General features: G+C 35.6%; 51 protein-coding genes and 3 pseudogenes (1 of these 54 running past the window's edge). 14 read left to right on the forward strand and 40 right to left on the reverse strand.

Annotated features, from left to right (window positions below):
* Positions 1 to 111: 111 nt before the first annotated feature.
* From MHH45_RS13055 to treR, 14 genes are all read right to left on the reverse strand, one after another.
* The gene (locus MHH45_RS13055) at positions 112 to 534 is read right to left on the reverse strand and encodes a universal stress protein (RefSeq protein WP_016113111.1); all 423 of its coding nucleotides are present in this window, start codon (positions 532 to 534) and stop codon (positions 112 to 114) included.
* 81 nt (positions 535 to 615) lie between these two features.
* Positions 616 to 2,058, reverse strand: a complete 1,443-nt coding sequence (locus MHH45_RS13060; protein ID WP_016113110.1) for a SulP family inorganic anion transporter — start codon at positions 2,056 to 2,058, stop codon at positions 616 to 618.
* A gap of 153 nt (positions 2,059 to 2,211) precedes the next feature.
* The gene (locus MHH45_RS13065) at positions 2,212 to 2,766 is read right to left on the reverse strand and encodes a hypothetical protein (protein WP_016113109.1); all 555 of its coding nucleotides are present in this window, start codon (positions 2,764 to 2,766) and stop codon (positions 2,212 to 2,214) included.
* Positions 2,767 to 2,926: 160 nt separating this feature from the next.
* Positions 2,927 to 3,307, reverse strand: coding sequence for an OsmC family protein (locus MHH45_RS13070; protein WP_016113108.1), 381 nt, complete (start codon positions 3,305 to 3,307; stop codon positions 2,927 to 2,929).
* Positions 3,285 to 4,709 carry an amino acid permease gene (locus tag MHH45_RS13075; RefSeq protein WP_016113107.1) on the reverse strand — a complete coding sequence of 475 codons (1,425 nt, stop codon included), beginning with the start codon at positions 4,707 to 4,709 and terminating at the stop codon, positions 3,285 to 3,287. The genes MHH45_RS13070 and MHH45_RS13075 overlap by 23 nt, the downstream gene beginning before the upstream one ends.
* A 234-nt stretch (positions 4,710 to 4,943) precedes the next feature.
* The gene (locus MHH45_RS13080; RefSeq protein ID WP_016113106.1) at positions 4,944 to 5,588 is read right to left on the reverse strand and encodes an amino acid ABC transporter permease; all 645 of its coding nucleotides are present in this window, start codon (positions 5,586 to 5,588) and stop codon (positions 4,944 to 4,946) included.
* Positions 5,589 to 6,245 carry an amino acid ABC transporter permease gene (locus tag MHH45_RS13085; RefSeq protein ID WP_016113105.1) on the reverse strand — a complete coding sequence of 219 codons (657 nt, stop codon included), beginning with the start codon at positions 6,243 to 6,245 and terminating at the stop codon, positions 5,589 to 5,591.
* Positions 6,246 to 6,311: 66 nt separating this feature from the next.
* Complete coding sequence (locus MHH45_RS13090; RefSeq protein WP_016113104.1) at positions 6,312 to 7,142, reverse strand: glutamate ABC transporter substrate-binding protein; 831 nt, start codon at positions 7,140 to 7,142, stop codon at positions 6,312 to 6,314.
* 12 nt (positions 7,143 to 7,154) lie between these two features.
* Positions 7,155 to 7,883: an amino acid ABC transporter ATP-binding protein gene (locus MHH45_RS13095; protein ID WP_016113103.1), complete on the reverse strand. Its 729-nt coding sequence runs from the start codon at positions 7,881 to 7,883 to the stop codon at positions 7,155 to 7,157.
* Positions 7,884 to 8,052: 169 nt separating this feature from the next.
* Positions 8,053 to 9,513 carry an alanine/glycine:cation symporter family protein gene (locus tag MHH45_RS13100; protein WP_016113102.1) on the reverse strand — a complete coding sequence of 487 codons (1,461 nt, stop codon included), beginning with the start codon at positions 9,511 to 9,513 and terminating at the stop codon, positions 8,053 to 8,055.
* 164 nt (positions 9,514 to 9,677) lie between these two features.
* On the reverse strand, positions 9,678 to 10,649 hold the full coding sequence (locus MHH45_RS13105; protein ID WP_088094306.1) for a phosphotransferase enzyme family protein: 972 nt from the start codon (positions 10,647 to 10,649) through the stop codon (positions 9,678 to 9,680).
* Between the two features lie 446 nt (positions 10,650 to 11,095).
* Positions 11,096 to 12,754, reverse strand: coding sequence for an alpha,alpha-phosphotrehalase (treC, locus tag MHH45_RS13110; protein ID WP_016113100.1), 1,659 nt, complete (start codon positions 12,752 to 12,754; stop codon positions 11,096 to 11,098).
* A 13-nt stretch (positions 12,755 to 12,767) separates the two neighbouring features.
* Positions 12,768 to 14,195 (reverse strand): PTS system trehalose-specific EIIBC component, encoded by a 1,428-nt coding sequence (treP, locus tag MHH45_RS13115; RefSeq protein WP_016113099.1) that lies wholly within the window; start codon positions 14,193 to 14,195, stop codon positions 12,768 to 12,770.
* A gap of 160 nt (positions 14,196 to 14,355) precedes the next feature.
* On the reverse strand, positions 14,356 to 15,066 hold the full coding sequence (gene treR / locus MHH45_RS13120) for a trehalose operon repressor (protein ID WP_033670999.1): 711 nt from the start codon (positions 15,064 to 15,066) through the stop codon (positions 14,356 to 14,358).
* Between the two features lie 455 nt (positions 15,067 to 15,521).
* Here treR and MHH45_RS13125 point away from each other — a divergent pair, with 455 nt between their 5' ends.
* The gene (locus tag MHH45_RS13125) at positions 15,522 to 16,946 is read left to right on the forward strand and encodes an amino acid permease (RefSeq protein ID WP_088094305.1); all 1,425 of its coding nucleotides are present in this window, start codon (positions 15,522 to 15,524) and stop codon (positions 16,944 to 16,946) included.
* 190 nt (positions 16,947 to 17,136) lie between these two features.
* Here MHH45_RS13125 and MHH45_RS13130 read toward each other — a convergent pair whose 3' ends face one another.
* Positions 17,137 to 17,397 carry a hypothetical protein gene (locus MHH45_RS13130; protein ID WP_088094304.1) on the reverse strand — a complete coding sequence of 87 codons (261 nt, stop codon included), beginning with the start codon at positions 17,395 to 17,397 and terminating at the stop codon, positions 17,137 to 17,139.
* 87 nt (positions 17,398 to 17,484) lie between these two features.
* A pseudogene (locus MHH45_RS13135) lies at positions 17,485 to 17,731 on the reverse strand (hypothetical protein).
* A 63-nt stretch (positions 17,732 to 17,794) separates the two neighbouring features.
* On the opposite strand from MHH45_RS13135, the gene MHH45_RS13140 reads away from it, so the two are divergent.
* From MHH45_RS13140 to MHH45_RS13155, 4 genes are all read left to right on the forward strand, one after another.
* On the forward strand, positions 17,795 to 19,324 hold the full coding sequence (locus MHH45_RS13140; RefSeq protein ID WP_016113094.1) for a cardiolipin synthase: 1,530 nt from the start codon (positions 17,795 to 17,797) through the stop codon (positions 19,322 to 19,324).
* A gap of 153 nt (positions 19,325 to 19,477) precedes the next feature.
* A complete protein-coding gene (locus tag MHH45_RS13145) occupies positions 19,478 to 20,371 on the forward strand; it encodes an ATP-binding protein (RefSeq protein ID WP_016113093.1) in 894 nt (297 codons plus the stop codon).
* A gap of 3 nt (positions 20,372 to 20,374) precedes the next feature.
* Positions 20,375 to 22,255 carry a vWA domain-containing protein gene (locus MHH45_RS13150; protein ID WP_016113092.1) on the forward strand — a complete coding sequence of 627 codons (1,881 nt, stop codon included), beginning with the start codon at positions 20,375 to 20,377 and terminating at the stop codon, positions 22,253 to 22,255.
* A gap of 161 nt (positions 22,256 to 22,416) precedes the next feature.
* Complete coding sequence (locus MHH45_RS13155) at positions 22,417 to 22,695, forward strand: hypothetical protein (protein ID WP_033670998.1); 279 nt, start codon at positions 22,417 to 22,419, stop codon at positions 22,693 to 22,695.
* 80 nt (positions 22,696 to 22,775) lie between these two features.
* Here the strand turns inward: MHH45_RS13155 and MHH45_RS13160 are convergent, their stop codons facing one another.
* The gene (locus MHH45_RS13160; RefSeq protein WP_170927954.1) at positions 22,776 to 23,750 is read right to left on the reverse strand and encodes an L-threonine 3-dehydrogenase; all 975 of its coding nucleotides are present in this window, start codon (positions 23,748 to 23,750) and stop codon (positions 22,776 to 22,778) included.
* A 35-nt stretch (positions 23,751 to 23,785) separates the two neighbouring features.
* Complete coding sequence (locus MHH45_RS13165) at positions 23,786 to 24,976, reverse strand: glycine C-acetyltransferase (protein WP_016113089.1); 1,191 nt, start codon at positions 24,974 to 24,976, stop codon at positions 23,786 to 23,788.
* 214 nt (positions 24,977 to 25,190) lie between these two features.
* Between MHH45_RS13165 and MHH45_RS13170 the strand changes: the two genes are divergently transcribed.
* On the forward strand, positions 25,191 to 25,922 hold the full coding sequence (locus MHH45_RS13170; protein WP_016113088.1) for a class I SAM-dependent DNA methyltransferase: 732 nt from the start codon (positions 25,191 to 25,193) through the stop codon (positions 25,920 to 25,922).
* Positions 25,923 to 25,949: 27 nt separating this feature from the next.
* Here the strand turns inward: MHH45_RS13170 and MHH45_RS13175 are convergent, their stop codons facing one another.
* The 3 genes from MHH45_RS13175 to MHH45_RS13185 are packed head-to-tail and all read right to left on the reverse strand — an operon-like array spanning position 25,950 to position 28,897.
* Complete coding sequence (locus MHH45_RS13175; protein WP_140386085.1) at positions 25,950 to 26,777, reverse strand: ABC transporter ATP-binding protein; 828 nt, start codon at positions 26,775 to 26,777, stop codon at positions 25,950 to 25,952.
* A 60-nt stretch (positions 26,778 to 26,837) separates the two neighbouring features.
* Positions 26,838 to 27,896, reverse strand: coding sequence for a FecCD family ABC transporter permease (locus MHH45_RS13180; protein WP_016113086.1), 1,059 nt, complete (start codon positions 27,894 to 27,896; stop codon positions 26,838 to 26,840).
* Positions 27,893 to 28,897: a FecCD family ABC transporter permease gene (locus MHH45_RS13185; RefSeq protein WP_088094303.1), complete on the reverse strand. Its 1,005-nt coding sequence runs from the start codon at positions 28,895 to 28,897 to the stop codon at positions 27,893 to 27,895. Before MHH45_RS13185 ends, MHH45_RS13180 begins: the two co-directional genes overlap by 4 nt.
* A 195-nt stretch (positions 28,898 to 29,092) precedes the next feature.
* Between MHH45_RS13185 and MHH45_RS13190 the strand changes: the two genes are divergently transcribed.
* Positions 29,093 to 30,058, forward strand: coding sequence for an ABC transporter substrate-binding protein (locus tag MHH45_RS13190; RefSeq protein WP_016113084.1), 966 nt, complete (start codon positions 29,093 to 29,095; stop codon positions 30,056 to 30,058).
* Between the two features lie 382 nt (positions 30,059 to 30,440).
* Complete coding sequence (locus tag MHH45_RS13195; RefSeq protein WP_016113083.1) at positions 30,441 to 31,832, forward strand: peptide MFS transporter; 1,392 nt, start codon at positions 30,441 to 30,443, stop codon at positions 31,830 to 31,832.
* Between the two features lie 29 nt (positions 31,833 to 31,861).
* Here MHH45_RS13195 and MHH45_RS13200 read toward each other — a convergent pair whose 3' ends face one another.
* On the reverse strand, positions 31,862 to 32,041 hold the full coding sequence (locus MHH45_RS13200; RefSeq protein ID WP_016113082.1) for an acid-soluble spore protein H: 180 nt from the start codon (positions 32,039 to 32,041) through the stop codon (positions 31,862 to 31,864).
* Between the two features lie 178 nt (positions 32,042 to 32,219).
* Positions 32,220 to 32,507, reverse strand: coding sequence for an ArsR/SmtB family transcription factor (locus MHH45_RS13205; protein WP_003195107.1), 288 nt, complete (start codon positions 32,505 to 32,507; stop codon positions 32,220 to 32,222).
* 870 nt (positions 32,508 to 33,377) lie between these two features.
* Here MHH45_RS13205 and MHH45_RS13210 point away from each other — a divergent pair.
* Positions 33,378 to 34,997: a lactate permease LctP family transporter gene (locus MHH45_RS13210; RefSeq protein ID WP_016131179.1), complete on the forward strand. Its 1,620-nt coding sequence runs from the start codon at positions 33,378 to 33,380 to the stop codon at positions 34,995 to 34,997.
* A gap of 105 nt (positions 34,998 to 35,102) precedes the next feature.
* Here MHH45_RS13210 and aspA read toward each other — a convergent pair whose 3' ends face one another.
* From aspA to gloA2, 3 genes and pseudogenes are all read right to left on the reverse strand, one after another.
* Positions 35,103 to 36,536: an aspartate ammonia-lyase gene (aspA, locus tag MHH45_RS13215; RefSeq protein ID WP_016113080.1), complete on the reverse strand. Its 1,434-nt coding sequence runs from the start codon at positions 36,534 to 36,536 to the stop codon at positions 35,103 to 35,105.
* A gap of 182 nt (positions 36,537 to 36,718) precedes the next feature.
* On the reverse strand, positions 36,719 to 38,035 hold the full coding sequence (locus tag MHH45_RS13220) for a hemolysin family protein (protein ID WP_016113079.1): 1,317 nt from the start codon (positions 38,033 to 38,035) through the stop codon (positions 36,719 to 36,721).
* A 161-nt stretch (positions 38,036 to 38,196) separates the two neighbouring features.
* Positions 38,197 to 38,583: pseudogene (gene gloA2, locus MHH45_RS13225) on the reverse strand (SMU1112c/YaeR family gloxylase I-like metalloprotein).
* Between the two features lie 91 nt (positions 38,584 to 38,674).
* Here gloA2 and MHH45_RS13230 point away from each other — a divergent pair.
* Both MHH45_RS13230 and MHH45_RS13235 read left to right on the forward strand, forming a co-directional pair.
* The gene (locus MHH45_RS13230) at positions 38,675 to 39,853 is read left to right on the forward strand and encodes a NupC/NupG family nucleoside CNT transporter (protein WP_016113077.1); all 1,179 of its coding nucleotides are present in this window, start codon (positions 38,675 to 38,677) and stop codon (positions 39,851 to 39,853) included.
* A gap of 192 nt (positions 39,854 to 40,045) precedes the next feature.
* Entirely contained in the window at positions 40,046 to 41,062 is a 1,017-nt protein-coding gene (locus tag MHH45_RS13235; RefSeq protein WP_033670997.1) for an LCP family glycopolymer transferase, read from the forward strand.
* Positions 41,063 to 41,114: 52 nt separating this feature from the next.
* Here the strand turns inward: MHH45_RS13235 and MHH45_RS13240 are convergent, their stop codons facing one another.
* Together MHH45_RS13240 and MHH45_RS28075 are read right to left on the reverse strand one after the other, a co-directional pair.
* Positions 41,115 to 42,020 (reverse strand): IS3 family transposase, encoded by a 906-nt coding sequence (locus MHH45_RS13240; protein WP_416076180.1) that lies wholly within the window; start codon positions 42,018 to 42,020, stop codon positions 41,115 to 41,117.
* Positions 41,990 to 42,310, reverse strand: a complete 321-nt coding sequence (locus tag MHH45_RS28075; RefSeq protein WP_420482308.1) for a transposase — start codon at positions 42,308 to 42,310, stop codon at positions 41,990 to 41,992. The genes MHH45_RS13240 and MHH45_RS28075 overlap by 31 nt, the downstream gene beginning before the upstream one ends.
* A 318-nt stretch (positions 42,311 to 42,628) precedes the next feature.
* Here MHH45_RS28075 and MHH45_RS13245 point away from each other — a divergent pair, with 318 nt between their 5' ends.
* On the forward strand, positions 42,629 to 43,882 hold the full coding sequence (locus MHH45_RS13245; protein WP_088094194.1) for a VanW family protein: 1,254 nt from the start codon (positions 42,629 to 42,631) through the stop codon (positions 43,880 to 43,882).
* Positions 43,883 to 43,886: 4 nt separating this feature from the next.
* Here the strand turns inward: MHH45_RS13245 and MHH45_RS13250 are convergent, their stop codons facing one another.
* The 5 genes from MHH45_RS13250 to MHH45_RS13270 all read right to left on the reverse strand — a co-directional run bounded on the left by MHH45_RS13250 (position 43,887) and on the right by MHH45_RS13270 (position 47,848).
* Positions 43,887 to 44,159: a hypothetical protein gene (locus MHH45_RS13250; protein WP_016113074.1), complete on the reverse strand. Its 273-nt coding sequence runs from the start codon at positions 44,157 to 44,159 to the stop codon at positions 43,887 to 43,889.
* A gap of 17 nt (positions 44,160 to 44,176) precedes the next feature.
* Positions 44,177 to 44,695 carry an RNase A-like domain-containing lipoprotein gene (locus MHH45_RS13255; protein WP_016113073.1) on the reverse strand — a complete coding sequence of 173 codons (519 nt, stop codon included), beginning with the start codon at positions 44,693 to 44,695 and terminating at the stop codon, positions 44,177 to 44,179.
* Positions 44,696 to 44,838: 143 nt separating this feature from the next.
* Entirely contained in the window at positions 44,839 to 45,042 is a 204-nt protein-coding gene (gene copZ / locus MHH45_RS13260) for a copper chaperone CopZ (protein WP_003195128.1), read from the reverse strand.
* Positions 45,043 to 45,138: 96 nt separating this feature from the next.
* Entirely contained in the window at positions 45,139 to 47,529 is a 2,391-nt protein-coding gene (locus tag MHH45_RS13265; RefSeq protein WP_088094195.1) for a heavy metal translocating P-type ATPase, read from the reverse strand.
* A 16-nt stretch (positions 47,530 to 47,545) separates the two neighbouring features.
* Positions 47,546 to 47,848 (reverse strand): metal-sensing transcriptional repressor, encoded by a 303-nt coding sequence (locus MHH45_RS13270; protein ID WP_016113071.1) that lies wholly within the window; start codon positions 47,846 to 47,848, stop codon positions 47,546 to 47,548.
* A gap of 154 nt (positions 47,849 to 48,002) precedes the next feature.
* Here MHH45_RS13270 and MHH45_RS13275 point away from each other — a divergent pair, with 154 nt between their 5' ends.
* Complete coding sequence (locus tag MHH45_RS13275) at positions 48,003 to 48,551, forward strand: TVP38/TMEM64 family protein (protein WP_016113070.1); 549 nt, start codon at positions 48,003 to 48,005, stop codon at positions 48,549 to 48,551.
* A gap of 46 nt (positions 48,552 to 48,597) precedes the next feature.
* Here the strand turns inward: MHH45_RS13275 and MHH45_RS13280 are convergent, their stop codons facing one another.
* The 3 genes from MHH45_RS13280 to MHH45_RS13290 form a co-directional block, all read right to left on the reverse strand.
* Positions 48,598 to 50,298: a M4 family metallopeptidase gene (locus MHH45_RS13280; protein WP_016113069.1), complete on the reverse strand. Its 1,701-nt coding sequence runs from the start codon at positions 50,296 to 50,298 to the stop codon at positions 48,598 to 48,600.
* A 179-nt stretch (positions 50,299 to 50,477) separates the two neighbouring features.
* Entirely contained in the window at positions 50,478 to 50,606 is a 129-nt protein-coding gene (locus MHH45_RS13285; protein WP_016113068.1) for an NprX family peptide pheromone, read from the reverse strand.
* Entirely contained in the window at positions 50,603 to 51,880 is a 1,278-nt protein-coding gene (locus MHH45_RS13290; protein WP_016113067.1) for a helix-turn-helix domain-containing protein, read from the reverse strand. The genes MHH45_RS13285 and MHH45_RS13290 overlap by 4 nt, the downstream gene beginning before the upstream one ends.
* Before the next feature lie 246 nt (positions 51,881 to 52,126).
* Between MHH45_RS13290 and MHH45_RS13295 the strand changes: the two genes are divergently transcribed.
* Positions 52,127 to 53,590, forward strand: coding sequence for a nicotinate phosphoribosyltransferase (locus MHH45_RS13295; RefSeq protein ID WP_003195138.1), 1,464 nt, complete (start codon positions 52,127 to 52,129; stop codon positions 53,588 to 53,590).
* 180 nt (positions 53,591 to 53,770) lie between these two features.
* Here the strand turns inward: MHH45_RS13295 and MHH45_RS13300 are convergent, their stop codons facing one another.
* From MHH45_RS13300 to MHH45_RS13315, 4 genes and pseudogenes are all read right to left on the reverse strand, one after another.
* Positions 53,771 to 56,137 (reverse strand): heavy metal translocating P-type ATPase, encoded by a 2,367-nt coding sequence (locus tag MHH45_RS13300; protein WP_016113066.1) that lies wholly within the window; start codon positions 56,135 to 56,137, stop codon positions 53,771 to 53,773.
* Positions 56,138 to 56,159: 22 nt separating this feature from the next.
* On the reverse strand, positions 56,160 to 56,537 hold the full coding sequence (locus MHH45_RS13305) for an ArsR/SmtB family transcription factor (RefSeq protein WP_016113065.1): 378 nt from the start codon (positions 56,535 to 56,537) through the stop codon (positions 56,160 to 56,162).
* 223 nt (positions 56,538 to 56,760) lie between these two features.
* Positions 56,761 to 56,868, reverse strand: a pseudogene (locus tag MHH45_RS13310) (class I SAM-dependent methyltransferase); the annotation flags it as partial.
* Positions 56,869 to 56,935: 67 nt separating this feature from the next.
* Positions 56,936 to 57,671: the 3' portion of an amino acid permease gene (locus tag MHH45_RS13315; protein WP_016113064.1), read on the reverse strand. It continues 680 nt past the right edge of the window; the window shows 736 of its 1,416 coding nt (coding positions 681-1,416); its start codon lies off the right edge, out of view; it ends in the stop codon at positions 56,936 to 56,938.

Below are 57,671 nucleotides of genomic sequence, written 5' to 3' on the forward strand. Positions count from 1 at the left end.
TTTATTGTATCAATGGAAGAAATTCTATAACATCGATTTTCCTAACAACTGTCTTACAATAATGTAAGGTTCCTTCCTCATCAAAAAAACAGACAGCATTTCTGCTGTCTGTTACTTTACGATCATCACCGGACATTTCACTCGTTTTGCTATTTTATGACTTACACTTCCAAGCACCATTTCTTGCAATGTATTTAATCCTCTGCTCCCCACTATAACAAGATCAATGTCTCCTGTATTTACATATTGCACAAGTGTATTTCCTGGATCACCATGCAAAATCGTAATCTTATAGGAGACCTCTTCTTGCTGTAATAAAGCTTCAATTTCTTTTAATCTATCTTTTCGACTAGCTGAGATTGTCTCTATATCTGTTTGTCCGTGTATAATATCTGATTTTGCCGTTCTATTGTCTACAACATATACAACTTCAACGTTTACTTCCTTACTAAATTTAGCAATATATGCGGTATGTTTTGCTGCACGTATTGCATGTTCTGACCCATCACATGCTAGTATAATTTGCTTGTACATATGCTGAAGCCCCTTTCATCATCATACTCGTATTATAATACAAAAAGAACCCTTTCGGTCCTCAGAAAAGGTGCTTCCTATTTAACGAACAGCTTGTTTCGCCAATTTTGTAACAAGCTCTGAACTACACTCATTTAATCCCGTTATCTTTACTTTTACACCATTTCGCTCATACTTCATCACAACTTTATCAACTGCGCCTACAGCTGAATCATCCCATACATGTGCATGTGTGAAGTTAATTTCTATTTCCTTTACATCTTCTTTAAACTGAAATGCATTTATGAATTCTGTAGTAGATGCAAAAAAGAGTTGTCCATGAATGGCATATACTTTTTTCTCACCAACATAAGAATGTTTCACGTGAATCTTTGCCATGTTGAATGCAAATAAAACCGCACTTATTACTGTACCAATCATAACACCAAGAGCTAGATTATGTGTAACAAGAACAATTGCAACTGTTACAATCATAACAAATGCATCGCCTTTCGGAACTTTATGAAGAGTAAATACAGAGTTCCAATCAAATGTCCCGATAGCAACCATAATCATAACTGCAACTAATGCTGCCATTGGGATATTGACAACATAGTCACCGAGAACGAAGAGCAATACAATTAAAAATCCACCTGCTACAAATGTTGATAAGCGACCACGACCACCGGATTTCATATTAATAATAGATTGTCCAATCATTGCACACCCTGCCATTCCACCAAAGAAACCAGCAACAATATTGGAAATTCCTTGTCCACGCGCCTCTTTATGCTTATTGCTAGGTGTATCTGTCATATCATCTAAAAGAGATACTGTTAATAGTGATTCTAGTAAACCTATAACAGCTAACATAATCGAATACGGTAAAATAATAGCTAATGTTTCTAATGTAAATGGCACATCTGGAATACTGAAAAACGGTAATTCAGTTGGTAAACTTCCCATATCACCAACTGTACGTAATTGAAAACCGCCTAGCAGCGCAATACTTGTCACGACAATAATAGCAATAAGTGTAGAAGGCACTGCTGTTGTAATACGTGGAAATAGATAAATGATTGCGAGTCCTAATGCTACTAACGCATACATCTGCCAGTTTGCACCTTGAAAGTGTGGCAATTGTGCTGTAAAAACTAAAATTCCTAACGAATTTACAAATCCACTCATAACAGAACGCGGAACAAATTTCATAAATGAACTTAGCTTTAACACTCCAAAGATAATTTGAACAACACCGGTTAAAATTGTTGTAGCAAACAAATACTGCAAGCCATAATCTTTTACAATTGTCACCATTAACAATGCCATCGCCCCTGTTGCAGCAGAAATCATTCCCGGCCTTCCGCCAACAAATGCAATTGTCACAGCAATACAAAAAGCAGCGTATAATCCAACCATTGGATCTACCCCTGCAATAACCGAAAAAGCAATTGCTTCAGGAATTAAAGCTAATGCGACGACAATACCTGATAACACATCCCCCTTCACATTGGAAAACCATTCAGTTTTTATAGTTTGTAACAAGATAACACTCCTCTACTTTTCTTATTTTTTGATTTTCTCCGTAAGAAAATCGGGCCGATTGCACGAGTGCTATTATATAACGAATGTCAGATTTTTTTCTATGAAAAACTTTCCCAAATACAAAAGACGCTGCATCATGCAACGTCTTTTCTCTTAATGTCCACCGTGTCCCCCACCACTTTCTTGAACAATCTCTAACTTCTCGTCAAGTATTCCTTGCGTTTCAAACGAGATATTCTCTGTATTTCCTAATAGGAAACCGTGGTTATATGGCCCGAGCGTTGGATCATCTTTAAATTTTGGTTGAATCGTAGCTAATAAATCATATACTGGCTGTGAAAACGGCGCTCCAGCAATTGCTAAATCGAGAGTTTCTGTTGAAACAAATGATACGCCGTGCCCTAGTTGGTTCTCTTTGTGAGTCGCTGGCCATATTGTTTGTGATGTTAATATTGCCATTTGAACGGTATCATTCGTATTTAACCTTGTTATATTTTTTAAACTTGTTGTTAATAAATCATTAGATGCTCCTGCATTCATTCCTTTCTGTGCCATCGCTCCATGATCCATCTTCATATCTTTCTGGTGCTCACTCTTCCTTTCTTTTGTATCTTCATTCTTTTTTTGTTCCGTACTCGCTTGCCCACACGCCGCAAGTCCAAGTGCAGCAACTATTGTCATACTCAAAAATTGAGCTGCTTTTTTCACTATACCGCCTCCATATTCGTCACGTTTAAGCCTATATACTTTACCGAAAAGTGAAGTAAATCAAGGTTCTTGCTTTACTATGTCATTGCCAATCAGTATGTGAAAAAGCTTAAGAGAATTTCTCTTAAGCTTTTTCGCACATTATTTTCTCTACAAAAGTTTATTCACCAATTAACTCAATTGTTTCCGTAATTTTTATACTATCCTTCACAGATTGAACAATCGTACAATTCTTCACCGCAAGCTCTAACGCTTTTTCTAACTGTACCTGTGTAATTCCTTCTGCTTTTATTTTATAGTGCAAATGAAGGCTTTCTACCGGCCTCGGTAAAACTTCGCTTCTTCCAATTTCAGTTTCAATTGTAAACGTATCGTATGTAATACGCTTCTTTTCTAAAATTGTCCGAAATACAATTGCACTGCACCCTGCAATAGAGGAAACGAATAACTCTAACGGTGTATATCCACTTTCTTTTCCAATAGACAATTGACCATGTGAAAGTTCTGCCTCCATATCATCATGCTTGATTGTTAGTTTCATACGTTGTTCCCAACTCCACTTTCGTAATTTGCTGCCGCTTCTTATTTATATAATAATACACGTAACAGAAAATGATAAATGGAATGCCGCAATATAGCGCCATACGCTGTTCTGGAATGAATGCTAAACTAATAACAACAATGCTGTTTGTAATTAACGCTAAAATAGGAACAATTGGATATAACGGTGTTCTATATTTTAAATCTTCTACTTTCCCGCCTTGCTTTACATACTGACTTCTAAATCGAAGTTGTGATAAAGCAATGATAATCCAACTTGCAACTGCAGATAAACCAGCAACAGATAATAAGTAAATATATACTGTATCCTCTGCCAAAAAGCTTGTTAGTAAAGATAATGCCGCTACTGCAATTGTAACTACTAATGCCGTAATCGGAATACCGCGTTTATTTACCTTTTTGAAGGAAGTTGGTGCCATTCCTTCATTTGCAAGTGACCATAGTATACGCGTCGCCGCATATAATCCTGAATTTGCTACAGATAATAACGCAGTGATAATAACGAAGTTCATAATATCTGCTGCATATGGAATACCGATCTTATCAAATACAACAACGAATGGGCTTTCAATAATCCCTGCATCTTTCCATGAAATTAAACCTACTAAAATCGTCATTGTTAAAATAAAGAACAACATAATGCGCCATACTGTATTACGAATTGCACGTGGGATTGTTTTTTCCGGTTCTTGACTCTCTCCTGCTGCAATCCCTATTAACTCTGTTCCTTGGAAGGAAAAATTAACTGTAATCATTGTAAGAAGCACAGCAGCCAGCCCATTCGGGAATAATCCACCATCGCTCACAAAGTTAGAAAAAAGAGGCGTTGCTTCTTTTCCGTCATACGGTAAAAAACCAAATAACGCACTACCACCAAGAACAACAAATGCAATAATTGTAATTACTTTAATACTTGAGAACCAAAATTCTAATTCAGCATAACTCTTTGCTGAGATAGCATTTGACATATATAAAATAACTCCAAATACAAGACACCATACCCAAACATCTACAGTTGGAAACCATCTTTTCATCATTAAGCCGATAGACGTTAACTCTAAACCAACTGTAACTGCCCATCCAAGCCAATAAAGCCATCCAATCATAAATCCTGTTCCTGGACCGATAAACTTTGTCGCATATTTTTGGAAAGAACCAGAAACCGGCATCGCCACCGTTAGCTCACCAAGGCAAAGCATTGTTAAATACATAATAAATCCACCGACTAAATAAGAAAGGATCGCTCCTCCTGGTCCTGCTTGGTTAATGGTATATCCTGATCCAAGAAAAAAACCTGTTCCGATTACACCTCCAAGTGCAATCATAAATAAATGTCTACTCTTCATCGTACGATGTAATTTCTCATTTGTTGTTTGCTGCATCGTAATCCTCCCCTACAACTACCCTCTATCTCTTTTTAAAATTTTCTGATAATAAAAATATACACGAAAGCGGTTACAATTTCTATATAAAATTAAAACTTTTCTGATAAAATATAATGTTTTTTCATCTACCTTACAATTACACTACTAAAAAAAACGAATATCTTCCAAATCCCAACTTTTAAACTATGTAAAAAACATAAAAAAACTCTCACATCTTATTTCATGTAAGAGTTAACGGCTTTCTAATTTCCTAGATACAAGTGATAAACTGTAGTTGACAACAAAATACATACAAGCAACAAGTAGTAATGTAGGAATCATATAGTTTACGTTTTGTCCATTAATAATTTGGGCATTATGCATGAGTTCTGGCAAGGAGATAACAACCGCTAGTGACGTATCTTTTAATAACGAGATAAATTGACTGACGAGCGGTGGTACCATTCGTCTCAATGCTTGCGGTAAAATAATATGCCAAAGTGCTTGTATATATGATAATCCAGACGCGCGCGCTGCTTCAATTTGTCCTTTTTCAATCGATAATAAACCACTGCGAACAATTTCTGATATCATCGCTGCTTCAAATATCGTTAAAGCAACAATTGCTGCCGTTGTAATCTCTAATTTCAGCCCAGCTTCTGGGAGTGCAAAATATGTAAAGAAGATGATTAAAAGCAGTGGTAAATTTCGAATAATTTCAACGATAAAAGCTAGTAACTGTGATACGACTGGTATTTTTGCATATCGTAAAGTTCCCACTATACTACCAATAATAAAACTAAGTAAAATCGCTACAACAGCTATTTCTAATGTAACAAGTAGCCCTTTTAATAAAAATAAAATATGATCGCCTGTATAAGCACCTCGAAAATCCATTTACACCGCTCCTTTCGCTAAGCGTTTCTCAAAATAACGCACAAGCATACTAAGCGGTACAGTCAATAGTAAATAAAACATACCAACAAATATATATACATCAAATGTAACAAATGTTCTTGTTGAAATCAAATCCCCTTGATACATCAAATCTGCTCCAGCAATAATGCCAAGGATAGATGAGTTCTTTACTAAATTGAGAAATTGATTACCTAATGGCGGAATTACTATTTTAATAGCTTGTGGTAAAACGATATAATACATCGCTTGCACGTACGTTAAGCCAGAAGAACGTGCTGCTTCCATCTGTCCTTTCGGAACTGACAAGATTCCAGCTCGAATTGCTTCTGCAATAAATGCGGCTGTATAGATTGTAAGTGCAGCCGTACCAGCAATAAAACCATTTAATGTAACACCCATTACCGGAAAAGCAAAATAAAATATAAACGCAATTAAAACAAGTGGAATATTTCGAATGAATTCTACATAAGCTGCGCCAAACCAATTCAAAACTCGAATGGGTGCAATTCGCATCACTGCCATAATCGTACCAAGAATGAAACTCCCAATCAGTGCAACAATGCTGGACATCACTGTATATTTAAATCCTTCTAGATACAAATCAAGATTGTTTGTAAGAATAGAAAAATCAGGCAAATGCTCCCCCCTCTTTCTTTACAAGAAGAGGATGAGTATCTCTCATCCTCTTACTCTTTCTATACTTTACTTCTCTGGCTTTTCACCAATCCATTTTTCATATAATTTATCGTATTCTCCATTTGCTTTCATCTCTTTTAACAAATCATTAATTACCTTTGTTAAATCTGTTGCTCCTTTTTGAACAGCAATTCCATACGGTTCATCCGTGAAAATTTTTCCAACAACTTGATAATTTGTATCTTGTTTTGCCATACCGTATAAAATCGCATTATCTGTTGTAAGGACATCACCTTTCCCTGCTTTTAATGCTGTAAATGCTTCACTATAATTTTCAAATTCTAGCACCTTTGCTTCTGGTGATTTTTTACGAATATTTTGGGTAGAAGTTGATCCCTTTACCGCCAATACTGTCACACCGCTTTTCACATCATCAATACTCTTGATTTTGCTCCCTTTTTTCACAAGTAACGACTGTCCTGCTTTAAAATATACATCTGAAAAATCAACTTCTTTTTTACGATCTTCTGTAATTGTCATCGTTGCGATAATCGTATCAATATCGCCGTTTTTCAACATTGGAATACGTGTTTTAGACGTCACTTCTTTTAATTCTACTTTACTCTCGTCCCCTAGAATTTTTTTCGCAAGCGCTTTGGCTATGTCAACATCAAACCCTTCTACCTTCCCTGTTGCAGGGTCTTTCAATCCAAATAAGTTTGTATCATTCTTAACTCCGACTACTAATTTCCCACGCTTTTTAATTTGATCTACCACTTTTCCGCCCGAAGTTTCTTTAGAAACTTCTTTGGACGTTTCCTTCCCGCAACCTGCTACGATCAGAGTAAATAAACATGAAAATACAATTAAAACGAACAGTTTCTTCATCTTAAACATAAAACCCCTCCTCTAATGGTTTAACACTCGACTTAAAAATAATCGTGCTCTTTCTTGCTCTGGGTTTGCAAAGAAGTTCACTGGCTTTGTATCTTCAATGATTTGTCCTTCATCCATGAATATAATACGATCTGCTACTTCACGTGCAAATCCCATTTCATGTGTCACGACAACCATCGTCATCCCTTCCTTTGCTAAGGTTTTCATAACATCGAGCACTTCACCAATCATTTCTGGATCAAGTGCAGAAGTTGGCTCATCGAATAACATAATTTCTGGTTTCATTGCTAATCCCCTTGCGATTGCTACCCGTTGCTGTTGTCCTCCAGATAGTTGCTGCGGATACACATTCGCTTTCTCTGGAATCCCTACTTTTCCCAAATAATACATTGCTGTTTTTTCCGCTTCTTCTTTTGAGATATTATTTACTTTTATCGGTGCAAGTGTAATATTTTGGAGCACTGTTTTGTGTGGATATAAATAAAAATGCTGAAATACCATTCCAATATTTCGGCGTAATTGATTCATATCTGTTTTCCGATTATGTACTTCCACATCTTGTACGACTAATTCTCCTTCTGTAATTGTTTCCAATTGGTTAATGCAGCGGAGCAATGTACTTTTTCCAGACCCTGATGGTCCAACAATTACAACTACTTCACCTTTTTGAACTTGTAAATTAATATTTTTTAAGACTTGAAAGCTACCATAAAACTTATTTACATTACGAAAGGCAATCAATTCTCTTCCTCCTTTCTTCTCTATTTCTACCGTATTTTAACTTGGGGCGATTATTTATAAAGTGAAATTTCTCTGCTTCAAATTTTATTCGGCCATGCAGATAGAAATTCCCATTATTTGAACAATAACGAGCAGATATACTGTCCGTTATTGTTCTACAAGTACCTTATTATGACACTTCTTCTTTCTTATCTTTTCCGTATTCATGCTCCCAAAAATCAGCATTTTTGATTCCTAGCTCCTTTGGATCAAATACAGGATCTTTCCCTTCTTTTTTCTGCTTTTCATAGTCTTTCAGTGCTAGCAGTGCCGGTTTTTGTAAAAGTAAGATTGCAATGATATTGACCCATGCCATAATCCCTACACCGATATCACCAAGAGCCCAAGCAGTTGCTGCTGTTTTGACACATCCGTAAAATACAACGCCTAAGAAAACAATTTTTAAAACAATTGACATCCATGGACGATCTTTATCACGATTTAAATAAGTAATATTCGTTTCTGCAATGTAGTAATACGCCATAATTGTTGTAAAAGCAAAGAATAATAGGGAAATTGCAACGAAACCGTTTCCAAATCCAGGGAATACAGATTCAACTGCTGCCTGTGTGTACCCTGGTCCTGGTTCTGCACCATTCAATTTATTTACAATGAAATTTTTTCCGCTTGCATCAAATACGTTATACATGCCTGTAATAATCATCATAAATGCTGTTGCTGAACAAACAAATAATGTATCAATGTAAACGGAAAATGCTTGCACAAGGCCTTGCTTTGCTGGATGAGATACTTCAGCAGCAGCAGCAGCATGTGGCCCAGTTCCTTGACCAGCTTCATTCGAATAAATACCACGTTTTACTCCCCAAGAAATTGCTAAACCGATAATTCCTCCAAAAGCAGCTTCTAATGCAAATGCACTTTTTATAATTAACATAAATGCTTCAGGCAACTTTTCAATATTCATAAACACAATTACGCAAGCAACAAGTATATATCCAACCGCCATAAATGGCACAACAACCTGTGCTACGTTAACAATACGCTTAACCCCACCAAAAATAATAAGTGCTAATACAACAACTAATACTGCTCCTGATACAGATGGATTAATACCAAAAGCTGTTTCCAAACTCAAAGCAATACTATTCGCTTGCACACCTGGGAGTAACATTCCTGTTGCAAGAATGGTCGCAGCGACAAACACGAGTGCATACCACTTAACCCCTAATCCCTTTTCAATATAGTAAGCCGGGCCACCGCGGAATTGGCCTTGATGCTTCGTCTTGTATATTTGAGCAAGTGTCGATTCCACATAAGCAGATCCTGCCCCTAAAAATGCTACAGCCCACATCCAAAAGACAGCTCCCGGACCACCAAATGCAACCGCTGTTGCTACACCAGCAATATTCCCTGTTCCAACGCGCCCAGATAAAGAAAGTGCTAACGCTTGGAAAGAAGAAACACCTGCTTCTGATTTTTCTCCTTGAAATGTAAGTCTCACCATTTCACCTACATGCCTAACTTGTAAAAATCTCGTTCGAATTGAAAAATATAAACCTACTCCTAAACATAGATAAACAAGTGCGGGACTCCATACAATATTATTTAGCCAAGTAACGAAAGCTTCCAATCTATTCCCCCTCCTTTTCATTTTATAAAGAATATTCAGAATATATGAAAATTATAAAGGTATCTAAAGTCTATGACAATATTATTTTGATAAAACAAACATATTTTTGTATAAAAAAACAAAGTATATATTCGAGTTATATACTTTGTTACGTTGCATGTGTATTATATATTCACAATTACTTCCTGCTTTATAATTCTTACATAAATGGCATCTGCTAGTTTTTGAAAATGTACTGGCATTTCTTTTCCTTTGAATTTTTTCTGAATCGTACCATACAAACCAATATCACGAAGTCGCAAAAATAGTGGTAGCGATTCATACCAACTTTCCTCTAATTGATGTTCTAACTCGTAACCTTTTCGTAGTACTTGCAGTTGTTTACGTGCAAACAATGTTTTCTCTTGTTCAGTCCATGCGGTTGAAAGAACGGAATAATAGATAACCATCGCCAAATCGTGAATAAAGTAATTATAAGTCGCGTCATCAAAATCAAAAATCGTTAACTCTTTCCCATCATAATGAAAATTCCCTTGATGAATATCACCATGCATAAGACCAAACGTTCTTTTTTCCATTGGAAGGGCCTTTATCTCTTCCATTAATATATAAGCTATATTTTGCACCTTTTCGTCATCTAGCTCATCAATAATTGCTTTTTCTTCTACTTCCCACGTATCTCGATATTCCGTTTTTGGATAATCAATTGTAAGACGATGAAGTTGACCAATCGCTTTTCCCCATGCCTCAAAAAGTTCGTTTTCCCAATAAATCGATGTATCTCCTTTTACTCGTTCTCCTTTAGCATATGCAAATAAAGAAGCGTAAAAGAAAGTTCCATCTACTGTTCGTATTCCTTCTACAAGTTTTCTAGATTCTGAATAATATGGTCCAGCAATCTTAGCCCCATGCTCTTTGAGATACTGTAAAAAGTCTAATTCTGCTTCCACTTGTTTTTCAGATCGATGAGAAGAATGCGTTAATCTTAATACGTAAGATACTCCACTTTCATCCTTTGCATGAAAAATATAATTTTCAAAATCACCAAGCTGATTTTCTTCAACTGTAACATTAAATCTTCTTGCAGCTTCTTCTAGAATTTTATTGGTAAAAACTCGTTCTACAGCTATTTCCATATGTAGCCCTCCTTTATGTATCTCTACATTTAATTCGCCATAAATATGGAAAATACTTCTATGAATATAATTAAAAAACTCTGCCGCTACCTAGAAATAGAATCTACATCTTTCAAAACAGTCCCTTCTTTCTTGTAGAAAATATATTTCCTCTATTATCCAACAAAAAACCGGCACTGGTAAAATGGAAGAACTTCCACTAGCCAATCACCGGTTATGTACTACACCTAAAAAGGCAAGACACAATACTAGCATAAATCGCCTTTCATAAACTTCCTATTCATCAAATGGTGTAATTGTACATACCATCGGACGTAACCTTTATAGTACAAAAGGTATATATGAATGGTGAAATTTACTCCTGAAGTAAAAATAAAAATGTTATATAGCGGTATTTTAAATTAAAAAGAGGTTGTATGCTCTGGGCATACAACCTCTTTTTTCAATCATTTAGTAAGTCGATACACAATGGATTCATACGGTCTAAGTACAAGGTTTCTAATATCTTCACTTAAATCCTCATAATTTGATATTAATATTTCTTGCTTCATTCCAGTTAACTGAACATCTGGTACGGAATATGTGAGTGTTTCCCCATAAAAATTATTTACAACCAACAATACTTCATTATCTAACGTGCGTGTATACGCCCAAATATTAGGGTGATTTACATCTATAATTTCATATTTACCCTTTGTAATGACATCGTATTTCTTTCTAAGTTTAATTAGCCTTTTATAGTGATAGAAAATAGATTGTTTATCTTCAAGCGCCTTTTTTACATTAACTTTTTTATAATTATCTGCAACTGAAATCCAAGGTGTATTTGTTGTAAATCCCGCATTTTCTTCTTCATTCCACTGCATAGGTGTCCGCGAATTATCACGAGATTTTTGCTGTAGGATACCAATGATTCCTTCATTTGACATCCCTTCTCCCCACTTCATTTCATAAATATTTAAAGATTCTACGTCGCGATACTTACTAATATCATCAAAGTCCGGATTCGTCATCCCAATTTCTTCACCTTGATAAATATAAGGTGTCCCCTGTAACATATGCAGCGCTGTTCCTAACATTTTTGCAGATTCATTTCGGTACCGTTTATCATCACCAAAGCGAGAAACAATACGTGGTTGATCATGATTACACCAAAATAATGCATTCCAGCCCCCACCCTCTTGCATCTCGGTTTGCCACTTCGACATGAGTTCTTTTAATTTCACAAAATCAAAATCCGCTTTCGTCCACTTGTCACCATTTGGGTAGTCTACTTTTAAATGATGAAAACTAAATGTCATACTTAATTCACTGCGCTCTGGATTTGAGTATTTAATACAATTATCGATTGTCGTCGATGACATTTCTCCAACTGTAATGACATCTTTTTCGGCAAATACTTCATGGTTCATCTCTTGTAAATATTCATGAACACGTGGTCCATCTGTATAATATTTACGTCCATCACTTGTAGCCGATGTTCCTTCATCATCTAAAAAATGCTGTTCTTTTGAAATTAGGTTAATGACATCCAGCCTGAATCCTCTAACACCTTTTTCAAGCCAAAAACGCATCATGTCGTATACTTCTTTTCGTAGCTGTTCATTTTCCCAATTTAAATCAGCTTGCGTTTTATCAAATAGATGTAAATAATATTGCCCTGTCTTTTCGTCATATTCCCAAGCAGAACCGCCAAATTTAGATTGCCAATTATTCTTTTCATCGCGCCATATATAAAAATCACGGTACGGGCTATTTTTATCTCCGCTTGCCTCTTTGAACCATTTATGCTCTGTTGAACTATGATTTACAACGATATCCAGCATAATATCAATCTCACGTTTTTTCGCTTCTGCTAGTAGCTCTTCAAATTCCTCCATCGTTCCATAAGACGGATCAATAGAATAATAATCACTTACATCATAGCCATTATCATTTTGCGGTGATTGGTATACCGGTGTTAACCAAATGTAATCCACTCCGAGTTCTTTTAAATAATCTAGTTTCTCTGTGACCCCTTTTATGTCACCGGTCTCTGTGTTGTAGTAACTATTAAAGCTTTTCGGATAAATTTGATAGACAACGCTTTTATGCCAATCTTTCATACTAAACTGCCTCCTACTTCTGTTTTACTCGTTTTGCAAATAACCATGTTAAAACAAATGGAACCACTACCGCAATTACCATACCAACAACAAACATTGGAATCGATTTCGGAATGATAGAAATAAATGCTGGTAACCCGCCAATTCCGATAGCTGGCGCTAATACACCATTTAACGTGATAAACACTGCTGCAATCGCCGATCCCGTAATAGCTGCATAAAACGGAAATTTATTTCGTAAGTTTACACCAAACATCGCTGGCTCCGTAATACCGAAGTACGCCGAAATTGCTGATGTAGACGCCATACTTTTATCATTTTGATTTTTGGAAATCCAAAACATTGCAAGCGCTGCACTACCTTGCGCAATGTTAGAAAGTGCAATCATTGGCCAAATAAATGTACCACCACTTTGCGAAATTAACTGTAAATCAATCGCAATAAACATATGATGCATCCCCGTAATGACTAACGGTGCATACAATGCGCCAAATAATACTGCTCCCAAAGCAGGAACTGTTTCGTATACACCAACTAAACCAGCTGTTAATAAATCACCGATATGACGTGTAATTGGACCAATAACTCCTAACGCTAATACACCAGTTACAACAATTGTTGTAATCGGAACAACTAATAATTGAATCGCATTTGGTACACGTTTCTTAAGGAAAATCTCAACTTTACTTAAGACAAATGCCGCTACTAAAATCGGTAAAATTTGTCCTTGATAGCCTACTTTTTCAATTTGGAACAATCCTAAAATATTGAAGTACTCAATTTTTTGTCCATCTAGCCCTGCAGCTGCTTTTCCATAATTCCATGCATTTAATAAATCAGGATGTACTAACATAAGTCCCATAACAATCCCAAGTATCGGACTGCCGCCAAAACGTTTCGTTGCCGACCAGCCAACAAGTGCTGGTAAGAATACGAATGCCGTATTGGCCATCATATTAATTAAATCCCACAGTCCCCCTAAGTTTGGGTATACTTCTAATAAATTTTTGCCATCAAAAAATAAATCCTTTGCACCTAATAAGTTATTAATTCCCATTAATAAACCAGCTGTTATAATCGCCGGTAAAATCGGCATAAATACGTCAGAAAATACTTTGACAAACTTTTGAAGCGGATTCAATTTTTGATTCCCTGAATCTTTTACATCTGCTACCGTGGATTCTTCCATACCTGCAAGCGTTATCAATTCAGCGTATACACGATCTACATCTCCTGGACCAATAACGATTTGAAATACCCCAGCGTTATGAAACGCACCTTTCACTAAAGAAACCGCTTGCAGTTTTTCGCTATCTATTTTACTTTCATCCTTCAAAGCGATGCGTAGTCTTGTTACACAGTGCGCTGCTTGTTCAATATTTTCTTTCCCACCAATATATTGCAGCACTTCTTCTGCTGTCTTACGATAATCCTTCCCCATATTCCGTCCCTCTTTTCTTTTTTTGATACCGTTTACAAATACATATTAACTGGTATATATAAGTTAGTCAACACTCGTATATACGAGTTGGTGGAATTTTTTTCATTTGGTCTCAAAATATACAAAATAAAGAGATGAAACACTGCACTGTTTCATCTCTTTATTTTCTCCGCGCCACATCAGAAAAATGAAAAATATCTAAACGGTGACGTGATTCTGTATATTCAAATTGACTACCATCATAAAGATGCGTAAAGTTTTTTACAACAACAACATAATCTGTTCCATTCAAATCCAAATAATTCCGATCATCATCTGTACAAGGTTGCACTTCAATAACACGCTGTGCATAACTAATATGTAATCCTAATTCCTTCTCAATGTATTTATAAATCGATTTCTCAGCAATTTCTTTCGTTAATCCAGGAATATGTTCAGATACGAAATAGTTTACATCTAGAATCACGTTTTCCCCATCAATATTTCGAACACGTTTAATATGATCTACCTTCGTTTTCGTCTTTACATTTAATAATTTAGCTATTTCTTTCAGTACTAAAAATTGTTCCATCTCTACAACACTTGTTATACATTGGCGCCCTAAACGTTCATTTTCCTCTTGAAAACTCACAATACCACCAAAGTTAAATTCAATATTTTTTCGCTTTAAAACAAAAACGCCTTTGCCATGTATTTTCTGTACATATCCACGTTCCTGTAATAAATCGACTGCTTTCCTTACCGTCCCTCTACTTGCTTCATACTGCTTCATCAATTCTGTTTCAGATGGGATTTTACATCCCTCTTTTAATTTACGATTATCAATTGAATCACTTATCTCCGTATAGATTTGTTCATACTTACTCATCATTTTGAATAACCCCTTGTCACCTTCTATTTCTACTTGTATTATAGCATGACATAAAATCATTCCAATCTCTCACTTATTTTCCAGTACAAGAAATATCTATATAAATATTTAGTCATCAATCCGCATTTTTATAAATTTTTTTCATATTTTTCTTTTCATTCTAAAAAACATGTAGTATACTAACTTCAAAATCAGAGGAGAAAGGGAGCAAAGAACTATGCTTACAAATAATACAACTGTAGTTACATTTGCACAAAAACATCATCATCATACGTAAACCCTTGAAACCTAGCGGAAAAATTCACGCGTAGGTACAAGGGTTATTCCCATTGTACCTACGCTTTGGCAAAGAGCCATGTAGGTATTTTTTATCTACATGGCTCTTTTTTATTTTCAAAAAACGTTAGTAAAAAGATGATGAATAAGCAAAACTACTACAAAGGAGATAGACAAACATGGAAACGAAAAAATGGGGTTTATGGATTTTAACAGCATTTGTTGTGGGAAATATGGTTGGCGGTGGCGTATTTATGCTCCCAGCAAATTTAGCGCGAATATCAGGTCCGATGGGATCGACACTTGCATGGACGATTACAGGACTTGGTGTATTTATGATTGCACTTGTATTTGGAAACCTTGCAGTGCGTAAACCGGAGTTAAAAGCTGGCCCACAAAGTTACGCACAAGCAATGTTTACCTCTCAAAAGGCAGGTAAAGTTGCTGGATATAGTATGGCATGGGGATATTGGGCTGCTAACTGGGCTGCAACAGCTTCTGTTATTATTTCATTTGCAGGATATTTGTCTACATTCTTCCCAGTTTTACAAAGTAAGCAAGTTCTTTTTTCACTAAACGGGTTTTCACTAGAACTTGGAAAAGGTTTAACATTTGCTGTATGTAGCATCATGCTATGGGGAATTCAATATATCCTTTCTCAAAACATCGATAGAGCGGGCAACATGAATCTCCTTGCAACGATTGCAAAGATTATCGGATTTACAATGTTCATCGTCATTACATTATTTATTTTTAACGCCTCTAATTTTGGTGATGGCCAAACATTTATGAATGGGGCTGGAAAATCGATTCCATTAGGCGGACAAGTAAATGCTGCTGCTATTGCAACTCTTTGGGCATTTATAGGAATTGAGTCAGCAGTTATGCTGTCTAATCGCGCAAAATCACAGCGTGATGTGAAAAAAGCAACGATCTTTGGATTAATTATTGCACTTCTTATTTACATGGCAATTACCCTACTTACAATGGGTGCTCTTCCGCAAGATGCCTTAAAAGAATCACAAAAACCATTGGTGGATGCACTAAACCTAGCAATTGGTAATAAAGGTGCTTACATTATGGCACTACTTGCACTTGTATCATTATTCGGATCTACTGTAGGGTGGATTGTTGTTAGTTCAGAAGTACCTTATCAAGCAGCGAAGAATGGACTTTTCCCTAAGTTTTTTGGAAGAACAAATAAAAAAGGAAGCCCTTCAAAATCATTGCTTGTTACAAATATTATGACTCAAATTTTCTTATTTTCAACAATCTCTGGTACTGTTTCAGAAGCATATAATTTTGCCATTGTTGTTGCAACTTTAGCCTATTTAATTCCATACCTTGTTTCTACCTTGTATCAATTAAAACTAGTTGTTACAGGGGAAACATACGATATAACACCAGGATCTCGAGTAAAAGATGGAATCATTACCGTACTTGCATTTCTATATTCTCTTTGGGTTATTAAAACTGGAACAGCTGATTTAAAAACATTTTTCTTAGGAATTGGATTATTTGTATTAGGACTTATTCTTTATCCCATTTTGATGAAAAATTCGTCTACTCCCGTTTCAGAACAACCAAATAACAAAGCAAGCTAATACGAATACAAAAGAAGCTGTGAGAACCCTCCAAATACACTGGATTGTTCGCTGACAGCTTCTTTTATTTCTAAATAATTATTAATTACTTTTATGTTGCTCCATATGATAGACTTCATAAAAATAAAAAAACAGACTGCAATAGTCTGTTTTTTACCATAGTTTTTTGTATGCTTACCTACGTCTTTTATTAAAATCCCCCATATGGAGGATATGGATACTGCGCTGGATAGGTTGCTGGGTAAGATACTGGATATGGCGCTGGATAGGATACCGGATATGGTGCTGGGTAATATCCGCCACCGCTCGTTAAAGCTCCTGCTGTAAGTCCCCCTACCAAACCACCCGCAAAACTTCCTGGAAAAAATGTGCTTCCTCCCCATCCGCCACCATGATGATGACCGCTATGATGATTGTGATGATATCCTCCATGATTTCTTATGTCATGCATTTTATCTTCATCTCCTTTTATACTGATTATTTACTACTATACGCAGAACAAATGAGGAAAACATGAGTACTTGTTCTTCCGCGTTCATCAATATGTGCTGTATGAATAATAAGGATAGTCCTGATAATCCGTATAGTATGGATAATCTGAGTAATATGGATAACCATATCCACCATAACCAAACCCACCAAACGGACGACTTACTCCGTTCATGTCATTCACACTCCTTTTTATACAAAAAATGGAACAATATACCTTATGTAGGACAAATGCGGAAGGCATGGGCAAAATGTCTAGATTGGTACAAAAAAATAAAACGTTTTATAATAGAAATGTTAGATTACAGCTTCCATATAAGAATCCTATATTTAAGAAAGAATAGGTGAAATGTATACAGATGAAAAATCCTATCGTTCAATTATTATTTGTATTTACACTTGTATCCATCGTTCTGTTACTTATGGATACATCTATTATCTCACTATACACTTTTGTCGGCGTACTATGGTCTATCACAATAGTAGGAATTTCCTTCGTTATTTTTATTGAAAACCGTTCCCCGCAAAGTACGTTAGCATGGTTTTTAGTATTAGCACTTCTTCCTGTTGTCGGTGTACTTTTGTATTCTCTTTTTGGCCGAAGTCGCTGGAGAAGAAAGAAGCATCTACATCGTTCAGAAGAGCAAAGAAAATTATTCCGTGAGATTTTAGAAGGAAAGCGTCTAGATTTATCATTCACTTCCTCATTAAGTGAGCGCTCTACTTATTTAACACAGGTTGTACAAAAATTCGGTGGTGGTCCTGTTGCCAATAATACAACAACAAAACTCTTAACAAATGGGGATCAAACCTTTACAGACATTATACAAGTTATTGAAAATGCTACACATCATATACATATTCAATACTACATTTATCGAGCAGATGAAATCGGTACAAAAATTCGAGATGCATTGATAAAGAAAGCAAAATCCGGTGTAACCGTACGCTTTCTTTATGATGGACTCGGAAGCAATTCATTACGAAATCGTTTCTTACAGCCCATGAAAGATGCAGGAATTGAGGTTGTGGAATTTGATCCCATTCTTTCATCATGGCTACTTGAAACAGTAAATTATCGTAACCATCGTAAAATTGTCATTGTAGACGGAGAGATTGGTTTTACAGGTGGACTCAACGTTGGCGATGAATATCTTGGTCGTTCCAAAAAATTCCCAATTTGGCGTGATAGCCACTTAAGAATAGAAGGAAAAGCATTGTACAAATTACAGGCAATATTTCTAGAGGATTGGCTCTATGCCTCTAGTGGTTTAAATACTTATTCTTGGGATCAATTTATGAATACAAAATACTTTCCGGGTAAAGAAAATTCTCATGCAGAAGGTGCTGTTCAAATTGTAGCAAGTGGACCAAGTTCAGATGATACAAGCATTCGCAATACTTTACTTGCTGTTATAGGTTCTGCCAAGAAATCAATTTGGATTGCAACACCCTACTTCATCCCTGATCAAGAAACATTAACATTACTACGTTTAAGTGCAATAGCTGGAATAGATGTCCGCATTCTATATCCAGGTAAAAGTGATAGCATCATTAGTGATCAAGCATCTCAATCATACTTTACACCACTCCTAAAAGCAGGAGCTTCAATTTACAGCTATAAAGATGGTTTTATGCACGCTAAAATTGTACTTGTTGATGATAAAATTGCAACAATTGGCACAGCAAATATGGATGTCCGCAGCTTTGAACTAAATTATGAAATCATTAGCGTACTTTATGAATCCAAGACAGTTCTTGATATTAAACATGATTTTGAAGAAGATTTTAAGCATTCAACTGAAATTAGATGGAAATCATTTCAAAAAAGAAGTATTCGAAAACGTATACTGGAATCCCTAATGCGTCTCATATCACCTTTATTATAATTACAAAAAAAGTAATCAAAATAAATTTGGTTACTTTTTTTCTTTTATTATGTCACCTTCCTCCCCCTCTCCTTTTCTTTGCATACCATATTAAAACAAGTTATCATAAGATGTATTGTTTACTTTATGAAAATAATGTTAGGTGGGAAATACATGTTAGAACAATTTCATATACATGCTGATTTAAAACAGCAATTAGCAACGATTCACGACAAAAATAAGCAAGCAGCTGGTGAAAATACACATTTAATTGGAACAAAAATGTACAAAGCATCGGATAATAGCATTATTGAAGATGCAATTACAGCACTTCTGCTTGGTAAAAATATTCTACTGAAGGGACCAACCGGAAGCGGAAAAACAGTCCTTGCAGAAACTCTATCTTCCTTATTCCAAAAACCAATGCACAGTATTAACTGTTCGGTTGATTTAGATGTGGAAGGTATTTTAGGATACAATACATTAAAAACAAAAGACGGGGCATCTGAAGTTTCCTTCGTTGACGGTCCTCTTATGAAAGCAATGAAAAATGGGCATTTCCTATATATCGATGAAATTAATATGGCAAAACCTGAAACACTTCCACTTCTTCACGGTGCATTGGATTACCGTAAAATGATTACAAATCCATTTACACAGCAAGTTGTATATGGTGATGAAGAATACCGTGTAATTGCTGCAATCAACGAAGGTTATGTTGGAACAAGTGAATTAAATGAAGCATTAAAAAACCGTTTTGTTATCATTGAAGTTCCTTATATTCAAGGCGATACATTAAAACAACTATTATTATCCGAATCAAAATTGAAAGACATTGCAACAATTGAAAAGTTTGTGGCATTCGTAAGTGACCTCATGCCACTTGCTCGTGATGGACGCGTAAGTGAAGAAGCAGCAAGTATTCGCGGAATTATCGACGCATGTGATTTAGGCGTATATATTCCTGTTATGCGCGCAATTGAGCGAAGCATTATTGCAAAATTAAATGATGAAACAGAACAAATGACTGTCCGCGAATTAGCAGAAAGCTACTTTTTTGAGGGATAATTCATGAGACAAATTTTTAGTGACAAAAAAATTGATGCGTCGCTGTTTCTTCAAATGGAAAATTTAATGTATGCCCTTCTAAAAGAAGACGATGCCTACCTTGAGTATGGCTATAAAGCATACTACGACGAAATAGAAAAAAAGGTTGTCATTAGTCACTTTTGGGATGATCGAAAAGAAGAAGATACCGTAATCGGATTAAAAAGCGAAGTGTTTTTAAAAGCACTTGGTAATAAACATTACTCGGACATGACTTTAATTCGCTCTTATGCAATTGAATTACAAGAATCTCCTCTTAAAAAGTTTTTAACACAATTATTTGTTTTATTAGAAGATTTACGTGTTGAGGAAATCGTGAAAAGCTTACGTCCTGGCACAAAACATATTTTTAAGCGCCGAAAAGAAATGTATCGTAATTACTTCGGCTCACAAAATGAAATAAACCGCGTTCGTAATTATCACGGTGATCGTCTATTTTGTTTATGTTATCTTTCATTAACGAGCGATAAATATGAAATGTTCAACAATGAATATTTCGAGCAAATTGAAACGATTTTACACGAAACATTCCAAGCACGTAATACGGAAGATATTATGTACGTCGTTGAAAAAATTCGCTATCGTCTAGAAGGTCTTCTGGAAAATGATATGATCAATAACTATTTCGGACACGCCCCACTCTACTTATCTGTCATTGCAGAAGAAAAAGATGGGCGCGTAGAAGATTTAGCAAATGATGATACTCAAATCGTAGATGATGAGAATAAAAATAAAATTAATGAAAGCTTCTCGACATGGCATCGTGAAAATAAAAATAACGAAAACGAGAACTTTTTACGCTTTGAATTAGAAAGCGGAACAAAAACAAATATGATGGGTGATACTGCTCGTGAATCAGAAGATGGCGATCAAGCACTTGGTTCTGTACAAGGGACTTCTCAAAAAAGTACGCAATCTAACTTTGATGGGGCTGATACAGAAGAAGCAAGAGCTTCCCATGCTTCTAGTCAAAATGAAGGCATATACGGTAAATATAATGTTGGTGCCTCTCATACATTTAAAGAAGCACGCAAGCCAAATCCTGATGATAAAAAAGATTATCAAGCCATTAAATCTGTCGTTAATAAAGATGTAAAAGAGTTAAAGAAAATCATTGAGAAGACGATCGAAAATAAAACAAACGCAAATAGTGATAAATATTACGGAAGACTTCGTAAGAAATTCCTTCGTATTTATACAGAAAAACAGCCGCGCATGTTTTATAAAAAGGGACAAGAATCACAAGAACTTGACGTTGCCTTTCAACTATTAGTCGACTGCTCTGGTTCTATGTATAACAAAATGGAAGAAACGAAGAAAAGTGTTGTTCTATTCCATGAAGCATTAAAATCATTAAAAATTCCACATGCAATTAGTGGATTCTGGGAAGATGCTTCTAGTGCGACACCAGAAGATAAGCCAAACGTAATTCATGAAGTTGTAACATACCAAAACTCAACGCTTCCAAACGTTGGACCAGAAATTATGCAACTTCGCGAAGAAGAAGACAATCGTGACGGTTACATTATCCGCATCGTTTCAGAAAAACTTGCAAAAAGACCAGAAAAACATAAATTCCTACTCGTATTTACAGACGGTGAACCATCTGCTTTAGACTACCAACAAGATGGTATTTTAGACACACATGAAGCTGTTAAACTCGCTCGTAAAAGCGGTATGGAAGTCATCGGTATCTTTATCGAAGAAGGCGAGGCAAAAGAAGCGACATATCAATTGATGAAAAATATTTATAACCATCATTTCTTAGTTGCAAACCACGCTGAAGATCTACGCTTAAAGATTAAGCCGTTATTGAAGAAATTATTGCTGAAGACGATTGAATAGGAAACAGGAGCTGATTTTGCTCCTGTTTTTTAGTTGTAATTTGTCGAACCCTCGATATATGTATATATTTGAAAAAGCGCTGATAAAAGGAAATGAAAAATTCATAGAAATCTTTTTGGGTATATTAAGGAAGAAGTCTACTATCAAATATATTTGAAAGGATGTTTCATTTGTCCCAAAAAAAGGATGAACAATATACGGATGTTACAGCTGCTGAAGCAAGACATCAATATGTCATTCCCGAAGAGTTTCCTGAGGGTCCTTACGGTTCTTCCACTAACAGAAAGTTAGGAAAATCGACTCCTTGGGAGAAAGATCAAAAAGCGCATAAAGCATTTAGCTACGAATATGAAAAACAATATGAAGAAACGGAACAACAATATCCTGAAGCTAGCGCCGAATCAGGAAGTCTAGATACGAATAAGGTAAAGTCTATATAACGAGAAAACTCATTTCTTCCCTAGACTAAGTTTAGGTATGCTGACAAAAAGAACCGATTCAATCGAATCGGTTCCCTTCATTAACTAAGTACTAACTCAGCTGTTAACTTTTTTTTTAACTTGGCCAGCATATCAGCTGTCATTTTATCTAAATCATACTCCGCTTTAAAGCCCCACTCTTCTTTCGCTGCTGTTGCATCAATTGAGTTTGGCCAGCTGTTAGCAATGGTTTGACGAGCTGGATCCACAGCATAATCCATTGTAAACGTCGGAATATGCTTGCGAATTGCTGCTGCAATTTGTTCTGGCTCGAAGCTCATTGCGGTAATATTAAAAGCGTTCCGATGTATCAACTTACTTGGATCTGCTTCCATTAATGAAACAATTGCTTGCAGTGCATCTGGCATATACATCATATCCATGTATGTGCCTTCCGCAATGTAAGAGGTGTAAGCACCTTTTTTAATTGCTTCATAATAAATTTCAACTGCATAATCAGTTGTACCGCCTCCTGGAGGAGCTACATAAGAAATTAAACCTGGGAAACGTACACCGCGCGTATCAACGCCAAATTTTTGATGATAATAATCACATAATAATTCTCCTGCTACTTTGTTTACCCCATACATCGTAGTAGGACGCTGGATTGTATCTTGTGGTGTATTATCTTTTGGCGTTGTTGGACCAAATGCACCAATAGAACTTGGCGTGAAAAATTTACAGTCAAGTTCACGTGCCGCTTCTAATGCATTTACAAGTCCACCCATATTTAAATTCCAAGCAAATAGCGGATTTTTTTCTGCAGTCGCTGAAAGTAAAGCTGCTAAATGAATAATTGTATCCACTTCATTCCGTTTCGCAATATCATGTAGTTTCTGACCATCAGTTACATCTAATGTTTCAAATGGACCAGATTTTACAACATCACTATCTGTTTCACGAATATCTGTCGCAATAACGTTTGATGCACCGTATACATCGCGAAGTTTCATTACAAGTTCAGAACCAATTTGCCCTAAAGAACCGGTTACTAGAATTTTTTTCATTTTCCCCACTCCTCATTTGCAAGCTTTCAAAAGATGTAATTGTGTTAAATGATTCCCATTTCTTTTCCCACTTTTTCATACTTACGAATTGCTTCATCAAGCATCTCTTTCGTATGAGCCGCTGTTGGCATGTTACGAACACGACCTGTTCCTTTTGCTACAGTTGGGAACACAATTGATTTTGCGTATACGCCTTCTTCATTTAAACGTTTACTAAACTCTTGTGTTAATACTTCATCGCCAATAATACAAGGTGTAATTGGTGTTTCACTTTCTCCAATGTTAAAGCCTAGCTCTTTTAAACCTTGTTTTAAATAACGGCCATTTTCCCATAAACGGTCATGTAGTTCTGTACTTTCCATTAAAATTTCAATAGACCTCATACAAGCCGCCGCATCCGCTGGTGTTAAAGCTGTTGAGAACAAGAATGGACGTGAACGAACTTTTAACCAATCAATTAGGTTTTGCTTCCCTGCTACATATCCTCCAATTACCCCAATTGCTTTTGATAATGTACCAATTTGGAAATCTACCTTATCAGAAAGACCAAAATGTTTTACAGTCCCTGCACCTTGTCCAAGTACGCCTGAACCATGTGCATCATCTACATATGTCATTAAATCTAACTCTTCTGCAATCTCAACGATTTCTGGTAGTTTCGCAACATCACCATCCATTGAGAAAACGCCATCTGTAATAACCATTAATTTATTATAAAGACCGGATTCTTTCGCTTCGATTGCTTTTTTGCGTAAATCTTCCATATCAGAATGTTTATAAACGATAATTTTTGCTTTCGATAAACGGCTACCGTCAATAATAGACGCATGGTTTAATTCATCAGAAAGAATCGCATCATTTTTATCCATAACAGCTGAAATCGCTGCCATATTACAGTTAAATCCTGATTGATATGCAATCGCTGCTTCTGTATGTTTAAACTTTGCAATTGTTTCTTCTAATTTGATATGCAAATCAAGAGTACCATTAATTGTACGAACCGCCCCTGCACCAACACCATATTTATGAATTGCACCAATCGCTGCTTCTTGCAGACGATTGTCTGTTGCTAAACCAAGATAGTTATTTGAAGATAAGTTAATATATTCTTTCCCGCCAATTGTAATGATTGGTCCATTTGGACTTTCTAGCGGATCAATTACGTTATAAAGCCCCTTTGCTTTTAAATCCTCTAAATTTTCTTCCAAAAAGTTTGCGAGTGTTTTACTAGACATCGTGAAGCCTCCCTATCGTTCATGTAAGCGGATTATTATCTTAATAATGCTAATAATCCCTCTACTAGCTTAACACGTTTTCGAAATTTATTATAGAAAAATAGCTTGAAGAAAACGCTTACAACTTTTAATTATATAGGATTAAATACAAGAAATCTATGATTTACTTCGATTGTTTGATAGAATAAAAAAAATGTTTTTAGGAGCTGAGAAAATGGCATTTACAGAATCTGAAGTATATAATAACGATTCTTTTTTTGAACAGTACATGAAGCGTAGATATCGAAATGATAATCCAAATGATACAATCGAAAAACCAGCCTTATTGCAGCTCATTGGTGATGTGAAAGAAAAGACAATTCTTGATCTAGGATGTGGTGATGCCCAGTTCGGTGTAGAGTTATTACAAAAAGGTTGCTTATCCTATACCGGTATTGAAGGCTCTCACCTTATGTATACAGAAGCTATAAAACAACTAGAAAATAAAAGTGGAATCGTCCATTTTATAAACCTCAAAGACTATACATACCCCTCTTCTACTTTTGATCTTGTTACATCTAGACTCGCTCTGCACTATATTGAACATCTCGATATTATTTTTCAAAATGTTTATCAAACTTTAAAAAACGACGGCATCTTCACTTTTAGCGTTCAACATCCCGTTATTACCTCTTCATTCGAGAGTTTACAAACTAGCGGTAAGAGAACAAGTTGGCTTATCGACAATTATTTCAAAACTGGAGAGCGTATTGAACCATGGATTGAACAGGATGTCATTAAATATCACCGCACCATCGAACAATATTTTACACTCTTACAACAAGCTGGATTTACAATTACAGATTTACGAGAAGCAACACCAAAACGAAACCATTTTCAAAGCGAAGAAGAATATACACGCCGATTGCGTATTCCTCTTTTTCTCTTGTTTTCTTGTAAAAAATAAAAAAGCGATGAAATTTCATCGCTTTTTTCATTTCACTACCTGCGCTGCTTGTGGAAGTAAACATCTTCCTCTTCCCTGCGGAATACAAAGCGGCGTTCCAAATAACGGATCGGTTATGATTTGACAATCCATCCGAAATACATCACGAACTAATTTACAATCAACAATTTCTTCTGGTTTACCTTGCGCATAAATTTGTTTATCTTGAATGGCTACAATGTTGTCTGCATAGCGGCACGCTAAGTTTAAATCATGTAGTACCATAACGATTGTTCTTTCCTCTGTTTCATTTAATTCAAATAATAAATCTAGCACTTCAATTTGATGTGTCATGTCTAAGTATGTTGTCGGCTCATCTAACAGAATAATATCTGTATCTTGTGCAAGCGTCATAGCAATCCAAGCGCGCTGACGTTGTCCACCTGAAAGAGCATGAACATCACGTTCAGCAAATTCCGTCATACCTGTTGCAGCAAGCGCTTTTTGTACCATTTCCTCATCTTTTTCTGACCATTGCTTCAGCCATGTTTGATATGGGTAACGTCCTTGTTTCACAAGTTGCAGTACAGTAAGTCCTTCTGGAGCTTGAGGTCCTTGTGGTAAAATTGCCATTTGACGAGCAATTTGCTTCGTTTGCATATTTTGAATTGCTTTATCTTCTAATAAAATATCACCCGATGTCGGTTTTAATAAACGAGCAAGTGAACGTAATAAAGTGGATTTTCCGCAGCCGTTAGAACCGATAAAAATCGTAATCTTTCCTTTTGGAATCTCTAAATTCAACTCATTAATTATAGTTGTTTCACCGTAAGACAATGTTAATGATTTAGTCTCTAGTGCTTTTTGCATGTTCATGTTCATCTTCCTTTACCCCGTTTTTTATAGACAGAAAATCATCTATGTATTTTTTTACCTTTATGAATTTCGACTTTTATAAAGTAAATAAATAAAATACGGAGCACCGATTGCTGATGTAAATACACCTGCTGGAACTTCAAGCGGAGCAAAGACTGTGCGCCCAATTAAATCGGCAGCAAGTACTAAAATCGCACCGACAATAGCTGCTACTGGAAGTAATGCACCATATAAAGAACCAACTAATCTTCTTGAAATATGCGGCGCCATTAAACCAACAAATCCGATTCCACCTGCAAAGGCAACCGCTCCCCCAATTAACGCCGTACTTAGGAGTAGCAGGAAAAAACGTGATTTTGTTAAACGAATCCCAAGTCCGGCAGCAATATCATCACCAAGTTCTTGTGCATTTAAATGTCTCGCTGATATAAATGCAACCACTGTTAAGATAAGAACCCAAGGTGCTAACACCCCTACGTTTTGCCAGGAAGATCCGTAAACAGTACCGGTAATCCATACATTTGCTTGGCTCGCTTGATAGATTGGCGCTAACAGCATAAATAATGTTGTCGCTGCCTTTGTCAGTGCCCAAAATCCGACACCTATTAAAACAAGACTAACTGCTGATAATCCATCATTTCTCCATGCGAATAAATATACAAAAAATGCGACGACAGTTGCACCAATAAATGCTGCTAGCGGCATATAATGAATGCTTACTGTTAATGCATTGTTCTTATCACTAAATAAAGCAAGAAATAGTACAACCGCTACACTTGCACCACCTGTAATTCCAATAATATCAGGCGAAGCAAGCGGATTTCGAACGAGTCCTTGTAAAATACAACCTGCTACAGCAAGAGCTATTCCTACAAGAATTGCAATTAGAATACGTGGCATACGAAATTTATTGACAACCATATTTGACATTGCATCACCGTTTCCAATGATTGCTTGCCATACATCATATGGAGCTACTTTCATCTCCCCCATACCCGCACTTGCAAAAAACAAGCCAGTTAAAATGACTAATAAACTGAATAAGACGAGACAAGCTCGTTTATACATTAAAAACGAGAGGCCGTCTTTTCCTATACGAAACGGAATATACTTCTTCATTTGCTAAGCCCTCTCTTACGTGCAATATAAATAAAGAATGGTGCACCAATAAATGCTGTCATAACCCCTACTGGAACTTCTTGTGGCATAATCACATATCTCGCAGCAATATCTGCAAATAATAGTAGAATGGCACCTAGCAAACCACTATATGGAACTCTCCAGCGATGATCTACACCAACAAGAGCTCTTGCGAAATGAGGGGTAATAATTCCAACAAATCCAATTGGTCCTGCAACAGCAACAGATCCACCTGACAATAAAACAATAATAAGTAGTACAAATGCCTTCATCATCACTGTTCGTTGTCCTAGCCCTTTTGCTACATCTTCTCCCATCATTAGCGTATTCACTTTCCCTGCCATTAGGAGAGAGGCAATCCAACCAACTAATAAATATGGAAATACGGATTGTAATACTTCTAACTTTCTGCCTTGTACGGAACCAGCAAGCCAAAACAACACTTCTTCTAACGCTTTTTCATTTAATACAAGCAGTCCCTGTGTTAAAGAAGAGAATAGGGCACTTATCGCTACCCCTGCCAACGTTAACTTAAGAGGAGTTGTCCCTTCTTTTCCTAAAGAACTAGAAACAAATACAAGTGCTGCAGCAACTGCTGCACCTAAAAAGGCGATCCACGTAAACGCTGACAAAGATGTTATCGAAAAAACAACAATGGCTACAACAATAAAAAAGGCAGCACCTGAGTTTAATCCAATAAAGTCTGGAGCAGCAAGGGGATTCTTTGTTAAAGTTTGCATAAAACAACCAGCGATGGCTAAACTAGCACCAACACTAGCAGCGATAAGCGCACGTGGAAGACGTACGTTTTGAATAATAATATGTTCATTCGAACCATTAAAATGGAAAAAAGCATCGAGTGCTAACTTCCAACTCGTATTTGTATATCCGAAAATAATACTCCCCCAAATACAAGTAATAACTGCAATGATTCCAACAAATAATCCAACCCATTTTGCTTGATTTGTTTTTAATAACATGCAGCGTTTCTCCTTTAATGCATAATGATACGTTATTAGTGTATTGTAACTTAATTCGCATTGTCAATGATAGTGATAATTATTTTCATTTGTAGTAATAATGATTGTAAATTATTACTATTGACAATATATTTATTAAACCGTAATATCAGTTTTGACAATGAAAACCATTCTCAATATGTAGGGGGATACATAATGAATTTCATCAAACAAAAATCGTTTGCGTTATTTGCATTCGTACTATCATTTTCACTCCTTTTAGGTGCATGTAGTAACTCATCTAACAAGGCAGAACCTAAAAAAGAAGAAAAGAAAGAAATGATTACTGTCGAACATGCAATGGGTAAAACAGAAGTTCCTGCTAATCCAAAACGTGTTGTTGTTTTAACAAATGAAGGAACAGAAGCTTTACTTACTCTCGGTGTAAAACCGATCGGTGCTGTACAACCACCAACTAGTGACCAATGGTATCCACATATGAAAGATAAAATGAAAGATGTAAAATCTGTCGGTAACGAAAGTCAAGTTAATATCGAAGCAATTGCTGCTTTAAAACCTGATTTAATTATCGGTAACAAAATGCGTCAAGAAAAAGTGTACGAGCAGCTAAAAGGTATTGCTCCTACTGTTTTCTCAGAAACACTACGCGGTGAATGGAAAGATAACTTTAAATTTTATGCAAAAGCATTGAATAAAGAAAAAGAAGGTCAAAAGGTATTAGCTGATTACGACAAACGTATCAAAGACTTAAATGGAAAGCTTGGGGATAAAGTAAATCAAGAAATTTCTATGGTACGCTTTATGCCTGGTGATGTTCGTATTTATCACGGCGATACATTCTCTGGTGTTATTTTAAAAGAACTTGGCTTCAAACGTCCTGGTGATCAAAACAAAAATGACTTTGCAGAACGTAACGTATCTAAAGAACGCATCCCTGCAATGGATGGCGATATCATCTTCTACTTTACTTACAATCAAGGAAATGAGAAAAAAGGCTCTGAACTTGAGAAAGAATATATAAATGATCCTTTATTCAAAAACTTAAATGCTGTAAAAAACAACAAAGTATATCAAGTTGACGATGTGATTTGGAATACAGCTGGCGGTGTAATGGCAGCAAACTTAATGCTAGATGATATTGAAAAACGATTTGTAAAATAATATTTTTCAAAAACAGCTCCCCTTTCGGGAGCTGTTTTCATTTCGCTCACACAAAAATGTCACATTATTTCATTTTGTATTTTTATTCTCAATATGTTATATTGTAATAGTAAATAAAATATAATTTCTGTATATCGGAATAGTTGTTTTAATCTAAATTTTCTGATTAATCATTATTTTATTTTCTTTTGGAATTCAAATATTACATTTGAAAACGCTTATTATCTAGTTTTCAGGGAAAAATACAATAACGGTCGAAGCTTCAATAGATTATTTTAAAAATTTCCTTTCTATTCCCATATAATTCTATTGACTTCTAAATATTTTGTAAATTAAAATGATTACATAAATATCCGTTATACAGGATTAGGGGGAAGCAAAAATGGATGCAGCTTTAAAATTAAAAAAAGCTGAAGAACAACAATCACCAAAAAAACATCCACCTGGATTATATTTGTTGTTCTTAACAGAAATGTGGGAAAGATTTAGTTACTATGGAATGCGTGGCCTTTTAGTTCTTTATTTAACAACAGCTGCTGTTAGTGGCGGTTTAGGATTTGATAAAGCAGACGCTGTGCAACTTTATGGTACATTTACAATGCTTGTATATTTTACACCAGTTATTGGCGGATGGTTAACTGACCACTTTATCCCAAGACGTCTTGCAATTACTCTTGGTGGTATTATTATGGCAATTGGTAACTTTGTTCTATTTTCAATGAATACAACAACTGGACTTTATTTAGGATTAGGATTATTAGTTATTGGTAATGGATTCTTCAAACCAAATATCTCTACTCTATTAGGTGAATTATACGGTGAAAATGATTCACGTCGTGACAGTGCTTTTACAATTTTCTATATGGGTATCAACGTAGGGGCTTTCTTTGCACCACTTATTTGCGGTTTCCTAGCAGAAGATTTCTTTAAAACAAGCGTTGATGGCGTTATGGTTATGGGTTATAAATATGGATTCTTAGCTGCTTGTATCGGTATGATTATCGGTCAGATTTTCTTTAACCTATTAGCTCCTCGTTACCTTGGTAAAGCAGGAACAACAGTTATAGGTAAAAAATCAAAAGACAAAAATGCAAAAGTAATTGAGAAAAAACCTTTAACAAAACAAGAAAAGAACCGTACTTGGGCAATCGTTATTTTAACTTGCTTCGTTGTCTTCTTCTGGGCAGGCTTTGAACAAGCAGGTAGTTCTTTTACTCTTTATACAGATAAGTTTGTTGATCGCACTATTTTCGGATGGGAAATTCCAACATCTTGGTTCCAATCTGTTAACCCAGCATTTATCGTTTTATTAGCACCATTTGTATCTGCATTATGGGTTAAGTTATCTAAAACTAAACGCGGCGATTTAAAGGTTCCAACAAAAATGGCACTTGGGATGATTTTATTAGGAGTCGGTTATCTTGCATTAACATTAGCAGTTCTAAAAACAGGAAGTGACGAAGCTCATATTACAGCAAAGGCTAACTTACTGTTTATTGTTATCACATATATGTTCCATACAATAGGTGAATTGTTCCTATCACCTATCGGTCTATCAATGGTAAGTAACATTGCACCTGTAAAATTAGCTTCTTTATTAATGGGTGTATGGTTAGCTGGTAGTGGATTTGCTAATAAGCTATCCGGGATGTTAGCAGCTTACACACAATCTTTAGGTTATTTAGAAGTATTCGCAAGTATTGGTATTATCGTAATTGTACTTGGGTTAGTACTTCTTATGTTCTCTAAAAAAATTGCACATATGATGGAATAAAAAAAGCGGAGAAAATTCTCCGCTTTTTTTTATTCCTCTTCTAGCGCTGTAACATCTACTTGTACTGTTTCATTTGGTGTTTTCACATCATATACATTTGCAATCCCACGTCCCTCATCACAACTTTCAATCCAAACCGGTACACCATGATAAGTTACATCGATTCTACTCGAAGATGATAAAATTTGTTTTACGCGCTTTACATCCATCCTTCATTCCTCCTTTTACTTATTACACTCTTATTTATCTTCTCATTTCTCTTTGAAATATATTCCGTGAAGACTCTCGTCACTTCTCTCCTTCAGATCTTGAAGTGGAGTTTTCACACCTATTTTTAAATAAAAAAGACGTGCATCTCTGCACATCTTTTTCCATAATATTCAAATTTTATGAAAATAGCGTCTTTACAACTTCACTTACTTTCTCATTATGCACTTGATAATATACTTCTAATCCACGTCTTTCAAAACGAACAACTTTATTCTGCTTTAATTTCGTTAAATGCTGTGAAACAGTAGATTGCGGAATTTCTAATACTTCCTGCAATTGTGTTACGTTACAAGTTCCACGCCCCATAAGCTCCATTACAAGGCGAAGACGGAGCGGGTGAGCTAACGCTCGTAGCATTTGTACATCCTCTTCTGAAATACGACAATCAAATTGATTTTGATTCATAAAGTTCCCCTCATTTTTTCATTTTTATTTTCACTTTATTTATTTTTATATATTTGTTTTTATATTTCCTGTTACGACACAACTTTATCAACCTAAAATAAAAAATTTTTTCCTCCTTTTATCAACATACAATTAAGGGCAGAAACCCCTGCTGATTTTGAATATTATACTACACGGCTTAGTGAAAAAGCAAAAAAATACAGATCGGAATACTTTGCTTCTAAATGCTGTTTTCTCAACCTTTTTGTTATATTTTTTCACTCACAATATTTACCGTAATAATATTGTAAAATATTGTTCTTAAATGATATGTGAATGTAATCTTTTTAGTTATTCAACCTATAAAAATTGCTTTGTTACGATGGGAAGAGTTAAATTTTAGTAAAAAGGAGGATCCACAATTAAAAAGCGGTTAATAATAGTCTTAATTAATATTGCACTTGACTATACAATTATCCAAAACTTCCTCCTTTATTCTTGATGACAAAAGAATTATTCATTTTAAACATGTAGGACCAATGACATATGAACATATGGTTGCGTATATGGAGAGCCCATCAGTGGGGTTTTCTTCATCCCCCACCTATCTTCCTCATTTCCCTCTAAATCTTGAAGTGTGGATCTTACTGCCCGTTAATGCGGGATAAATTAGGAATCGTGTACTTTAATATACACGATTCCTCTTTTTGTCTAGTTTATGAACAAAATGTAACGAAATTTTTAAAGTTAACACTATTATGGAATAATTATACTTTTTTACGTTGACAATAGTGTTGAAGAGGAATATACTTAGCGATGTAAGTTGATTGTGAATTGTTTCACAAATAATGTGAATGCCTTCACATATTATAGATAGGAGTTGTCATTATTATGAGTACTTGGACACAAATTTATGACCCGTTAAACAACATTTGGTTATCAGCACTTGTCGCTGCTCTTCCAATCTTATTCTTTGTTCTTTGTTTAACAGTATTTAAGATCAAAGGATATTTATCAGGACTTTATAGCGTAATTTTAGCAATCATTCTTTCCATATTCGTTTATAAAATGCCTGCAACAATGGCAGTATCATCAGCTGCATTTGGTGTAGCAGCTGGATTTTATCCAATTTGTACAATTGTTATTGCAGCAATCTTTCTTTACAAATTAACAGTAAAAACTGAGCAATTTAATGTTATTCGCGACAGTATTTCAAGTATTACAAGCGACCGTCGCCTTCAAGTATTATTAATCGCTTATTCTTTCGGTGCTTTCTTAGAAGGTGCAGCTGGATTCGGTGTACCGGTTGCAATTACAGCAGCATTACTTGTAGGTATGGGATTTAACCCATTAAACGCAGCAGGTATTTGTTTAGTTGCAAATATTGCTGGTGGCGCAATGGGAGCAATGGGAATACCAGTTACAGTACCTGCTCAATTAACTCAAATGGATGCATTAACTGTTGGTCGTCAAGCTGTAACATTATTACCTTTCATTAGCTTTGTATTACCATTCTTACTTGTTGCAATGGTAGATGGCTTTAAAGGAATTAAAGAAACTTGGCAAGGTATCCTTGTAAGTGGTGGTTCTTTCGCTATTACTCAGTTCGTTGTAACATACTACCTTGGCGCAGAATTAACTGATATTTTCGCTGCAGTTGTCAGCATGGTTGCACTTGCATTATTCCTACGTGTATGGCAACCAAAATCTTCAGCTCAAACTGAAGAACAAGTAGAAAAACATAGCTACACAATGAAACAAATTTTATACGCTTGGTCACCATTTGCATTCTTAACTGCATTCGTAACAATTTTCAATTTAAAAGCAATCAAAAGTTTATTCGCTCCAAACGGTGCGTTAGCAAACTTAGTATTTAATATCCAGATTCCTGGTTTACACAATCACGTTATTAAAACAACACCAATTGTAAATGCCGATACACCATTTGCAGCAATCTTCAAGCTAGATGTATTTTCATCTACAACTACTGCAATTGTACTAGCAATTATCGTATCTTTACTTGTATATCGCGCAAAAGGCCAATTGGTTAAAGAACTAACTATTGAAACATTAAAAGAGCTAAAAGCTCCAATTTATACAATTTGTAGTGTAATTGCATTAGCATATGTAACAAACTACTCTGGTATGTCTTCTACTCTTGGACTAGCTTTATCATCTACTGGTAAGGCCTTCCCAATCTTATCTCCAATCTTAGGTTGGATTGGCGTATTCTTAACTGGTTCTGTAGTATCAAGTGGTTCATTATTTGCACCACTTCAAGCAGTAACTGCAGCACAATTAGATATCGTACCTTCTACACTTGTTGCTTTAAACGTAGTCGGTGGCACAATGGCAAAAATGGTATCACCACAATCTGTAGCAGTTGCTTGTGCGGCAGTTGGACTAGTTGGTAAAGAATCTGTCCTATTTAAAACAGCAATGAAATATAGTTTGATTTTCTTAGTCATAATTAGTTTACTTCAACTTAACTCTATATTTAATATCTTTTAAAAGATGAAAACGATCCCTCACGTGGGATCGTTTTTTTATCTTCTTCTTTCTAACCATTCACTCATTCTTATACTTTGGTATAAAAAAATCCTAATACACACAGTATCAGGATTTTTTATTCTTCAATAGCGACGCACCAGCAATTTCGGGATGTGTCATTTCATATGGATCCAAAATAATATCAAGTTCCTCTTCTGTTAACACACCATGCTCTAAGCAAAGCTCACGAACAGATTTACCTGTTTCAATCGCTTCGCGAGCAATGCGAGATGCCGCCTCATATCCAATATGAGGATTCACCGCTGTAATAATCCCAACGCTTTTCTCAACATATTGTTTTAACAATTCTTCATTTGCAGTAATACCTTTAATACAATACTCACGAAATACGCGGAATGCATTATTCATAATACTAATGGATTGAATTAAATTAAATACTAACACCGGCTCCATTACATTTAGTTCTAATTGTCCTGCTTCTGATGCTAAACATATTGTATGGTCATTTCCAATAACTTGGAAGGCCACTTGATTAATTACTTCTGCCATAACTGGATTTACTTTTCCTGGCATAATAGATGATCCTGGTTGACGAGCTGGTAATTGAATTTCAGCCAATCCGACACGTGGGCCAGATGCCATAATGCGCAAGTCATTTGCAATTTTAGACATATTCATCATACATACTTTTAGTGTTGCTGATACTTCTGTATACGCATCTGTGTTTTGCGTTGCATCCACTAAATGTTCTGCACCAACTAGTGGAAATCCGCTAATACTGCGTAAATGCTTTACAACTTGCTCAATATAAATTAGATTTGCATTTAATCCGGTCCCAACCGCCGTTGCGCCCATATTCACTTCATACAAATGTTGACGAGACTGCCTAATGCGTTTTATATCACGCTCAAGCACTCGGCTATATGCTTCAAATTCCTGCCCAAGACGAATTGGAACTGCATCTTGCAGATGTGTACGCCCCATTTTTATCACATGATCAAATTCTTTTGCTTTATCGGTAAATGCACGATGAAGTGCATCCATTGTAATAAGAAGTTCTTCTAGCATCATAAGCGCCGCAATATGAATTCCTGTTGGGAACGCATCATTTGTTGATTGCGCCATGTTCACATGTGTATTCGGGCTAATGATTGCATAGTTTCCTTTTTCATGCGCCATTCTCTCAAGTGCACGGTTTGCAATAACCTCATTTGTATTCATATTAATAGAAGTCCCTGCCCCGCCCTGAATTGGGTCTACAATGAACTGCTCATGAAACTTCCCATCAATAATTTCCTGAGCCGATTTTGCAATTTCTTCCCCAATATTTGCGTGCAAATAACCTGTTTCCATATTTGCAAGTGCTGCAGCTTTTTTAACCATTGCCATTGCTTTAATTAATGACGTATGAATACGATATCCTGTAATCGGAAAATTTTCTACTGCTCGTAATGTTTGAACACCATAGTAAGCTGCATTTGGTACTTCCTTTTCTCCTAAAAAATCTTTTTCAATACGTATCCCTTTCGTTGCTACCATTTTTCATCACCTATACTTTTCATTCTAATCGATGACCTAAAAACGATTTCTATAAAAATATGATTTTTGTAAGAGATATATTTCTATATCTTCCTTCAATATATAGCACCTTTTTTGAAAGCGCAAACAATACTGTTTTTCTGCAAAATCGATGACGCACTCATACTTCTAATTTATAAAGATTACGCAATTGCTGTATCTTCCGCTTCAACTTTCTTTATTTCTACTCGTTTAATTTGATGCACATCTTTTTCAAGAACTTTGAAAATCCAGCCATTCGTTTCAATGACATCACCTTCAACAATTGTCTGTTTTTGCATCATAATCCAACCACCAATCGTATCTACATCGTCAGCAAACAAATGTAAACCGAGCAAATCATTCACTTCACTAATGAGTACTTTTCCATCGATAATTTTATACGTTTCGCTTATATGTTCGATGGGTGGATGTTCATCTTCATCATATTCATCCCGAATTTCACCAACTATTTCCTCTAAAATATCTTCAAGTGTTGCAATTCCCGCCGTCCCCCCATATTCATCATATAAAACGGCAAGGGGAATTCTTCTTTTCTGCATTTGCAGTAACAAATCATGGATTGGGATATTTTCCAAAACTTCAATTACAGGTCTCGTATACGGAATAATAGAACATTCTTCGTTTTGTCCACCATCCATATAGCGAATAAATAAGTCTTTTACATTAACCATCCCAATAATCTCATCTTTATCCTCTCCAAATACAGGATACCTTGTATACTTTTCTTGTCCAATCACTTTAATATGTGTTTCGAACGGTTCATCTTCATATAAACCAACTATTTCAGTGCGTGGAACCATAATTTCTTTTGCTAACCGATTATCAAATTCAAAAATATTATTTACATATTTAAATTCCGCCTGATTAATTTCTCCGCTTTTATAACTCTCCGATAAAATAAGTCTTAATTCCTCCTCTGAATGTGCAACTTCATGCTCAGAAGCAGGGGATAATCCAAATATGCCAGTCACGAGGCGAGCTGAGCCATTTAGAGCCCAAATAAACGGATACATAATCCGGTAAAAATAAATGAGCGGCTGAGATAGTAACAAACTTACTTGTTCTGCTTTTTGAATAGCAAATGTTTTTGGTGCTAGCTCTCCAATCACAACATGCAAAAATGTAATAACAGCAAATGCAATAATAAAAGAAACAGTACTCGCAATCGCAGATGAAAGTTCAATTTTTAAAAATATCGGTTCTAATACATGCTTTATCGTTGGTTCGCCTAACCAGCCTAGCCCTAGAGCTGTAATTGTAATTCCGAGCTGACATGCTGATAAATATTCGTCTAAATTTGAAATCACTTTCTTAGCTGCTAGTGCGCCACGTTTTTTTTCTCCTACAAGCTGATTAATGCGACTACTGCGCACTTTTATAATCGCAAATTCAACTGCCACAAAAAAACCAGTTAATGCAATAAGAATAACAACCATAATTAATTTAGCAATTTCCAAAGAACGCCTTTAGCTTTTCTTAGCTAAAGTTACACCTCCTTTTTAAAAGAAGTTTTCTTTCAATCAAAGAAGCTGATTGAAAGAAAAACGAATGGAAGTTTCACTTTGTTCTTATTCTCTTCATTTGTCAAAAAGCAAACCTATATAAATTTCCCCAATTTTTAGTTCTCATATAACTCCAATGGTAAACAATCAGGATCTTGAAAAAACACAAACTGTTTCCCTGTTATTTCATCAACACGTATTGGCTCTGTCTTTATTCCACATCGCTTTAGATGCCCCACTGCTTCGTGTATATCCGTAACTGCAAATGCTAAATGTCTAAGACCAGCTGCTTCAGGAAAACTTTGCCGCTTTGGAGGATTTGGAAATGAAAATAACTCAATTTGATACTATCCTCCTACACATAAATCTAATTTATACGAATCCCTTTCTTCTCTGTAAACTTCATTCAACACTCTAAACCCTAATATATTAACATAAAAATTTTTAGATGTTTCGTAATCAGAACAAATGATTGCAATATGATGCACTCTAGATATATTCATACTCTACTTCATTCCTCTCTTTACCTAACATGCATATTCTCCCTTGAAATGAAAAACCTATATAACAGAACACATCATAAGGAGGCTTATTATGAAGTTTGTTACTTTTTTTCTCGGTCTTGCCGTTGTTTTCTTTCTTGCCTTCATTGCAAGTAACAATAAAAAGCATATCAAATTCAAACCGATTTTCATTATGCTTATTATACAGTTAATTTTAACCTTTTTACTATTAAATACAGAAATCGGCCTCATACTTGTAACCATGATTTCTAATGTATTTACGAAATTATTGGCCTATGCTGCATCTGGGGTAAACTTTGTATTTGGTGGTATTACGAATAAAGGTGAAATGCCTTTCTTCTTAAATGTACTCTTACCAATTGTCTTCATCTCCGTCTTAATTGGTATTTTACAACATTTTAAAATATTACCATTCTGTATTCGTTGGATCGGTTTTTTCCTTAGTAAAATAAATGGACTCGGAAAGCTTGAATCTTATAATGCTGTCGCTTCTGCCATTGTAGGCCAATCAGAAGTATTCATTACCGTAAAAAAACAGCTTGCGCAAATTCCAAAACATCGTCTCTATACACTATGCGCCTCCGCCATGTCGACCGTATCGATGTCAATCGTCGGTGCTTATATGACAATGATTGAACCAAAATATGTAGTAACTGCTCTTGTCTTAAATTTATTTAGCGGCTTTATTATCGTACTTATTATTAATCCATATGATGTTAAAGAAGAAGAAGATATTTTAGAAATTAAGGGTGAAAAGCAAACCTTTTTTGAGATGCTTGGAGAATACATTCTAGACGGATTTCGTGTTGCTATTGTTGTCGGTGCTATGCTGATTGGATTTGTTGCCTTAATTAGCTGTATCAATGATTTATTCCATATTATTTTTGGAATTACATTTCAGCAATTACTTGGTTATGTTTTCTCTCCTATCGCTTTTCTTATTGGTGTGCCAAGTAACGAAATTGTCGCAGCAGGAAGTATTATGGCTACAAAGCTTGTAACGAATGAATTTGTAGCCATGATGGATCTCAGTAAGCTTGCAAACAGCCTCACTCCTCGTACAGTAGGCATTATTTCAGTTTTTCTTGTATCCTTTGCAAACTTCTCTTCTATAGGAATTATTTCTGGTGCCGTTAAAGGATTAAATGAAGAACAAGGGAATGTCGTTGCTCGCTTCGGTTTAAAACTGTTGTACGGTGCGACACTCGTCAGCATTTTATCTGCAATTATTGTAAGCATTATGCTATAAGAAGGTAAAATTTGATCCTTTTCTTATTCATACTTTTTGTATACAATACGAATAGATGTCTCATAAATACTCGAGGCATCTATTTTTTTATACATGTACAACAACATCTATTTAGCGTACAATATCTTTTTATGTGTCTCACCTATGCATTATAAGATAATATACAAATTGAATGATTTAAAGGAGAACTAAATAATGAAATCTGATATAGAAAACACGAATAGAACCTCAAAGAGGCGATTTAAAAAAAGACGCCTACTATGGTTTATTCTCATTCCATTACTTATTGTAACAATTGGTGGCGGAAGCTATTCCTTCCATATATACAGTAAAGCAAAATCAATTGTAAATAATGCATATTCTAAATTAGATAGAGGAGATAAATCGGATAAACGAGAAAAAGCTGTTAAACCGATGACGGACAATGTTTCTGTCCTTATTATGGGTGTTGATGAAAGTGACCTCCGTGAAAAATCTTACGGCAAAGCAACGCGTACCGATGCATTATTACTTGCCACAATTAATAAAAATGATAAATCAGTAAAACTTGTTAGTATACCACGTGACTCTCGTGTATATATTAAATCACGCGATAAACAAGATAAGATTACGCATGCTCACGTATTTGGGGGCGTAGATAGTACGATTGATACAGTCGAGAACTTTTTAAATGTTCCTGTTGACTATTATGTTAAATTTAACTTTAAATCCTTTATAAAAATTGTAGATTCCCTTGGTGGCATCGATGTTGATGTTCCTGTTGAATTTACAGAACAAAATAGTAAGGACGAACCAGGTGCAATCCATCTAAAAAAAGGGCGTCAGCATTTAAATGGTGAAGAAGCACTTGCTTTAGCTAGAACTCGTCATATCGACAGCGATTATATGCGTGGTCAGCGTCAGCAACTTGTTTTGGAAGCAATTGCTCAAAAAGCGCTATCCATAAATTCCATTAATAAAATTAGCAGCTTATTAGATGCTGTTGATCATGATTTAAAAACAAACTTAACATTTGATGACATGATGACAATTACAAAGAGCACAATGGGCTCCAATCTAAAGATGGATAAACTCCAAGTAAAAGGTGACGATAAATATATAAGTGGCATCTACTACTACATTCCTGACGAAAAGAGTGTACAGGACATATCTAAAACATTGAAACAACATCTCGATGTTACGAATAAAACTGAACATAAAAAATTATAATAAAAAGGCTGCTAGTGGTCTTATCCCTGTCAAGTAGACAGTATTAAAAAGACTAAGCAGCCATCGAGACTCGATATTCTATCGGAGCTCGATGGTTGAGTCGTTTTTGGAACCGTTTATAGTTATAAAAGTAAATATATTCTTCAATTGCTTGTATTAAATCCGCTTCTGTTTTAAAATGATTCAAATACAACATCTCCGATTTAAAATGGGAGAAAAACGATTCGATACAGGCATTATCATGGCAGTTTCCTTTGCGAGAGTGGCTGCCAATGATACCTAAATCAAAAAGTCGTTTGTTGTAGGCATGAGATGTGTACTGGAATCCCTGATCTGAATGGAGAATGGTTCCACGCACATCTCTTTTTTGTGCCAACATTTCAATTGTATCTAATACAAGTTCATTATCATTGCGCTTGGAAATTTTCCAAGAAATAACTTCGTTATTATAAATATCTTGTACAACAGAAAGATAGCGGAATCCCTCTTGAAATCGTAGGTAGGTAATGTCTGTAACAAGCGCTTCATTTTGTTGGCGATCTTTGAATTCACGGTTTAAAACATTTGGAAAAGTATTGGAATAATTCCCTTTAAAGAAGCGACGCTTCTTCCGAATAATAGACTGAATGTTGAGCTCACTCATTAAGCGATATACCTTTTTGTGATTTATAAAATAACCCTCTTCTTGTAAAGCGATTTTCATACGTGGATAACCATATTCCTTGTGCTTTACGTGAATAGATTGTATTACCTTTTTTAATCGTTGATCGGATTCTAGTCGCATGTTTTTCATACTTTTTGTATGAATCCACTTATAGTAACTTGAACGATGTACACCCGCAAATTTAGTAAGCCATATAACTGGAAATTTTCTCTTTAATGATTCAATGATATGATATCTCTCTTTATATTTTAGTACGCCTCCATTTACAGATTTGGATACTGCTTTTTTAAATATTCAACCTGAGCCTTATAGTAGTCACGTTCCTCTTCAACAGTGTTGAAATGAACACGTTTGCCTTTTAGAGGGTTTGGTATACCTTTCATTCCACTATTTTTCCCACGAGTATCTGTAATCTCACCACATTCTTTAAATTTTTTCACCCAATTTTTAAGTTGGGTAGAACTTCTAAGCTGATATTTTTCCTTTATCATATTGTAACTTCCTTCTCCGTTTAAATAACTTTGAACAGCTGATAACTTTAATTCTTCTGAATATGTATTAAAAGTTGAGCCTTTTTTGGTCATGAAAAATCCCCTCCAAGTAATAGTGTAACATCCATGTGTGCACATGGTCTTTTTTACACTGTCTACCTAAAGGGGATAATACCATAGGACTTTCCTAGCAGCCTTTTTATTATAATTTTCAACAAAATACTTTCATTTTCTTTCGCAAATAATGACAAAAAGAGACAAATGTTACAGAAGTGTAACGTTTTTTATAAAAATATTACACCCGCAATTAAAATAATAGTATACTAGTACATACATAATACTATTTTTATCATTCATACATAAAAAATGAATACATATGACCTTATATATTAATTTTTTGGGGGGAAGTAAATGAAGCTACGTAACTTACTGATTGGTTCTGCTGTCACTGGTGGAATATTACTATGTGCAGGTGGGATTGGTGGTTATCAATACGTGTCTAAATTGAATAAACAGCTTGATACAAATGTATTACCACATACTACATTTGAAGGCACTTCTCTTGATGGCAAAAGTAAAAAAGATGTTCAAGAAATTATTCAACAAAAAATTGATGAATCAAACAAAAAATCTCTTAACTATACATTCCAAGGCAATACACAAGCTTATACGTGGAAAGACTTAGGTGTTGAATATAAAGAAACGGAAATTAGCGAAAAAATCTTTAAAGAGCAAAAAGGAAATGTGATAAATCGCTATAAAATGCGAAAACAAGCTGAAAATGGCGAGTTAAAACGTGAATATAAACTAACGCCACAGTTAAATACAGCTACTTATGAAGCCTTTATAAAAGAAAAATATAACGAAACCTTAAAGGAACCTGTAAATGCTGAATTAAGTGTTTCCGGAACAACAGTAAATATTAGTCAAAGTCAAAATGGCGAAAAAGTTGATAAAGATAAATTAAAAGAATTAACAGCAAAAGCAATTACTGCTGGTACACAAGATATTCAGCTCCCAATTGCCTCCATAAAGCCCGAACACTCTACAGAAGATATGCAAAATATGGGGATTACACAAGTGATTGCTGAATATTCTACTCCTATGGCTGGTCGAAACGGGAGCCAATCCTTTAATGTAAACAAATCTGCTAATACTTTAAGCGGAGCAATTGTAGCACCTGATGAAACATTTAGTTTCAATGAACGCGTTGGTATTACAGATGCTGCGCATGGCTATAAATCTGCTGCTGTATTCCTACAAGGAAAAGTTGTCCAGAGCGCCGGTGGTGGGGTTTGCCAAGTGAGTAGTACTCTATATGGGGCAGCATTACGTGCTGATTTAGGAGTTGTTGCTCGTAGTAACCACTCTATGCCTGTTCATTACTTGCCACTTGGTCAAGATGCTGCTGTAGCAGACTATGGTCCAGATTTAAAATTCAAAAATAATACTGGTAAATATATTTACATTCAAGCGTCTTCCAATGGTAGCAGCATAACTACACGTATTTTCGGTACACCTACTGGCAAGAACGTAGAAGTTTCATCAAAAGTAATTGGCGAGACTGAAAATAAAATTACGGCTGTCACATATAAAAAAGTAACACAAAACGGTCAAGTCATCTCAAATGGCCAAATTTCAAAAAGCGTATACAAAAAGGCGTGATGATTCACGCCTTTTTATTTTGCAATAAACGCACAAATGTCCCCATATGTTCCCTCGTCTCTTCTAACGACCATATACGGCTTCCTTGTTTAGCTACTATTGAACAACCTTCTTCCCATGCCTCTGTCTGCTTTATATGTAATAACTCGCTTTTTAATTTTTCAATTGTTTCCTGATCCTCTTGTTCTAGAAACTCAGTCATTACATTTATTATTTCATCCTCATACACACTTAACGTGCAATATGCTCTTAAGAAATATTGAAGTGTCGGATACATGCTCCCCCCCCCCTTTCTTACTTATCTGATGGATAGGAAGTAATGATTTTAAATCCTAATGCCCCTGATTTATCTCTCGCCAGAACGGTAACTGTATTCATAAGCTTATCTTTTACACTCATATCTCGCTTTAATACCGTTTTTCCAACAGGAAATGAGTGCTTCGCATTTAATACAAGACGATTTTCTTTGGAATTCTTTAACCATTTCTCAATTTCCTGCTCATGTTGCTTTAAGCTATCTTTTACAGCTTTTGTTGCTATCTCTTTATCATAATATGTACTTGCAGCTGATACTTTATCTGTCTGCAACCGCTTCTTTAGCTCATCTTCTGTTTTCCCAACATGTCGTTCTATCGTATGGCCATTTTTCGGCGGTCCTTCCATTTCATCTAAAATCGTATCTTTAATTTTTTCTACTGATGTTGAATTACTTTCTTTCGGGTTCGCTTTTTTTTGCTCTTGTCCCGCACAACCGCTTAAGATAAGAACCATTGCAAACAAGCAACTCAAGAAAGTACCCCATAATCGTTTCATCATATCACCTCTTTCATGATTATTATCGTAACTTCACAAAAAGTCAATTTCACATATAAAAAAGCGTGTAGAATTCTAAAACCCTACACACTTTGTCTTATTTTTTCTACATGAATATTTGCCTGATTGATAACAATTTCACTTTATACAATATCGTATCCTTGCTCTTCAATGGCATCTTTTAACTGCTCTATATTCACTTTTGCTTCATCATATTCAACAGCCACTGTGCCCGCTTGCAATTCAACTGCTACGCCATTTACTCCGTTTAGTTCTTGCAATGCATTTGTCACAGCCATTTTACAATGATTACATGTCATTCCTTGTACATTCAATGTTACAGTCATTTCCAATTCCTCCTTAATTATAAATCTTTTATTTATTATTTATGAGCAGCATAACCTATAATAAGGTGCATTGCTCGTAAAAACATTGGCTTCACTTTATATTTTAACACGCTTCAAACGCAAAGCGTTCGTTACAACCGAAACAGAACTAAATGCCATCGCCGCTCCAGCTACCCAGGGTTCTAATAAGCCACTTGCCGCAATGGGGATACCAATCGCATTATAAAATAATGCCCAAAATAAATTTTGACGAATATTTTTCATCGTTTTTTGGCTTAAATCAATTGCTTGTGGAATATGCCCTAAATCTCCTCCAACCAATGTAACATCAGCTGCTTCAATTGCTACATCTGCACCTGTTCCAATCGCCATCCCTATATCCGCTTTCGCTAGTGCTGGAGCATCATTAATACCATCACCAACCATTGCTACTTGCTTTCCTTTTTGCTGTAATTGTTCTACAATATTTGCTTTTTGCTCTGGCAATACTTCTGCATATACATGATTGATACCAACCTGTTTTGCAATTGCTTCAGCAGTTCGTTTATTGTCTCCTGTTACCATATAAACATCAATTCCGGCAGATTGCATCGTATGAATAGCTTCTTTTGAACTTTCTTTTATCGTGTCAGCAACAGAAATCATCCCTGCAAACTGACCCCCAATTGCTACAAGCATAACCGTTTTTCCGTTTGCTTCATGCTCATTCATTACATTCTCATATTCCGCTATATTAACGCTGTGTTCACTCATTAATTTTCGAGTCCCAATGATAACTGATTTCTCTTCTATAATCGATTCAATTCCATGCCCAGGTACTGCACGAAACGTTTCTACAGGTAGTAAAGAAACTTGATTTTGTTTTCCATATTCTACAATTGCAGAGGCTAGCGGATGTTCAGAAACGTTTTCTGCAGAAGCCGCAAATAAAAGCATGTCATCTTGCAGGCTCATTACGTCTGTTACTTCTGGTTTCCCTTTTGTAACCGTACCCGTTTTATCTAATAAAACAGCATTAATTTTATGCGTTGCTTCTAAATACTCTCCACCTTTAAAAAGAATGCCTTTCTCTGCACCTTTTCCTGTTCCAACCATAATAGAAGTTGGTGTTGCCAGTCCCAGTGCACAAGGGCAGGCAATTACTAATACTGCTATAGCTACTTCAAGAGATTGCGGTAAATTTTGCGGAGTAATGGCAAAGTACCAAATTAAAAAGGCAACTGCTGCAACAACAACAACGATTGGAACAAATATACCAGAAATTGTATCTGCCATACGCTGAATTGGCGCTTTAGACCCTTGCGCTTCTTCCACAATTTTAATAATATTTGCAAGGGCTGTATCTTTTCCAATTTTTTCAGCACGCATTGTTAACACACCGTTTTTATTAATTGTTGCACCTATTAAAGCATCACCGACCTGTTTATCCACGGGGATTGATTCACCGGTAATCATTGCCTCATCAACTGACGAAATACCTGATAAAACAATACCATCTACAGGTATCTTTTCACCTGGTTTTACAACAATGGTATCACCAATAACAACACTTTCGATTGGAATTAACATGTCACGTCCATCACGAATGACCAATGCCTCTTTTGCTTGTAGACTTACTAATTTTGAAATCGCTTCCGTTGTTCTTCCTTTCGCAACAGATTCGAAATATTTTCCAACAAGAATTAATGTGATGAGCACTGCACTCGTTTCAAAATACAGCTGCGATGAATACGATGGATTTTGTAATGTTTTCAAACCTTCATATAAGCTATAAAAATATGCGGCTGATGTACCAAGTACAACAAGCACATCCATATTCGCACTTTTATTTCGTAAAGAACGGTATGCACCAATATAAAATTGTGAACCGATATAAAATTGTACTGGTGTTGCAAACAATAATTGCACCCATGGATTCATTAAAAAATGCGGCATCCATAGCCCCGTTTCAAATGGCATATGCGCTACCATTGTATAGACAAGCGGTAATGATAACAGAATAGAAAGAAATAGCTGTTTTCGTTTCCCTTTTAAGTTGTCTGCTTTTTTATTTGGTTCAGTCTCTTCTTGGAGTTTCCCTTTGTAACCGAGTTTCGTTATTTTTTCTAAAATAGATTCTATAGTAATAAGGCCATCTTTATATACGATTGTTGCAGTATTCATCGCCAGATTAACAGTAATACTCTCGATTCCCTCCATTTTTCCAATTACTTTTTCAATCCGATTTGAACATGCGGCACATGTCATTCCATCAATATCTAGACTTACCTTTTTCGTCCGAACTTCATAACCAAGTTTCTCAATACGATTTGTGATTGACTCTGCAGATTGCGCGTCCACATCGTATTGAACCGTTGCTTGTTCCATAGCTAAATTTACATTTGCTTCTACACCTTCTAACTTATTTAACACCTTCTCAATTCTGGCTGAACAAGCTGAACATGTCATCCCATCAATACCAACCGTGATCTGTTTTGTCTGACCCATACAGTTCGTCTCCTTTCTATTTTGAGAACTGTTTGATGACTTTCATTAACTCTTGAATAGATTCATCTCCATTACCTTCTTGAATCGCTTTAGCGACACAATGATTTGTATGTCGCTCTAACAATGAAAAACCGACTTTATTTAACGCTGCTTGCACCGCAGAAATTTGAATCAATACATCTACACAATAACGATTTTCTTCAATCATTTTTTGTATACCGCGCACTTGACCTTCAATCCTTTTTAAGCGTTTTACAACCTTCTCGATCTCTTCGTCCGTTCGCGGAACCATCTTTTCTTGATTTGAACAATGGTCCATCCGTATACCCCCTTCTCTATATACATTATACCCGTAAGGGGTATAATGTTGCAAGTTTTTACTGTGAAAATTTATATTTTTTAATTAAAATCCACACTTGCCTATATTGACCAAATATGGTGTAATGCTAAAAAAGACAAAGGACTATAACTATATGCAAGAAATGATTCACAATTTACTCACAGAGCATCACACGATTGCAATTCCACTCAGTATTCTATTCAATATCATCATCAGCTTGGCAGGATTTATTCCAAGCATATTTTTAACAGCCATCAACATACAACTTTTCGGTTTAACAGATGGAACAATTATTTCGATCGCAGGCGAAGCATTGGGAGCAATTGTCTCATTTTATTTCTATCGACTAGGTTTTCAAAAATTGACTCATAACAAATTAAACAACTATCCAAAAGTAGAACGCCTTCTTTATGTACAAGGTAAAGAGGCATTTTTACTCGTTCTATCATTTCGACTTGTTCCATTTATTCCGTCTAGCATTATCACCTTATTTGCAGCATTAGGAACAATATCGTTATTCGCTTTCAGTATTGCAAGTACACTAGGAAAAATACCGGCATTACTCATTGAAGTGTATTCTGCATACCATGTCATGAACGGAACAAGTGAAGCAAAGTGGATTATCACGATTGCCGGTTGCATCGGAGTATTATATATATTGAAGAAGTGGAAGAAAAAATAAAAAGGAGCATCTGCTCCTTTTTATTTTTTCTAAAGAAGAATGAACCCTATTTTACACCAACTGCATCATATGACTGCTTCACCGCTGTAACTTCAGCAGAGTTCGCACCATATAAATCCGCAGCTGCTTGTACTAAGCCAGCACGCGCTTGACTAAACGTAGTAGATTCAGTGAAATATTGTGTATTTGCACGATAATAGATTGCGCCTGCTTTATCTTTACCAATACCATTTACTGTTACACCGTAATGCGTACCACCATTTGCTAGTAAGTAAGCCGCTTTATTAATAATACCACTGTTCGTATGAACACCACCGTTATCACTTGAACCAGTATAACGTTTAGAATAATGATCTGGATCGCCATATTTCGTTGGATCACTCATAGAGCGAAGCGAATCTCCCGATTGGCCAGGCGTATAAATATCCTCACCAATTTCCCAATCTGGATTACGATTATCATAGTATTCTACTAACGTACCAAAAATATCAGAAACCGCTTCATTTAATGCTCCTGACTCATTTTGATAAATCAGGTTTGAGCTATATTCGGTAACAGCATGCGTTAATTCATGCCCAATTACATCTAATCCACCCGATAATGAAGTAAATGTATAACCATCCCCGTCTCCATATACCATTTGTGAGCCATTCCAAAATGCATTGTTATAATTACTTCCATAGTGAACTGTTGATTTCAATGGCGCTCCTGCATCATTAATGGAGTTTCGATTAAACGTATTTTTATAATAATCATATGTTACACCCGCATAATAATGAGCATCTACTGCAGCTGCATCACGGCTTGCATTGAAAACATTATCTGTATCTGTCCATAATGTCCCTGGCAATGTAGAGCGATTTTTCGCATCATATGTGAAAATCGTTGCTCCACGTGTATTATCTTGTAAATAATAAGTAGATCCAGATAGTGTTGTATTAATAGATTTTGTATCTCCTAGTACACCTTTACCTGTTCCAACTTTATTTGTCCCTGTAACAGGTTTTACAACTGCTTTACCTTCCTGTTTAGCATTTTCTTGCTTAAGTGGTGCTTGATTTTCACCATTTACATGATCAATTGTATTGTATTTATTTAATACTTTACCGCTTTCTGCCTCAATGAAATAATAATAGTTTCCTGGTTTTGGCTCTAAGAAGTTTAATTTCACAACATATGCATAAGTTGTGTCCTCACCATTTTGATATACATATAAATCTGCTGATGGCTCTACCTCATATTTTGGAGTTAATCCTAAGTCTTGCTGTGCAATTGCAATTGCTTTTTTACCTTCAATCTTATTTTTATTTTTTAATTTTTCCTTTTTATCTAAATCAGGTACAACTGTTCCAGATAAAACTTTCAATGAACCATCTTTACTAACATGAGCTAGTTGAGTAGACCCCCATACTGGTGTACCTTCATATACTTGTTGCATACGTACCACTGTTGCATCAGTTGCAGAATCTTTTTTCACTTGTTTCACTTTGAAAGAATCCTCTGCACTCTTTTCCCCTAACTTATACTCTCCTTTTGCTGCATTTAAATAATCAAATACAACAGATTCTGCTTTCTTTCCAGTTGCTCCAGTCAAATCTCCAGAGATAAACTCAGGTGACTGTACTGCTTCATTGTACTTTTTCGTAGAGAGCACATTCTTTGAATCTGCAAACGCAGAGCTTGTCCCTCCAAATGTTGTAACTGCCATTCCTGCCGCTAATACAAATGCTAAACTCTTCTTTTTCATATAACCTTCCCCCTAATAAAAAATTTTTTTGAAAAAGAGTAATTTTATATTAGCATTAGGTTTCCAATATTGATATACTGAAAATTCAAAAAAATCTTTTCTCAAGTTTTGTAGAATTTTGGCGAACAATTATTGAGAAAGGCCCTTTCCGTTTGGAAAGGGCCTTTTTTGGTAATTTATTATACATTTACTGCTTCTGCTGCATTCGTTTCTTGACCATAGTTATCTGGTTTCCAAGCATACTGCACATCGAATGCTACCGCTAAAACCGTTATAATTACAAAGGTTCCTAAGATTATCTTTTTCATACTATAACTCCTCCTTCTTCTTCTAACAACATAATTGCTAATTTATAATATCGATTACTTTCTTGAAATTCCGATGATTCTTCAAAGTATTCCGCTAATTCTAAGTATACCTTCTTTAAATCTTTCATATTTTTTTCACCCTTAAAGAAAGGCACTGCTTCTATTTCTAAAAACTTCTTATATACCTCTTTTTTTCCATAATACTTATATTGAAGAATTAATAATAAGTGCAACATACTTTTATATCTATCATCTTTTCTTGCAGCAGAAATTCCTTTTTCAATCCAACCTCTCGCTTCTTCAAATTCTTTTAACTGAATACATTGCAAAGAAATCTCATACATAGCATCAATATAATTTAAATCTTCTTCTTTTTTATACTGTAGACCCTCCAAATAATATTCTTTTGCTTTTTCATAATTATTTTGACGATAATATAAGTACCCCATATTATTCAAGGCAATTGACATGATATTATCTTTATCTGCAAAAGAATCAGCCTCTCTTAAAATATGATTATAAATTTCCATAGCTTCACTATACTGTTTTTTTCGTATATAACTGAAAGCGATTAAAAGTTGACAGTTGATTACATGCCGAAACTTATATTCATTTCGGAAACCTTCTAACGCAACATTCGCAAAGTACAATGTCATATGATCGATTTCCATCTGACTATACGTAAGTGCTAAATTATAATATATCCCCGTTTCATAATAACCTTGTTCTTTCGCCATAGACTCTGTTTTTAACAAATGCTCTAATGCCTGTTTATATTTATATTGGATGCAATATAATAAAGCCCTACTATACGTATACAGCAACTTCTGAAACGGAGAATACTTCTTATACATCTTCTTTAATTTCTCTAGTTCTTCTTCAAGCGCAGGAAGATCTCTTTTCATAATCAAATAACGTGTATACAGCAGATTATAATAATTTATAATTTCAAAATCTAAGACATTTTTCATTTCAGAATGTAATTCGTTATATATGCGCTCAACCTGTTGCTTGTCCAAATGAACTAATGCGTTTAGCCACTCATCCAATTTCTCTTTCACTTCTTCTTCTACATCTCTCAAATCCGACACAGCAATCTCTAACCTCGCGCAGAGCAACTGCAAGATTTCCTCCGATGCTTCTATTTTTCCATTTTCAATCTTACTTAAATATGAGACGGAACAAATGCCCTGACATAATTCTTCTTGTGTCATTTTTTGCTGCAGTCGCTTATAAAAAACTTGTTTGCCGATTTTTTCTAAAGTTTGTTGCATTGTCCTCCTCCATTCTCATTTACCCCCACTACTTTAATAATACATAAAAATGCCAAAAATATAAATTGATAAATGTAAATTTTCTAAAAGTTTTTTCGATAAATTTGTTTTATTCCACTTGAAGTAACTAAATTTTATGCTAAAAACATGTTATATCACCTTCACTCTTTCTTATTAGAAATGGATTCTTTGGCATAAACTAGAAAAAACGATATAATATAACCAAATTACGGAGGTGTTTTCACAATGAATCATTATAAAGATGATAGTTACGCCTTACATACAGATTTATATCAAATCAACATGACTTATACATATTGGAAAGACGGCATTCATAATCGCCGCTCTGTTTTTGATTTATATTTCCGAAAGCTTCCATTTAAAAATGGTTATGCCATTTTTGCTGGTCTTGAAAAAATTATAGAATACATAGAGAATTTTCGTTTTACCGAAAGTGATATCACTTATTTAAAAGAGCTACAATTTGAAGAAGAGTTTCTACAGTATTTACAAAACATGAGGTTTACCGGAACAATTCGCAGTATGCAAGAAGGAGAAGTTGTTTTTAATAACGAACCATTATTGCGCGTTGACGCACCGCTTGGTGAAGCTCAAATTATTGAAACCGCCTTGTTAAACATTGTGAATTACCAAACATTAATCGCTACAAAAGCAGCTCGCATGAAACATGCAGCGAACAATGATGAACTATTAGAATTTGGTACACGCCGTGCTCATGAATTTGATGCGGCCCTTTGGGGTACACGCGCAGCCTTTATCGGTGGATTTTCTTCTACAAGCAATGTCCGTGCTGGAAAACGGTTTGGTATTCCAGTTGCTGGTACGCATGCTCATTCCTTTGTCCAAGCATACCGTGATGAATATATTGCATTTAAAAAGTATGCTGAAACACATAAAAAATGTGTTTTTCTTGTCGATACATACGACACATTAAAATCCGGTGTACCAAATGCCATTCGCATCGCGAAAGAATTTGGTGACCGCATTGATTTTTATGGTATTCGTCTTGATAGCGGCGATATGGCTTATTTATCAAAAGAGGCACGAAAATTACTTGATGCAGCTGGATTTACAAATACAAAAATCATCGCTTCCAGTGATTTAGATGAATATACAATTATGCATTTAAAATCACAAGGAGCAAAAATTGATGTATGGGGCGTCGGAACAAAATTAATTACATCATTTGAGCAACCTGCCTTAGGAGCTGTTTATAAGTTAGTTGCGATTGAGGATGCGAATGGCACATTAAATGATACGATTAAAATCTCTTCTAATCCTGAAAAGATTACAACGCCAGGATTAAAACGAATTTATCGAATCATTAATCGCGTTAACAATCATGCAGAAGGTGATTATATCGCTTTAGAATCAGAAGAACCTGAGCAGGAAGAGCGTTTAAAAATGTTCCATCCTGTCCATACGTACATCAGTAAATTTGTGACAAACTTTGAAGCACGCGAGCTTCATCATAACATTTTCACAAATGGTAAAAGAACATATGAATTACCTAACATATTAGACATTCAAAAATACACAGAAAACAGCTTAGCACTATTTTGGGAAGAATATATGAGAACACTAAATCCCGAAGAATATCCTGTAGATTTAAGCCAAGAATGCTGGGATCATAAAATGAATTACATTCAAACCGTACGGGATCAGGTTGCAAAAAATATACAAAAATAAAAAGAGAAGCCTTCGCTTCTCTTTTCCCCCTACTATTTACAGGCAGTAATACTCCCACCTCAAAGTTCAACAAAAGAAAAGGAGTTAGTAGAGAGATAAATCGTCCATAAAAGCCTGATTCGTGAAGGCTAATAATTAGTAAGGGATGAAGTCCACCACTGATTAAAGTTTCACTTTACTTTACAAATCTTTCACTCTAAGCACACGCATCGCATTTAATACAGCAAGTAGCGTAACGCCCACATCTGAGAAAACAGCTTCCCACATTGTTGCAATTCCAAATGCACCAAGTAATAAGACCAGTCCTTTCACACCAAGTGCAAAGATAATATTTTGCCATACAATGTTCCGTGTACGTTTGGCAATTTTGACAGCCGTTGCGATTTTAGAAGGTTCATCTGTCATGATTACAATATCCGCCGCCTCGATTGCTGCATCAGATCCTAATCCACCCATCGCAATCCCGACGTCTGCTCTCGCTAATACTGGTGTATCATTAATACCATCACCAACGAACGCAACTTTTTCTTTCGCTTGTTTTGCACTATCAATTTTTTCAATTTCTTCTACTTTTTGTTGTGGCAATAATTCAGCGTGAACCTCATCTAAGCCAAGCTCCTTACCAACAGCCTCTCCAACTAATTTCGCATCACCTGTTAACATTATCGTTTTCTTAATACCAAGTTCTTTCAACTTTTGAATTGCTTGTTTTGAGTCCTCTTTTACTTCATCTGAGATGACGATATAACCAGCGTATGCACCGTCTACAGCAACGTGAACAAGCGTGCCCACTGTTTGTGGCTGTTCAAATGTAATATTTTCTTTTTTCATTAATTTTGCATTGCCCGCAAAAATTTCTTTACCTTGTACTTTTACAACTGTACCATGACCGGAAATTTCACTATAATCCTCAATCATATTTTCATCAATTGATTTTCCATATGCACTTCGAATAGATTGTGCAATTGGATGATTTGAATAAACTTCCGCAAATGCAGCATATTCAAGGAGTTCTTCTTTTGTAGTTGCTCCATTCGGCTCCCTCTTCGTTACCTTGAATACACCTTTTGTTAATGTTCCTGTTTTGTCAAAGACGATATGTTTCACATCATTCAGTGCTTCTAAATAGTTACTTCCTTTGATTAAAATACCGCTTTTAGAGGCTCCACCAATACCGCCAAAGAATCCAAGTGGAATAGATACCACTAATGCACATGGACAAGAAATAACAAGAAACACTAATGCACGATAAATCCAATCAGAGAATGTAGCCCCTTCTAAAATAAGAGGTGGAATAAACGCTAATGCCGCTGCTGTAATAACTACGACCGGAGTATAGTAACGCGCAAATTTCGTAATAAAGTTTTCTGTTGGCGCTTTTCGGCTACTTGCATTTTGTACTAAATCTAAAATTTTCGATACAGTTGATTCACCGAATTCTTTTGTTACCCCAATTGTTAACACACCATTTTGATTCACAAAACCACTTAAAACATCATTACCAACTTCCACTTCACGTGGTACAGATTCACCTGTTAATGCTGAAGTATCTACCATTGATGTTCCTTCAACCACTTTCCCATCTAATGGTACTTTCTCACCTGGTTTAACAATGATATAGTCTCCGATTTGCACATCTTCTGGCGAAACTTGTTTTGTTTCATTTCCAACTTTCACGTTGGCATAATCAGGACGAATATCCATTAACGAAGTAATCGATTTTCGAGAACGATTCACCGCAATACTCTGGAATAACTCACCTACTTGATAAAACAGCATAACCGCAACAGCTTCTGAATATTGCCCGATTGCAAATGCTCCAAGTGTAGCGATTGCCATTAAAAAGTTTTCATCAAATACTTGGCCGCGTGTTATGTTTCTCACAGCTCGCCAAACAATATCTCCACCAATGAGTAAATATGCGATAACGAAAAGTGGAATGGTTATCATTTGTGGTAATCCTGCAAGTGCAGCGACTCCTGTTAAAACACCACCAATCGCTAAGCGCCACAGCATTTTCTTCACATTTCCTTCACCGTGATCGTGACTATGTCCATGATCATGACCTGTTTTTTCTTCACGGACAACTTTTACATCTGGTTCTAATTTATGAACAATATTTTTAATATCTTGTACTGTCGTTTCAAGCTCTTTTTTATTTGCCACTTCTATTTTTAATTTCTTCGATACAAAATCAACAGTCGCGTTTGACACGGAAGGCATTTCCTTTACCTTTGTTTCAATCTTCATCGCGCAATTCGCACAATCTAATCCTTCTAATACAAATACTTCTTTAGCAACTTTTGTTTTTTGTTCTTCCTGTACTTTAATATGCGGTTCTAATTTCGTAACAAGTTGTTTTGCCTCATTAACAACTTGATTTTCTTTATTTTGTTCTGTTTCTAAAGTCATTGTCTTAGTTGCGAAGTTCACGGAACAAGAGGAGACACCTTCTAATCCTCCGACCCCTTTTTCAATTTTCATTGCACAATTCGCACAATCTAATCCTTCTAACACAAGTTTTCGTTTCACTAATGCTTCTGCCATCTTTCTCCCTCCTTGTGTTCTTTTATTCTTCCTCGTTTACATGCTCAAATGCTTGCTCAAAAATACCGATTACGTGATGGTCCGCTAATGAATAATAAACGACTTTTCCCTCTTTGCGGTTTTTCACAAGTTTCGCTTGTTTTAATACACGAAGCTGATGTGAAATAGATGATTGTGTCATTCCTAGTAAATAGGCTAAGTCACACACACACATTTCAGCTTCGAATAATGCATGTAATATTCTCGTACGTGTACGGTCACCTAATACTTTAAATAATTCTGCCACTTTACTTAAACTTTCGTCAGCTGGAATCGTTTGTTTTACTTGATCAACAACTTCTTCATGGATAATTGTTTGAGAACATGCTTCTTGACATGTTTCTACTTTATTTTCAGCCATTATAGCTCACCTCTTCATTTGAACATATGAACAACTATTCATATGTCTTATACTTCCATTATATGAGCGCCCATTCATATGTGTCAATAAAATCCGCAACAAATTTTCCGAACATTTTGTCCACATTTAAAAACATATCACTTATTTTCCACATCCGTTATATTCTTCATACAAAAAGGATGTACGAAAGTTTCTATCCTTTCGTACATCCTTTTTTCTTCATTTATTCACCTTTCACTGCATCAACAATTAAAGAAACGAACCCTAACTTTCCATCCTGATTTCTATGATCAAAGCGTTTAGACCGATAAATAAATCCTACTTTTTCCTCCTCTGTACAAAAGAAAAAGCCTTGCGCGCTCCCTAGGCACACAAGGCTTACAATTCATTATATCCCCTTAATTAGCTTTTTCTAAGCTATCTTGCGAACTTGTATCTTCTTTTAAATGACTATGTTTTTTCGAGTAAACAAAGTATACAACTACTCCGATTGCTAACCAAGCACCAAAGTACAGCCATGTTGTTAATGGTAAATTTACCATTAAGAATAAGCAACATACGACTGAAATAATCGGTAAGATTGGCACAAGCGGTACCATAAATCCGCGCTTTAAATTCGGATGCGTTTTACGCAGAATGATAACCGATACACCAACCATCGCAAATGTTAATAACGCTCCAATATTCGCTAAATTCGACAATTCTTTTAAATCGATAAATCCGGCAATTAAAGCACTACCAATTCCTGTTAACCAAACTGAAAATGTTGGCGCTTCTGTCTTCTTATTAATTTTCGCAAAAGATTTTGGCAATAAACCGTCACGACTCATCGCAAAGAATACACGTGTTGTTGCATAGATGTAAGCAAAAATTACAGCCATAATACCAATTACAGCTCCAACTGCGATTACACCAGCTACTTTATCCTGCCCTACCACTTCTAGTACATAAGCCATCGCTTCTGGTACATCTAATTCTTTATAAGAAACCATACCAGTCATAACGAGACAAACTGCAACGTAAATGATTGTACAAATAACTAACGAAGTAATAATACCAATTGGAAGGTCACGTTGTGGATTTTTCACTTCTTCTGCTGAAGTTGCTAATGCATCAAAACCTAAGAAAGCAAAG

It is taken from the genome of Bacillus sp. FSL K6-0042, assembly GCF_038006685.1.
Taxonomy (GTDB): domain Bacteria; phylum Bacillota; class Bacilli; order Bacillales; family Bacillaceae_G; genus Bacillus_A; species Bacillus_A pseudomycoides.

What these genes read in the sequence shown, in the direction of transcription:
- MHH45_RS13055 (WP_016113111.1), bottom strand. Translation starts at nt 534, where the DNA reads ATGTACAAGCAAATTATACTAGCATGTGATGGGTCAGAACATGCAATA.
- MHH45_RS13070 (WP_016113108.1), bottom strand. Translation starts at nt 3,307, where the DNA reads ATGAAACTAACAATCAAGCATGATGATATGGAGGCAGAACTTTCACAT.
- MHH45_RS13075 (WP_016113107.1), bottom strand. Translation starts at nt 4,709, where the DNA reads ATGCAGCAAACAACAAATGAGAAATTACATCGTACGATGAAGAGTAGA.
- MHH45_RS13080 (WP_016113106.1), bottom strand. Translation starts at nt 5,588, where the DNA reads ATGGATTTTCGAGGTGCTTATACAGGCGATCATATTTTATTTTTATTA.
- MHH45_RS13090 (WP_016113104.1), bottom strand. Translation starts at nt 7,142, where the DNA reads ATGTTTAAGATGAAGAAACTGTTCGTTTTAATTGTATTTTCATGTTTA.
- MHH45_RS13105 (WP_088094306.1), bottom strand. Translation starts at nt 10,649, where the DNA reads ATGGAAATAGCTGTAGAACGAGTTTTTACCAATAAAATTCTAGAAGAA.
- treC (WP_016113100.1), bottom strand. Translation starts at nt 12,754, where the DNA reads ATGAAAGATTGGCATAAAAGCGTTGTCTATCAAATTTATCCGAAAAGC.
- treP (WP_016113099.1), bottom strand. Translation starts at nt 14,195, where the DNA reads ATGGGGAAGGATTATCGTAAGACAGCAGAAGAAGTGCTGCAATATATT.
- treR (WP_033670999.1), bottom strand. Translation starts at nt 15,066, where the DNA reads ATGATGAGTAAGTATGAACAAATCTATACGGAGATAAGTGATTCAATT.
- MHH45_RS13125 (WP_088094305.1), top strand. Translation starts at nt 15,522, where the DNA reads ATGGAAACGAAAAAATGGGGTTTATGGATTTTAACAGCATTTGTTGTG.
- MHH45_RS13130 (WP_088094304.1), bottom strand. Translation starts at nt 17,397, where the DNA reads ATGCATGACATAAGAAATCATGGAGGATATCATCACAATCATCATAGC.
- MHH45_RS13140 (WP_016113094.1), top strand. Translation starts at nt 17,795, where the DNA reads ATGAAAAATCCTATCGTTCAATTATTATTTGTATTTACACTTGTATCC.
- MHH45_RS13145 (WP_016113093.1), top strand. Translation starts at nt 19,478, where the DNA reads ATGTTAGAACAATTTCATATACATGCTGATTTAAAACAGCAATTAGCA.
- MHH45_RS13150 (WP_016113092.1), top strand. Translation starts at nt 20,375, where the DNA reads ATGAGACAAATTTTTAGTGACAAAAAAATTGATGCGTCGCTGTTTCTT.
- MHH45_RS13155 (WP_033670998.1), top strand. Translation starts at nt 22,417, where the DNA reads ATGTTTCATTTGTCCCAAAAAAAGGATGAACAATATACGGATGTTACA.
- MHH45_RS13165 (WP_016113089.1), bottom strand. Translation starts at nt 24,976, where the DNA reads ATGTCTAGTAAAACACTCGCAAACTTTTTGGAAGAAAATTTAGAGGAT.
- MHH45_RS13170 (WP_016113088.1), top strand. Translation starts at nt 25,191, where the DNA reads ATGGCATTTACAGAATCTGAAGTATATAATAACGATTCTTTTTTTGAA.
- MHH45_RS13175 (WP_140386085.1), bottom strand. Translation starts at nt 26,777, where the DNA reads ATGAACATGCAAAAAGCACTAGAGACTAAATCATTAACATTGTCTTAC.
- MHH45_RS13180 (WP_016113086.1), bottom strand. Translation starts at nt 27,896, where the DNA reads ATGAAGAAGTATATTCCGTTTCGTATAGGAAAAGACGGCCTCTCGTTT.
- MHH45_RS13185 (WP_088094303.1), bottom strand. Translation starts at nt 28,897, where the DNA reads ATGTTATTAAAAACAAATCAAGCAAAATGGGTTGGATTATTTGTTGGA.
- MHH45_RS13190 (WP_016113084.1), top strand. Translation starts at nt 29,093, where the DNA reads ATGAATTTCATCAAACAAAAATCGTTTGCGTTATTTGCATTCGTACTA.
- MHH45_RS13195 (WP_016113083.1), top strand. Translation starts at nt 30,441, where the DNA reads ATGGATGCAGCTTTAAAATTAAAAAAAGCTGAAGAACAACAATCACCA.
- MHH45_RS13200 (WP_016113082.1), bottom strand. Translation starts at nt 32,041, where the DNA reads ATGGATGTAAAGCGCGTAAAACAAATTTTATCATCTTCGAGTAGAATC.
- MHH45_RS13205 (WP_003195107.1), bottom strand. Translation starts at nt 32,507, where the DNA reads ATGAATCAAAATCAATTTGATTGTCGTATTTCAGAAGAGGATGTACAA.
- MHH45_RS13210 (WP_016131179.1), top strand. Translation starts at nt 33,378, where the DNA reads ATGAGTACTTGGACACAAATTTATGACCCGTTAAACAACATTTGGTTA.
- aspA (WP_016113080.1), bottom strand. Translation starts at nt 36,536, where the DNA reads ATGGTAGCAACGAAAGGGATACGTATTGAAAAAGATTTTTTAGGAGAA.
- MHH45_RS13230 (WP_016113077.1), top strand. Translation starts at nt 38,675, where the DNA reads ATGAAGTTTGTTACTTTTTTTCTCGGTCTTGCCGTTGTTTTCTTTCTT.
- MHH45_RS28075 (WP_420482308.1), bottom strand. Translation starts at nt 42,310, where the DNA reads ATGACCAAAAAAGGCTCAACTTTTAATACATATTCAGAAGAATTAAAG.
- MHH45_RS13245 (WP_088094194.1), top strand. Translation starts at nt 42,629, where the DNA reads ATGAAGCTACGTAACTTACTGATTGGTTCTGCTGTCACTGGTGGAATA.
- MHH45_RS13250 (WP_016113074.1), bottom strand. Translation starts at nt 44,159, where the DNA reads ATGTATCCGACACTTCAATATTTCTTAAGAGCATATTGCACGTTAAGT.
- MHH45_RS13255 (WP_016113073.1), bottom strand. Translation starts at nt 44,695, where the DNA reads ATGAAACGATTATGGGGTACTTTCTTGAGTTGCTTGTTTGCAATGGTT.
- copZ (WP_003195128.1), bottom strand. Translation starts at nt 45,042, where the DNA reads ATGACTGTAACATTGAATGTACAAGGAATGACATGTAATCATTGTAAA.
- MHH45_RS13265 (WP_088094195.1), bottom strand. Translation starts at nt 47,529, where the DNA reads ATGGGTCAGACAAAACAGATCACGGTTGGTATTGATGGGATGACATGT.
- MHH45_RS13270 (WP_016113071.1), bottom strand. Translation starts at nt 47,848, where the DNA reads ATGGACCATTGTTCAAATCAAGAAAAGATGGTTCCGCGAACGGACGAA.
- MHH45_RS13275 (WP_016113070.1), top strand. Translation starts at nt 48,003, where the DNA reads ATGCAAGAAATGATTCACAATTTACTCACAGAGCATCACACGATTGCA.
- MHH45_RS13280 (WP_016113069.1), bottom strand. Translation starts at nt 50,298, where the DNA reads ATGAAAAAGAAGAGTTTAGCATTTGTATTAGCGGCAGGAATGGCAGTT.
- MHH45_RS13285 (WP_016113068.1), bottom strand. Translation starts at nt 50,606, where the DNA reads ATGAAAAAGATAATCTTAGGAACCTTTGTAATTATAACGGTTTTAGCG.
- MHH45_RS13290 (WP_016113067.1), bottom strand. Translation starts at nt 51,880, where the DNA reads ATGCAACAAACTTTAGAAAAAATCGGCAAACAAGTTTTTTATAAGCGA.
- MHH45_RS13295 (WP_003195138.1), top strand. Translation starts at nt 52,127, where the DNA reads ATGAATCATTATAAAGATGATAGTTACGCCTTACATACAGATTTATAT.
- MHH45_RS13300 (WP_016113066.1), bottom strand. Translation starts at nt 56,137, where the DNA reads ATGGCAGAAGCATTAGTGAAACGAAAACTTGTGTTAGAAGGATTAGAT.
- MHH45_RS13305 (WP_016113065.1), bottom strand. Translation starts at nt 56,537, where the DNA reads ATGGCTGAAAATAAAGTAGAAACATGTCAAGAAGCATGTTCTCAAACA.